Annotated in this window: 49 protein-coding genes and 1 pseudogene (1 of these 50 running past the window's edge); 25 read left to right on the top strand and 25 right to left on the bottom strand. The window is 69.8% G+C overall.

Going from position 1 to position 57671, the window contains the following annotated elements; all coding sequences use genetic code 11:
* The 11 genes from nuoE to recQ all read left to right on the top strand — a co-directional run.
* Window positions 1-730, top strand: the 3' portion of a protein-coding gene (nuoE, locus tag ACFVV1_RS26815) for an NADH-quinone oxidoreductase subunit NuoE (protein WP_389994242.1). Its footprint begins 53 nt before the window's first position; the window shows 730 of its 783 coding nt (coding positions 54-783); its start codon lies beyond the left edge, outside the window; the stop codon is at window positions 728-730.
* Window positions 727-2106, top strand: a complete 1380-nt coding sequence (nuoF, locus tag ACFVV1_RS26810) for an NADH-quinone oxidoreductase subunit NuoF (protein ID WP_389993946.1) — start codon at window positions 727-729, stop codon at window positions 2104-2106. Before nuoE ends, nuoF begins: the two co-directional genes overlap by 4 nt.
* Window positions 2103-4634, top strand: coding sequence for an NADH-quinone oxidoreductase subunit G (locus ACFVV1_RS26805; protein WP_389993944.1), 2532 nt, complete (start codon window positions 2103-2105; stop codon window positions 4632-4634). The genes nuoF and ACFVV1_RS26805 overlap by 4 nt, the downstream gene beginning before the upstream one ends.
* Window positions 4631-6031, top strand: a complete 1401-nt coding sequence (gene nuoH / locus ACFVV1_RS26800) for an NADH-quinone oxidoreductase subunit NuoH (protein WP_389993941.1) — start codon at window positions 4631-4633, stop codon at window positions 6029-6031. Before ACFVV1_RS26805 ends, nuoH begins: the two co-directional genes overlap by 4 nt.
* Entirely contained in the window at window positions 6024-6653 is a 630-nt protein-coding gene (gene nuoI / locus ACFVV1_RS26795) for an NADH-quinone oxidoreductase subunit NuoI (RefSeq protein WP_389993939.1), read from the top strand. Before nuoH ends, nuoI begins: the two co-directional genes overlap by 8 nt.
* Window positions 6650-7477, top strand: coding sequence for an NADH-quinone oxidoreductase subunit J (locus tag ACFVV1_RS26790; RefSeq protein ID WP_389993937.1), 828 nt, complete (start codon window positions 6650-6652; stop codon window positions 7475-7477). Before nuoI ends, ACFVV1_RS26790 begins: the two co-directional genes overlap by 4 nt.
* A complete protein-coding gene (gene nuoK, locus ACFVV1_RS26785; protein WP_093543641.1) occupies window positions 7474-7773 on the top strand; it encodes an NADH-quinone oxidoreductase subunit NuoK in 300 nt (99 codons plus the stop codon). Before ACFVV1_RS26790 ends, nuoK begins: the two co-directional genes overlap by 4 nt.
* Window positions 7774-7787: 14 nt before the next feature.
* Window positions 7788-9683, top strand: coding sequence for an NADH-quinone oxidoreductase subunit L (gene nuoL, locus ACFVV1_RS26780; protein WP_389993934.1), 1896 nt, complete (start codon window positions 7788-7790; stop codon window positions 9681-9683).
* A 4-nt stretch (window positions 9684-9687) separates the two neighbouring features.
* Window positions 9688-11259, top strand: a complete 1572-nt coding sequence (locus ACFVV1_RS26775) for an NADH-quinone oxidoreductase subunit M (RefSeq protein ID WP_389993931.1) — start codon at window positions 9688-9690, stop codon at window positions 11257-11259.
* Window positions 11256-12920 (top strand): NADH-quinone oxidoreductase subunit NuoN, encoded by a 1665-nt coding sequence (nuoN, locus tag ACFVV1_RS26770; RefSeq protein ID WP_389993929.1) that lies wholly within the window; start codon window positions 11256-11258, stop codon window positions 12918-12920. The genes ACFVV1_RS26775 and nuoN overlap by 4 nt, the downstream gene beginning before the upstream one ends.
* 163 nt (window positions 12921-13083) lie before the next feature.
* Window positions 13084-15201 (top strand): DNA helicase RecQ, encoded by a 2118-nt coding sequence (gene recQ / locus ACFVV1_RS26765; protein ID WP_389993926.1) that lies wholly within the window; start codon window positions 13084-13086, stop codon window positions 15199-15201.
* A 31-nt stretch (window positions 15202-15232) separates the two neighbouring features.
* Here recQ and ACFVV1_RS26760 read toward each other — a convergent pair whose 3' ends face one another.
* The 5 genes from ACFVV1_RS26760 to ACFVV1_RS26740 form a co-directional block, all read right to left on the bottom strand.
* Entirely contained in the window at window positions 15233-15841 is a 609-nt protein-coding gene (locus ACFVV1_RS26760; RefSeq protein ID WP_389993924.1) for a Uma2 family endonuclease, read from the bottom strand.
* 179 nt (window positions 15842-16020) lie between these two features.
* Window positions 16021-16695, bottom strand: coding sequence for a GPP34 family phosphoprotein (locus tag ACFVV1_RS26755; RefSeq protein WP_389993921.1), 675 nt, complete (start codon window positions 16693-16695; stop codon window positions 16021-16023).
* The gene (gene fahA, locus ACFVV1_RS26750; protein ID WP_389993918.1) at window positions 16692-17921 is read right to left on the bottom strand and encodes a fumarylacetoacetase; all 1230 of its coding nucleotides are present in this window, start codon (window positions 17919-17921) and stop codon (window positions 16692-16694) included. The genes ACFVV1_RS26755 and fahA overlap by 4 nt, the downstream gene beginning before the upstream one ends.
* A 330-nt stretch (window positions 17922-18251) precedes the next feature.
* Entirely contained in the window at window positions 18252-20246 is a 1995-nt protein-coding gene (locus tag ACFVV1_RS26745) for a CocE/NonD family hydrolase (protein WP_389993915.1), read from the bottom strand.
* Between the two features lie 9 nt (window positions 20247-20255).
* Window positions 20256-21755, bottom strand: coding sequence for a peptide MFS transporter (locus tag ACFVV1_RS26740; protein WP_389993912.1), 1500 nt, complete (start codon window positions 21753-21755; stop codon window positions 20256-20258).
* A gap of 156 nt (window positions 21756-21911) precedes the next feature.
* Between ACFVV1_RS26740 and ACFVV1_RS26735 the strand changes: the two genes are divergently transcribed.
* Entirely contained in the window at window positions 21912-22922 is a 1011-nt protein-coding gene (locus tag ACFVV1_RS26735; protein WP_389993910.1) for a polyprenyl synthetase family protein, read from the top strand.
* Between the two features lie 483 nt (window positions 22923-23405).
* Here the strand turns inward: ACFVV1_RS26735 and ACFVV1_RS26730 are convergent, their stop codons facing one another.
* The 5 genes from ACFVV1_RS26730 to ACFVV1_RS26710 form a co-directional block, all read right to left on the bottom strand.
* Window positions 23406-24653 (bottom strand): NAD(P)/FAD-dependent oxidoreductase, encoded by a 1248-nt coding sequence (locus ACFVV1_RS26730; RefSeq protein WP_389993908.1) that lies wholly within the window; start codon window positions 24651-24653, stop codon window positions 23406-23408.
* Entirely contained in the window at window positions 24653-26095 is a 1443-nt protein-coding gene (locus tag ACFVV1_RS26725) for an NAD(P)/FAD-dependent oxidoreductase (protein ID WP_389993905.1), read from the bottom strand. Before ACFVV1_RS26725 ends, ACFVV1_RS26730 begins: the two co-directional genes overlap by 1 nt.
* Window positions 26092-27525 carry an FGGY family carbohydrate kinase gene (locus tag ACFVV1_RS26720; RefSeq protein WP_389993903.1) on the bottom strand — a complete coding sequence of 478 codons (1434 nt, stop codon included), beginning with the start codon at window positions 27523-27525 and terminating at the stop codon, window positions 26092-26094. Before ACFVV1_RS26720 ends, ACFVV1_RS26725 begins: the two co-directional genes overlap by 4 nt.
* Entirely contained in the window at window positions 27522-29066 is a 1545-nt protein-coding gene (locus ACFVV1_RS26715) for an APC family permease (RefSeq protein ID WP_389993900.1), read from the bottom strand. Before ACFVV1_RS26715 ends, ACFVV1_RS26720 begins: the two co-directional genes overlap by 4 nt.
* 115 nt (window positions 29067-29181) lie before the next feature.
* Complete coding sequence (locus ACFVV1_RS26710) at window positions 29182-29955, bottom strand: DeoR/GlpR family DNA-binding transcription regulator (protein WP_389993898.1); 774 nt, start codon at window positions 29953-29955, stop codon at window positions 29182-29184.
* Window positions 29956-30349: 394 nt separating this feature from the next.
* Here ACFVV1_RS26710 and ACFVV1_RS26705 point away from each other — a divergent pair, with 394 nt between their 5' ends.
* The 4 genes from ACFVV1_RS26705 to ACFVV1_RS26690 all read left to right on the top strand — a co-directional run bounded on the left by ACFVV1_RS26705 (window position 30350) and on the right by ACFVV1_RS26690 (window position 34431).
* Window positions 30350-31621 (top strand): outer membrane lipoprotein carrier protein LolA, encoded by a 1272-nt coding sequence (locus tag ACFVV1_RS26705; RefSeq protein ID WP_389993895.1) that lies wholly within the window; start codon window positions 30350-30352, stop codon window positions 31619-31621.
* A gap of 100 nt (window positions 31622-31721) precedes the next feature.
* Window positions 31722-32693: an ABC transporter ATP-binding protein gene (locus ACFVV1_RS26700; RefSeq protein WP_389993894.1), complete on the top strand. Its 972-nt coding sequence runs from the start codon at window positions 31722-31724 to the stop codon at window positions 32691-32693.
* A complete protein-coding gene (locus ACFVV1_RS26695) occupies window positions 32680-33621 on the top strand; it encodes an ABC transporter permease (protein ID WP_389993891.1) in 942 nt (313 codons plus the stop codon). Before ACFVV1_RS26700 ends, ACFVV1_RS26695 begins: the two co-directional genes overlap by 14 nt.
* A gap of 195 nt (window positions 33622-33816) precedes the next feature.
* Complete coding sequence (locus ACFVV1_RS26690; RefSeq protein ID WP_389993889.1) at window positions 33817-34431, top strand: TetR/AcrR family transcriptional regulator; 615 nt, start codon at window positions 33817-33819, stop codon at window positions 34429-34431.
* A 46-nt stretch (window positions 34432-34477) separates the two neighbouring features.
* Here the strand turns inward: ACFVV1_RS26690 and ACFVV1_RS26685 are convergent, their stop codons facing one another.
* Window positions 34478-35284 carry an HAD family hydrolase gene (locus ACFVV1_RS26685; protein WP_389993886.1) on the bottom strand — a complete coding sequence of 269 codons (807 nt, stop codon included), beginning with the start codon at window positions 35282-35284 and terminating at the stop codon, window positions 34478-34480.
* A gap of 370 nt (window positions 35285-35654) precedes the next feature.
* Here ACFVV1_RS26685 and ACFVV1_RS26680 point away from each other — a divergent pair, with 370 nt between their 5' ends.
* The gene (locus ACFVV1_RS26680) at window positions 35655-36575 is read left to right on the top strand and encodes a nitroreductase/quinone reductase family protein (RefSeq protein WP_389993883.1); all 921 of its coding nucleotides are present in this window, start codon (window positions 35655-35657) and stop codon (window positions 36573-36575) included.
* A gap of 50 nt (window positions 36576-36625) precedes the next feature.
* Window positions 36626-37021: a VOC family protein gene (locus tag ACFVV1_RS26675; protein WP_389993881.1), complete on the top strand. Its 396-nt coding sequence runs from the start codon at window positions 36626-36628 to the stop codon at window positions 37019-37021.
* A gap of 179 nt (window positions 37022-37200) precedes the next feature.
* On the opposite strand, the gene ACFVV1_RS26670 is transcribed toward ACFVV1_RS26675, so the two are convergent.
* On the bottom strand, window positions 37201-37650 hold the full coding sequence (locus ACFVV1_RS26670; RefSeq protein ID WP_389993879.1) for a VOC family protein: 450 nt from the start codon (window positions 37648-37650) through the stop codon (window positions 37201-37203).
* Window positions 37651-37672: 22 nt separating this feature from the next.
* Here ACFVV1_RS26670 and ACFVV1_RS26665 point away from each other — a divergent pair, with 22 nt between their 5' ends.
* The gene (locus ACFVV1_RS26665; protein WP_389993876.1) at window positions 37673-38314 is read left to right on the top strand and encodes a CGNR zinc finger domain-containing protein; all 642 of its coding nucleotides are present in this window, start codon (window positions 37673-37675) and stop codon (window positions 38312-38314) included.
* 378 nt (window positions 38315-38692) lie between these two features.
* Window positions 38693-38845, top strand: coding sequence for a hypothetical protein (locus ACFVV1_RS26660; protein ID WP_389993873.1), 153 nt, complete (start codon window positions 38693-38695; stop codon window positions 38843-38845).
* A gap of 368 nt (window positions 38846-39213) precedes the next feature.
* Here the strand turns inward: ACFVV1_RS26660 and ACFVV1_RS26655 are convergent, their stop codons facing one another.
* Entirely contained in the window at window positions 39214-40662 is a 1449-nt protein-coding gene (locus ACFVV1_RS26655) for an amidase (protein WP_389993871.1), read from the bottom strand.
* Between the two features lie 255 nt (window positions 40663-40917).
* Here ACFVV1_RS26655 and ACFVV1_RS26650 point away from each other — a divergent pair, with 255 nt between their 5' ends.
* Together ACFVV1_RS26650 and ACFVV1_RS26645 are read left to right on the top strand one after the other, a co-directional pair.
* Window positions 40918-41235: a hypothetical protein gene (locus ACFVV1_RS26650; protein WP_389993868.1), complete on the top strand. Its 318-nt coding sequence runs from the start codon at window positions 40918-40920 to the stop codon at window positions 41233-41235.
* A gap of 483 nt (window positions 41236-41718) precedes the next feature.
* Window positions 41719-42129, top strand: coding sequence for a hypothetical protein (locus ACFVV1_RS26645; RefSeq protein WP_389993866.1), 411 nt, complete (start codon window positions 41719-41721; stop codon window positions 42127-42129).
* Between the two features lie 633 nt (window positions 42130-42762).
* Here the strand turns inward: ACFVV1_RS26645 and ACFVV1_RS26640 are convergent.
* From ACFVV1_RS26640 to ACFVV1_RS26630, 3 genes are read right to left on the bottom strand one after another with little or no spacing between them, the layout of a single operon-like run.
* Entirely contained in the window at window positions 42763-43011 is a 249-nt protein-coding gene (locus tag ACFVV1_RS26640) for a DUF397 domain-containing protein (RefSeq protein ID WP_389993863.1), read from the bottom strand.
* Window positions 43004-43195, bottom strand: a complete 192-nt coding sequence (locus tag ACFVV1_RS26635) for a DUF397 domain-containing protein (protein WP_389993861.1) — start codon at window positions 43193-43195, stop codon at window positions 43004-43006. Before ACFVV1_RS26635 ends, ACFVV1_RS26640 begins: the two co-directional genes overlap by 8 nt.
* A gap of 12 nt (window positions 43196-43207) precedes the next feature.
* Window positions 43208-44059 carry a helix-turn-helix transcriptional regulator gene (locus ACFVV1_RS26630; RefSeq protein WP_389993858.1) on the bottom strand — a complete coding sequence of 284 codons (852 nt, stop codon included), beginning with the start codon at window positions 44057-44059 and terminating at the stop codon, window positions 43208-43210.
* A gap of 211 nt (window positions 44060-44270) precedes the next feature.
* Between ACFVV1_RS26630 and ACFVV1_RS26625 the strand changes: the two genes are divergently transcribed.
* Window positions 44271-44711, top strand: a complete 441-nt coding sequence (locus ACFVV1_RS26625; RefSeq protein WP_389993855.1) for an ATP-binding protein — start codon at window positions 44271-44273, stop codon at window positions 44709-44711.
* 318 nt (window positions 44712-45029) lie between these two features.
* On the opposite strand, the gene ACFVV1_RS26620 is transcribed toward ACFVV1_RS26625, so the two are convergent.
* The 3 genes from ACFVV1_RS26620 to ACFVV1_RS26610 all read right to left on the bottom strand — a co-directional run bounded on the left by ACFVV1_RS26620 (window position 45030) and on the right by ACFVV1_RS26610 (window position 47408).
* The gene (locus ACFVV1_RS26620; protein WP_389993853.1) at window positions 45030-45221 is read right to left on the bottom strand and encodes a hypothetical protein; all 192 of its coding nucleotides are present in this window, start codon (window positions 45219-45221) and stop codon (window positions 45030-45032) included.
* 93 nt (window positions 45222-45314) lie between these two features.
* A complete protein-coding gene (locus ACFVV1_RS26615; protein ID WP_389993850.1) occupies window positions 45315-46886 on the bottom strand; it encodes an FAD-dependent monooxygenase in 1572 nt (523 codons plus the stop codon).
* A 69-nt stretch (window positions 46887-46955) separates the two neighbouring features.
* Complete coding sequence (locus tag ACFVV1_RS26610; RefSeq protein ID WP_389993848.1) at window positions 46956-47408, bottom strand: winged helix-turn-helix transcriptional regulator; 453 nt, start codon at window positions 47406-47408, stop codon at window positions 46956-46958.
* A 140-nt stretch (window positions 47409-47548) separates the two neighbouring features.
* Between ACFVV1_RS26610 and ACFVV1_RS26605 the strand changes: the two are divergent.
* Window positions 47549-48928 (top strand): annotated as a pseudogene (locus ACFVV1_RS26605) (MFS transporter); the annotation flags it as partial.
* Here the strand turns inward: ACFVV1_RS26605 and rarD are convergent.
* Together rarD and ACFVV1_RS26595 are read right to left on the bottom strand one after the other, a co-directional pair.
* Window positions 48888-49871, bottom strand: a complete 984-nt coding sequence (gene rarD, locus ACFVV1_RS26600; RefSeq protein WP_389993845.1) for an EamA family transporter RarD — start codon at window positions 49869-49871, stop codon at window positions 48888-48890. The pseudogene ACFVV1_RS26605 and the gene rarD overlap by 41 nt on opposite strands.
* A 151-nt stretch (window positions 49872-50022) precedes the next feature.
* Window positions 50023-50895, bottom strand: coding sequence for an SDR family oxidoreductase (locus tag ACFVV1_RS26595; RefSeq protein ID WP_389993842.1), 873 nt, complete (start codon window positions 50893-50895; stop codon window positions 50023-50025).
* A 106-nt stretch (window positions 50896-51001) separates the two neighbouring features.
* On the opposite strand from ACFVV1_RS26595, the gene ACFVV1_RS26590 reads away from it, so the two are divergent.
* Complete coding sequence (locus ACFVV1_RS26590) at window positions 51002-51397, top strand: winged helix-turn-helix transcriptional regulator (RefSeq protein WP_389993839.1); 396 nt, start codon at window positions 51002-51004, stop codon at window positions 51395-51397.
* A 30-nt stretch (window positions 51398-51427) separates the two neighbouring features.
* Here the strand turns inward: ACFVV1_RS26590 and ACFVV1_RS26585 are convergent, their stop codons facing one another.
* From ACFVV1_RS26585 to ACFVV1_RS26570, 4 genes are all read right to left on the bottom strand, one after another.
* The gene (locus tag ACFVV1_RS26585) at window positions 51428-53383 is read right to left on the bottom strand and encodes an APC family permease (RefSeq protein WP_389993837.1); all 1956 of its coding nucleotides are present in this window, start codon (window positions 53381-53383) and stop codon (window positions 51428-51430) included.
* A 102-nt stretch (window positions 53384-53485) separates the two neighbouring features.
* Window positions 53486-54544: a 2-oxoacid:ferredoxin oxidoreductase subunit beta gene (locus ACFVV1_RS26580; protein WP_389993834.1), complete on the bottom strand. Its 1059-nt coding sequence runs from the start codon at window positions 54542-54544 to the stop codon at window positions 53486-53488.
* On the bottom strand, window positions 54537-56492 hold the full coding sequence (locus ACFVV1_RS26575) for a 2-oxoacid:acceptor oxidoreductase subunit alpha (RefSeq protein ID WP_389993832.1): 1956 nt from the start codon (window positions 56490-56492) through the stop codon (window positions 54537-54539). Before ACFVV1_RS26575 ends, ACFVV1_RS26580 begins: the two co-directional genes overlap by 8 nt.
* A 347-nt stretch (window positions 56493-56839) precedes the next feature.
* Entirely contained in the window at window positions 56840-57514 is a 675-nt protein-coding gene (locus tag ACFVV1_RS26570; protein ID WP_389993829.1) for a response regulator, read from the bottom strand.
* Window positions 57515-57671 lie beyond the last annotated feature (157 nt).

Raw genomic sequence — 57671 nt, 5'->3', positions numbered from 1 at the left:
AGCGGACGCGAAGGAGGTGATCGCCCGCTACCCCGACAGCCGCTCCGCCCTGCTGCCGCTGCTGCACCTGGTGCAGTCCGAGGAGGGCTACGTCTCCCGTACGGGCATGGCGTTCTGCGCCGAGCTGCTCGGCCTCACCACCGCCGAGGTCACCGCGGTCGCCACCTTCTACACGATGTACCGCCGCAGGCCGAGCGGCGACTACCAGGTCGGCGTCTGCACCAACACCCTGTGCGCGGTGATGGGCGGCGACGCCATCTTCGACCGGCTCAAGGAGCACCTCGGCGTCGGGAACGACGGGCCCGATATGACAACCGAGGACGGCAAGGTCACCCTCGAACACATCGAGTGCAACGCTGCCTGCGACTTCGCTCCCGTGGTGATGGTCAACTGGGAGTTCTTCGACAACCAGACGCCCGAGAGCGCGACGCGCCTGGTCGACGACCTGATCGCCGGACGCACCGTCGAACCCACCCGCGGCGCCCCCCTGTGCTCGTACAAGGAGACGTCCCGGATCCTGGCCGGCTTCCCCGACGAGCGCCCCGGCGCCGTCGAGGCGTCCGGCGGCGCGGGCCCGGCCTCACTGATCGGCCTCCGCCTCGCCAGGGGCGAGGAACCGCACCCGCGCGTCGTCGCCCCCCGCGCCGGGAGCACGCGCGAGTCCGGACCTGCCGATGCCCCGCAGGACCCGGACCACGCGGCCGGCCCGACAGCCGAGGAGGGAGAGTGATGACGTTGGCAACCGAAATCAACGACAACGGGAACGGCAGCGGGGACAGCCCCGAGAAGCTGCTCGCCCCCGTCCTCTCCGCCTTCTGGGACGACCCGGAATCCTGGACCCTGGAGACCTACCGGCGCCACGAGGGATACGAGGGGCTGCGCAAGGCCCTCGCCATGTCGCCGGACGACCTCATCGCGTACGTCAAGGACTCCGGTCTGCGCGGCCGCGGCGGCGCGGGCTTCCCCACCGGGATGAAGTGGCAGTTCATCCCGCAGGGCGACGGCAAACCGCACTACCTGGTCGTCAACGCCGACGAGTCGGAGCCCGGGACCTGCAAGGACATCCCGCTTCTCTTCGCCAACCCGCACTCCCTCATCGAGGGCATCGTGATCGCCTGCTACGCGATCCGTTCCTCGCACGCGTTCATCTATCTGCGGGGTGAAGTCGTCCCCGTACTGCGGCGGTTGCACGAGGCCGTGCGCGAGGCGTACGAGGCGGGCTTCCTCGGGACGAACATCCTGGGCTCGGGGCTCGACCTGGAACTCACCGTGCACGCGGGCGCGGGCGCGTACATCTGTGGTGAGGAGACCGCACTGCTCGACTCGCTCGAAGGGCGACGCGGCCAGCCCCGGCTGCGACCCCCCTTCCCCGCGGTCGCCGGTCTGTACGCCTGCCCCACTGTGGTGAACAACGTCGAGTCCATTGCCTCGGTTCCCGCGATCCTGAACCGGGGCAAGGAGTGGTTCAAGTCGATGGGCAGCGAGAAGTCCCCCGGCTTCACGCTGTATTCGCTCAGCGGGCATGTCACGAGCCCCGGCCAGTACGAGGCCCCGCTCGGCATCACGCTGCGCCAGCTGCTCGACATGAGCGGCGGGATGCGCGCCGGCCACCGGCTGAAGTTCTGGACCCCGGGCGGCTCCTCGACCCCGATGTTCACCGATGAGCACCTCGACGTACCGCTCGACTACGAGGGCGTCGGCGCCGCCGGATCCATGCTCGGCACCAAGGCGCTCCAGTGCTTCGACGAGACGACCTGCGTCGTGCGGGCCGTCACCCGATGGACCGAGTTCTACGCCCATGAGTCCTGCGGCAAGTGCACACCGTGCCGCGAAGGCACCTACTGGCTCGTCCAGTTGCTCCGCGACATCGAGGCCGGTAAGGGACAGATGGCCGACCTCGACAAGCTGAACGACATCGCCGACAGCATCAACGGCAAGTCGTTCTGCGCCCTCGGCGACGGCGCCGCCTCGCCGATCTTCTCCTCGCTGAAGTACTTCCGCGAGGAGTACGAGCAGCACATCACGGGCAGGGGCTGCCCCTTCGATCCCGCCAGGTCGACCGCCTGGGCCGACGACAAGAACGCTCACCAGGGGGTGAACGCATGACAGTCACCACGAGTGCGCCCTCCGGGGGCGGCGAGGCGGCCGTCCCGCCCGAGGACCTCGTCACGCTGACGATCGACGGCATCGAGATCAGCGTGCCCAAGGGCACCCTGGTCATCCGCGCCGCCGAACTCCTCGGCATCGAGATCCCGCGCTTCTGCGACCACCCGCTCCTCGACCCGGTCGGCGCCTGCCGCCAGTGCATCGTCGAGGTCGAGGGCCAGCGCAAGCCGATGGCGTCCTGCACCATCACCTGCACCGACGGCATGGTGGTGCGGTCGCAGCTCACCTCGCCGGTCGCCGAGAAGGCGCAGAAGGGTGTGATGGAGCTGCTGCTCATCAACCACCCGCTGGACTGCCCGGTCTGCGACAAGGGCGGCGAGTGCCCGCTGCAGAACCAGGCGATGTCGCACGGCGGCGCCGACTCCCGCTTCGACGGCAAGAAGCGCACCTTCGAGAAGCCCGTCCCGCTCTCCACCCAGGTGCTCCTGGACCGTGAGCGGTGCGTGCTCTGCGCGCGCTGCACCCGGTTCTCCAACCAGGTGGCCGGTGACCCGATGATCGAGCTGCTGGAACGCGGCGCGCTCCAGCAGGTCGGCACGGGCGAGGGCGACCCGTTCGAGTCGTACTTCTCCGGGAACACCATCCAGATCTGCCCGGTCGGGGCGCTGACCTCGGCGGCGTACCGGTTCCGCGCCCGGCCCTTCGACCTGGTGTCGTCGCCGTCGGTGTGTGAGCACTGCGCGGGCGGCTGCGCGACCCGTACCGACCACCGGCGCGGCAAGGTGATGCGGCGGCTCGCCGCCAACGACCCCGAGGTCAACGAGGAGTGGGTCTGCGACAAGGGCCGCTTCGGTTTCCGCTACGCGCAGCAGCCAGGCCGGCTCACCACTCCGCTGGTACGCAACGCGGACGGCGTCCTGGAACCGGCGAGCTGGCCCGAGGCACTGGCCGCCGCGGCCGCCGGTCTGCTGGCCGCACGCGGCAGGGCGGGTGTGCTCACGGGCGGCCGGCTGACCGTCGAGGACGCTTACGCGTACAGCAAGTTCGCCCGGATCGCCCTGGACACCAACGACATCGACTTCCGGGCCCGGGTGCACAGCGGCGAGGAGGCCGACTTCCTGGCCGCCCGCGTGGCCGGGCGCGGCCGGGACCTGGACGGCTCGGGTGTCACGTACACCTCGCTGGAGAAGGCGCCGACGGTGCTGCTGGTCGGGTTCGAGTCGGAGGAGGAGGCGCCCGGCGTCTTCCTGCGGCTGCGCAAGGCGAACCGCAAGCACGGACAGCGCACGTTCGCCGTCGCCTCGCACGCCACGCGCGGACTGGAGAAGGCGGGCGGCACGCTGCTCCCCGCCGCCCCCGGCACCGAGACCGAGTGGCTGGACGCGATCGCGGGCGGCGTCGGGCTCGACGGCGACGGAGCCGCGGCGGCCGAGGCGTTGCGCGGCGAGGGTGCCGTGATCGTGGCCGGTGAGCGGCTGGCGGCCGTGCCGGGCGGGCTGACCGCCGCGGTACGGGCCGCCACCGCGACCGGGGCGGCGCTGGTGTGGATGCCGCGGCGGGCCGGCGAGCGCGGTGCGGTGGAGGCGGGCGCGCTTCCGTCGCTGCTGCCCGGTGGCCGTCCGGCGACCGACCCGCGGGCCCGGGACGAGGTGGCGGCCGTCTGGGGCGTCACCGAACTTCCGTCCCGCTTCGGCCGCGACACCGGCCAGATCGTGGAGGCCGCGGCCACCGGCGAACTGGGCGCGCTGCTCGTCGCCGGGGTCGAGCCGGTGGACCTGCCGGACCCGGCACGGGCCCTGGAGGCCCTGGACCGGGTCGGCTTCCTGGTCTCGCTGGAGCTGCGGCCCAGCGAGGTGACCGAGCGGGCCGATGTGGTCTTCCCGGTCGCCGCGGTCGCCGAGAAGGCCGGCACCTTCCTCAACTGGGAGGGCAGGGCGCGGATGTTCGAGGCGGCGCTGAAGCCCGAGCAGATGACGCGGGCGCTCGCGCCGGCCGACGCGCGGGTGCTGCACATGCTGGCCGACGCGCTGGCCCGCGCCGAAGGCGCTGATCGGCCCGCCCACCTTGCGCTGCCGGACCTGAAGTCCGTACGCCGCGAGCTGGACCGGCTCGCCGGCTGGACCGGCGCGCACGCCACCGACCCGAACGAGCCGGCCCGGCCGCTGCCCCGGCCCGGCGACGGCGAGGCGGTCCTCGCGGGCCACCGGATGCTGCTCGACCAGGGCCGGCTCCAGGAGGGCGACGACGCGCTGGCCGGCACCCGGCACGCCTCGGTCGCCCGGCTCTCCGCCGCCACCGCGGCCGAGACGGGCGTGAAGGACGGCGATCTGCTGGCCGTCACCGGCCCGGCGGGCAGCGTCGAACTCCCGTTGAAGGTCACCGACATGCCGGACCGGGTGGTCTGGGTGCCGCTGAACTCCGTCGGACGGGGCGTTCCGGCCGACACCGGCGCCCGGCCCGGCGGCCTGGTCCGGATCGGTCCCGCCGCACCGGGCACTCCCGACGTCACACCGGAGGTGGGGGCGTGACTGCCTTCGCTCAACTGGCCGCGGCACCGCGTGGTGCCGTACTCGCCGCCGAGGATCTGTCGATGTTCGGCACCGACCCGTGGTGGCTCGTCGTCATCAAGGCGGTGTTCTGCTTCGCGTTCCTGATGGTGACCGTGCTCTTCTCCATCGTGTGGGAGCGCAAGGTCGTCGCCTGGATGCAGCTGCGCATCGGCCCCAACCGGCACGGCCCCTGGGGCATGCTCCAGTCGCTCGCCGACGGCATCAAGCTGATGCTGAAGGAAGACGTCGTCGTCAAGCGCGCCGACAAGGTCGTGTACGTGCTCGCGCCGATCGTCGCCGCCATCCCGGCGTTCATGGCGATCGCGGTGATCCCGTTCGGTCCGTCCGACGAGGTCTCGATCTTCGGGCACCGTACGGCGATGCAGCTCACCGACCTGCCGATCGCGATGCTCTACGTCCTCGCGGTCGCCTCGGTCGGGATCTACGGCATCGTGCTGGCGGGCTGGTCGTCCGGATCGACGTACCCGCTCCTCGGCGGCCTGCGCTCCTGTGCCCAGATGATCAGTTACGAGATCGCGATGGGCGCCGCGTTCGCCTCGGTCTTCCTGTACTCCGGGTCGATGTCGACCTCGAAGATCGTGGAGGCGCAGCAGGACCGCTGGTTCATCCTGCTGCTGCCGGTCTCCTTCATCATCTACATCGTCACGATGGTCGGCGAGACCAACCGGGCCCCGTTCGACATGCCGGAGTCCGAGGGCGACCTGGTCGGCGGCTTCAACACCGAGTACTCGTCGATCAAGTTCGCGATGTTCATGCTTGCCGAGTACGTCAACATGGTCACCGTCTCCGCGGTCTCCACGACCCTGTTCCTGGGCGGCTGGCGGGCCCCGTGGCCGATCAGCACCTTCTGGGAGGGCGCGAACCACGGCTGGTGGCCGATGCTCTGGTTCGTCCTCAAGGTCCAGCTGCTGCTGTTCTTCTTCATCTGGCTGCGCGGCACGCTGCCCCGGGTCCGTTACGACCAGCTGATGAAGCTCGGCTGGAAGGTCCTGATCCCGGTCTCCCTGCTCTGGCTGATGCTGGTCGCGACGGTGCGGGCGCTGCGCAACGAGGGGTACGACTTCTCGAAGATCGTGCTGTACGTGGCCGGGGCCGTGATCGCGATCCTGCTGATCTCCTTCGTCGCCGACATCTTCCGCGACAAGAAGGGCCGGGCCGCGGAGGCGGAGGCCGGCCCGGAGCCGGCGTTCGACCCGATGGCGGGCGGATTCCCGGTGCCGCCGCTGCCCGGACAGACCCTGCCGCCGGTGCCGCGCCGCAGGCCGCGGGGCGAGCGGGAGCTCATTGTCAGTGGTGGGTCGGATACTCGGAGTGACGGAAATTCGAGTGACGGAAAGGAGGCTGACGGTGTCTGAGTCATCAGAGCCCTCGGGCGAGAAGTTCCAGAACCCTGTCGCCGGCTTCGGCGTGACCTTCAAGGCCATGTTCAAGAAGCGGCTGACCGAGCAGTATCCGGAAACGCAGAAGGTGACGGCGCCGCGCTTCCACGGCCGACATCAGCTCAACCGCCACCCGGACGGTCTGGAGAAGTGCGTCGGCTGTGAGCTGTGCGCCTGGGCCTGTCCGGCGGACGCGATCTACGTGGAGGGCGCGGACAACACCGACGAGGAGCGCTACTCCCCGGGCGAGCGCTACGGCCGCGTCTACCAGATCAACTACGCGCGCTGCATTCTCTGCGGTCTGTGCATCGAGGCGTGCCCGACCCGGGCACTGACGATGACCAATGAGTTCGAGCTCGCCAACACCACCCGCGAGAGCCTCATCTACACCAAGGACGAGCTGCTCGCGGGCCTGGAGGAGGGCATGGTCGACACCCCGCACGCGATCTACCCGGGGATGGACGAGCAGGACTACTACCGGGGCCTCGTCACCGAGGCCGCGCCCGGTACGGAGCGTCAGGTCGCGGTCTCCAAGGGCGAGAAGCCGGCGGACGGCGCCGAGAAGAACAGCGGCTCGACGCGGGAGGTGGACGCATGACCGGCCTGGCCGCGGCAGCCTCCCAGACCTCGACCGGCGAGGCCGTCCAGTTCTGGGTGCTGGGCATCGTCGCCGTGCTCGGCGCGCTGTCCACCGTACTGATGAAAAAAGCCGTGCACAGCGCGCTGAGCCTCGCCGGGACCATGATCGTCCTGGCGGTGTTCTACCTGGCCAACGGCGCCTACTTCCTGGGCGTCGTCCAGATCGTCGTCTACACCGGCGCGATCATGATGCTGTTCCTCTTCGTGGTCATGCTCGTCGGCGTCACGGCGGCCGACTCCCTGAAGGAGACCCTCAAGGGCCAGCGCTGGCTGGCCGCGGGCTGCGGGATCGGCTTCGGCGTCCTGCTCGTCGCGGGCATCGGCAACGCCTCGCTGAACAGCTTCAACGGGCTCGGCACCGCCAACGCCGAGCACGGCGGGAACATCGAGGGGCTGGCCAGCCTCATCTTCACCAAGTACGTCTTCGCCTTCGAGATCACCGGCGCGCTGCTGATCACGGCGACGGTCGGCGCGATGGTGCTCACCCACCGGGAGCGCACCGAACGGGCGAAGACCCAGCGGGAGATGTCCGAGGAGCGCGTACGCGGCAAGCAGCTGCCGCCGCTGCCCGCCCCCGGTGTCTACGCCCGGCACAACGCCGTGGACATCCCGGGTCTGCTTCCCGACGGCACACCGTCCGAGCTCACCGTCATGCAGACGCTGCGCAACCGAGGCCAGATCCGCGATGTGTCCAACGAGTCGCTGGACCAGCTCAAGGCGCTGGAGCAGCGCTCCGAGGAGCGCCTCGGCCGTGACAACGAAGATGAGGGGGTCGCCAAGTGAACCCGGTCAACTACCTCTATCTCGCCGCCCTGTTGTTCACCATCGGTGCGGCCGGGGTGCTGATCCGGCGGAACGCGATCGTGGTGTTCATGTGCGTGGAGCTGATGCTCAACGCCTGCAACCTCGCGTTCGTGACCTTCTCCCGGATGCACGGCAATCTCGACGGGCAGATCATCGCCTTCTTCACGATGGTCGTCGCCGCCGCCGAGGTCGTGGTCGGACTCGCGATCATCGTGTCGGTGTTCCGTTCCCGCCACTCGGCCTCGGTCGACGACGCCAGCCTGATGAAGCTGTAAGGGGACGTTGAATCGTGGAGAACCTGATTGCGCTGCTCGTCGCGGCGCCTCTGCTCGGAGCCGCGGTCCTGCTCTGCGGCGGCCGACGGCTGGACCGGTCCGGGCACTGGCTCGGCACCCTGCTCGCCGCCGTGTCGTTCGTCATCGGTGTCGTGCTCTTCCTCGACATGCTGGGGAAGGGCGCGGAGGACCGGGCGCTGCACCAGAAGCTGTTCAGCTGGATTCCGGTCGAGAGCTTCCAGGCCGATGTGGCCTTCCAGCTCGACCAGCTGTCGATGACGTTCGTGCTGCTGATCACCGGTGTGGGCACCCTGATCCACATCTACTCGATCGGCTACATGGAGCACGACGAGCGCCGGCGCCGCTTCTTCGGCTATCTGAACCTCTTCCTCGCGGCGATGCTGATCCTGGTCATCGCGGACAACTACCTGCTGCTGTACGTCGGGTGGGAGGGCGTCGGTCTGGCGTCGTACCTGCTCATCGGCTTCTGGCAGCACAAGCCCAGCGCGGCCACGGCCGCCAAGAAGGCATTCCTGGTCAACCGGGTCGGCGACATGGGCCTGGCGATCGCGATCATGCTGATGTTCACCACGTTCGGCACGTTCGCCTTCGGTCCCGTCCTGGGGGCGACCGGTCAGACGAGCGAGGGCAAGCTGACGGCGATCGGCCTGATGCTGCTGCTCGCGGCCTGCGGCAAGTCGGCCCAGGTGCCGCTGCAGTCCTGGCTCGGTGACGCGATGGAGGGCCCGACGCCGGTCTCCGCCCTCATCCACGCCGCGACCATGGTGACGGCGGGCGTCTACCTCATCGTCCGGTCCGGCGCGATCTTCAACGCCGCGCCGGACGCGCAGCTGGCCGTCGTGGTCGTCGGCGCGGTCACGCTGCTCTTCGGTGCGATCGTCGGTTGCGCGAAGGACGACATCAAGAAGGCCCTCGCCGGGTCGACGATGTCGCAGATCGGGTACATGATCCTGGCCGCCGGGCTCGGCCCGATCGGCTACGTCTTCGCGATCATGCACCTGGTGACGCACGGCTTCTTCAAGGCCGGGCTCTTCCTCGGCGCCGGTTCGGTCATGCACGGCATGAACGACGAGGTCGACATGCGGAAGTTCGGCGGCCTGCGGAAGTACATGCCGGTCACCTTCGTCACCTTCGGCCTCGGCTATCTGGCGATCATCGGCTTCCCCGGTCTGTCCGGCTTCTTCTCCAAGGACAAGATCATCGAGGCGGCCTTCGCCAAGGGCGGCACCGAGGGCTGGATCCTCGGCTCGGTGGCCCTGCTGGGCGCCGCGATCACCGCGTTCTACATGACGCGCGTGATGCTGCTGACGTTCTTCGGCGAGAAGCGCTGGCAGCCGGACGCCGAGGGCCACGAGCCGCATCCGCACGAGTCCCCGAAGTCGATGACCATCCCCATGATCATCCTGGCGTTCGGCTCGGTCTTCGCCGGTGGCCTCTTCTCCGTCGGCGACCGCTTCCTGAACTGGCTGGAGCCGGTCACCGGACACAGCCACGGGCACGCCCCGGTCAGCGCCACGACCGTCACGGCCGCCACCATGGTCGTGCTCGTCATCGGTGTCGCGATCGCCTGGGCGATGTACGGGCGCAAGCCGGTTCCGGTCGTCGCCCCGCGCGGCTCGCTGCTCACCCGGGCCGCCCGCCGCGATCTCCTCCAGGACGACTTCAACCACGTGGTCCTGGTCCGCGGCGGCGAGCACCTCACCCGCTCCCTGGTGTACGTCGACCACACCCTGGTCGACGGCGTCGTCAACGGCACGGCCGCGTCGATGGGCGGGCTCTCCGGCCGGCTGCGCAAGCTGCAGAACGGCTACGCCCGCTCCTACGCGGTCTCGATGTTCGGCGGTACAGCGATTGTCATCGCCGCGACCCTGCTGATGAGGGCGGTCTGATCACATGTCCTTTCCTCTCCTGACAGCGACGGCGGCGCTCCCGGCGATCGGCGCGATCGCCACCGCCGCCGTCCCGGCCGCCCGGCGCACCACCGCCAAATGGCTGGCGCTGCTCTTCTCGCTGGCCACGCTCGTACTGGCGGGCATCGCGCTCGCCCGCTTCGAGCCCGGCGGCGCCCGCTACCAGCTCACCGAATCGCACGCCTGGATCAAGGACTTCGGCGTCCGGTACGAACTGGGCGTGGACGGCATCGGGCTGGCGCTCATGGCGCTCACGGCCCTGCTGATCCCCTTCGTCATCCTGGCCGGCTGGCACGACGCCGACCCCCTGGAGACGAAGTCCTCGCGCTGGCGGCCGACCCAGGGCTTCTTCGCCCTGATCCTGATGGTCGAAGCGATGGTGATCCTCTCCTTCGAGGCCACCGACGTCTTCCTCTTCTACATCCTCTTCGAAGCCATGCTCATCCCGATGTACTTCCTCATCGGTGGCTTCGGGGACCGGGCACACACCGGCAGCGACGAGAAAGCGGCCGCGCAACGCTCGTACGCCGCGGTGAAGTTCCTCCTCTACAACCTGGTCGGCGGCCTCATCATGCTGGCCGCCGTGATCGGGCTGTACGTGGTCGCGGGGACGTTCTCGCTCTCCGAGATCGCCGAGGCCCGGGCGGGCGGCTCGCTCTCCATGGCGACCGGCACGGAGCGCTGGCTCTTCCTCGGGTTCTTCTTCGCCTTCGCGGTGAAGGCCCCGCTGTGGCCGCTGCACACCTGGCTGCCCAACGCCATGGGTGAGGCGACCAGCCCGGTCGCCGTCCTGATCACCGCGGTCGTCGACAAGGTCGGCACGTTCGCGATGCTCCGCTTCTGCCTCCAGCTCTTCCCGGAGGCCAGCAAGTGGGCGACGCCGGTGATCATCGTCCTGGCACTGATCAGCATCGTGTACGGGGCGCTGCTCGCCGTCGGCCAGCGCGACATCAAGCGGCTGATCGCCTACGCGTCGATCTCGCACTTCGGCTTCATCATCCTCGGCATCTTCGCGATGACGAGCCAGGGCCAGTCGGGCGCCACGCTCTACATGGTCAACCACGGGATCTCGACCGCCGCGCTGATGCTGGTGGCGGGTTTCCTGATCACCCGGCGCGGGTCGCGGCTCATCGCCGACTACGGCGGGGTGCAGAAGGTGGCGCCCATCCTGGCCGGTACCTTCCTGATCGGCGGTCTGGCCACCCTGTCGCTGCCCGGACTCGCCCCGTTCGTCAGCGAATTCCTGGTCCTGGTCGGCACGTTCAGCGCGTACCCGGCGGCAGGCGTCATCGCCACGACCGGCATAGTGCTTGCCGCGCTGTACGTCCTCGTCCTCTATCAGCGGACGATGACGGGCCCCGTGAAGGCCGGGGTCCAGGGCATGGCGGACCTCAAGGTCCGGGAGCTGGTGGTGGTGCTGCCGCTGATCGCGCTGCTGCTCTTCCTGGGTGTCTACCCGAAGCCGCTGACGGAGATCGTCAACCCGGCGGTGCAGCACACCATGTCGGACGTCCAGAAGAAGGACCCCCAGCCTGAGGTGGAGGCCGCCAAGTGAGCGCAACAGCTGTCCACAGCCTGTGGACAATGGCCGACGGGGTGACATCGGCGGCCCCGGCCGAGAAGTTCAAGGCACCGGTCATCGAGTACGCCCAGCTGGCCCCGGTCCTCATCGTGATCGGTGTCGCCGTGGTGGGCGTGCTCGTCGAGGCCTTCGTGCCGCGCCGGTCCCGCTACTACACGCAGGTCTTCCTGACGGTCGTCGCCCTCGCCGCCGCTTTCGCCGCGGTCGTCGGCCTGGCGGCCGGGGGATACGGCACGACGAAGGCGCACATCGCCGCGATGGGCGCCCTCGCGATCGACGGTCCGACGCTGTTCCTGCAGGGCACCATCCTGCTGACCTCGCTGGTCGCCGTCTTCACCTTCGCCGAGCGCCGGCTCGACCCCGCCGCGCACGGCAACCGCGTCGACTCCTTCGCCGCCCAGGCCGCGTCGGTCCCCGGCAGCGACAGCGAGAAGGCCGCGGTCAAGGCCGGGTTCACCACCACCGAGGTCTTCCCGCTGGTCCTCTTCTCGGTGGCCGGCATGCTGGTCTTCCCGGCGGCCAACGATCTGCTGACGCTCTTCGTGGCCCTGGAGGTCTTCTCCCTCCCGCTCTACCTCCTGTGCGCCGTCGCCCGCCGCAAGCGGCTGATGTCGCAGGAGGCCGCGGTGAAGTACTTCCTGCTCGGCGCCTTCTCGTCGGCGTTCCTGCTCTTCGGGATCGCCCTGCTGTACGGGTACGCGGGCTCCGTCTCGTACGCCACCATCGCGAACGTGGTCGACGGCTCCGTCACACAGATCGACCCGGCGCTCGCCGACACCATGGGCAACGACGCGCTGCTGCTGATCGGCGGGGCGATGATCCTGACCGGTCTGCTCTTCAAGGTCGGCGCCGTCCCGTTCCACATGTGGACCCCGGACGTCTACCAGGGCGCCCCGACCCCGGTCACCGGCTTCATGGCCGCGGCCACCAAGGTCGCCGCGTTCGGTGCGCTGCTGCGCCTGCTGTACGTGGTCCTGCCGGGCCTCGCCTGGGACTGGCGCCCGGTCCTGTGGGCCGTCGCGATCATCACGATGCTGGGCGGCGCGGTCGTCGCCATCACCCAGACCGACATCAAGCGGCTGCTCGCCTACTCCTCGATCGCCCACGCCGGTTTCATCCTCGCCGGTGTCATCGCGGCCACCCCGGAGGGCATCTCGTCGGTCCTCTTCTATCTCGGCGCGTACTCCTTCGTGACGGTCGGCGCGTTCGCCGTCGTGACCCTGGTGCGCGACGCGGGCGGCGAGGCGACGCATCTGTCGAAGTGGGCGGGGCTCGGCCGGCGCTCGCCGCTGGTCGCCGCGGTCTTCGCGGTGTTCCTGCTGGCTTTCGCCGGTATCCCGCTCACTTCCGGGTTCTCCGGGAAGTTCGCCGTCTTCAAGGCGGCGGCGGACGGTGGCGCGGCCGGGCTGGTCGTGGTCGGTGTGATCTCGTCGGCGATCGCCGCGTTCTTCTACATCCGGGTCATCGTGCTGATGTTCTTCAGCGAGCCGAAGGCCGACGGCCCGACGGTCGCCGTCCCGTCCCCGCTGACGATGACGACGATCGCGGTCGGCGTCGCGGTCACGCTGGTGCTGGGTCTGGCCCCGCAGTACTTCCTGGACCTGGCCGGCCAGGCGGGAGTCTTCGTGAGGTAGCGCACACGCACACAGCCGGTACACAGCCACGACAACGCCGGACGGGCTTGAGAAGTCAAGCCCGTCCGGCGTTGTCGTAGGCGGCGCCTATCGTGGCAGGGGACGGCGGCAGGACGGAACGGGACGGTCCCGGGACGGGCCCGGGATCTCGGGGGACAGAACGATGAGCGTGACGGGCGGGACCATGGATGTGACCGAGAGCGACGCGCGGCAGACGCTGCACCGGGTGTTCGGGTACGAGGCGTTCCGCGGGGAGCAGGAAGCGGTCGTCGACCACGTGGTGGACGGCGGTGACGCCGTCGTGCTCATGCCGACCGGTGGCGGAAAGTCCCTCTGCTACCAGATCCCGGCCCTGGTCAGAGCCGGTACGGGCATCGTCATCTCGCCCCTGATCGCGCTGATGCAGGACCAGGTGGACGCGTTGCGGGCGCTCGGCGTCAGGGCCGGCTTCATCAACTCCACGCAGGATTTCGACGAGCGCCGCTCGATGGAGGCCCAGTTCCTCGCCGGTGAGCTCGACCTGCTCTACCTGGCCCCGGAGCGGCTCCGCCTGGACGCCACGCTCGGTCTGCTCTCCCGTGGCGAGATCTCCGTCTTCGCGATCGACGAGGCGCACTGCGTGGCCCAGTGGGGCCACGACTTCCGCCCGGACTACCTGGCCCTCTCCGTCCTCGGCGAGCGCTGGCCCGACGTACCGCGCATCGCCCTGACCGCGACCGCGACCGGCGCGACGCACCAGGAGATCACCCAGCGCCTGGGCATGCCCGACGCGAAGCACTTCGTCGCCAGTTTCGACCGGCCGAACATCCAGTACCGGATCGTGCCGAAGGCCGACCCGAAGAAGCAGCTGCTCTCCTTCCTCAAGGAGGAGCACGCCGGGGACGCGGGCATCGTCTACTGCCTGTCGCGCAACTCGACCGAGAAGACCGCCGAATACCTCTGCCGCAACGGCATCGAGGCCATCCCGTACCACGCCGGTCTGGACGCGGGCACGCGCGCCGTCCACCAGTCCCGCTTCCTGCGCGAGGAGGGCATGGTCGTCGTCGCGACCATCGCCTTCGGCATGGGCATCGACAAGCCCGACGTCCGCTTCGTCGCCCACCTCGACCTGCCGAAATCGGTCGAGGGCTACTACCAGGAGACCGGCCGCGCCGGGCGTGACGGACTGCCGTCCACGGCCTGGATGGCGTACGGACTCCAGGACGTCGTCCAGCAGCGCAAGCTCATCCAGGGCGGCGAGGGCGACGAGGCGTTCCGCCGCCGCGCGGCCGCCCACCTGGATTCGATGCTGGCCCTCTGCGAGACGGTCCAGTGCCGCCGCGCCCAGCTCCTGACGTACTTCGGCCAGGAGCCCGCGGCGGCGGCCTGCGGCAACTGCGACACCTGCCTCACCCCGCCCCTGACCTGGGACGGCACGGTGGTCGCGCAGAAGCTGCTGTCGACCGTGGTACGGCTGAAGCGGGAGCGCGGGCAGAAGTTCGGGGCGGGCCAGATCGTCGACATCCTGCTGGGCCGCAAGACGGCGAAGGTCATCCAGTTCGACCACGACCAGCTCTCGGTCTTCGGCATCGGCGAGGAGCTGGCCGAGGCCGAATGGCGCGGAGTCGTACGGCAGTTGCTCGCCCAGGGGCTGATCGCCGTCGAGGGCGAGTACGGCACGCTGGTGCTGACGGAGGAGAGCGGTTCGGTGCTCGGCCGGGAGCGCGAGGTGCTGCTGCGCAAGGAGGCGCCGAAGCCCGCGTCGCGCTCCACGAAGGGCGAACGCAAGGCGAAGTCCCAGGCGGCCGGCGCCGAGCTGGCCCCCGAGGCCGTCCCGGTCTTCGAAGCGCTTCGGGCCTGGCGCGGCGCCCAGGCGAAGGAGCAGGGCGTCCCGGCGTACGTCATCTTCCACGACGCGACACTGCGCGAGATCGCCGCGGTGCGGCCGGACTCGGTGTCCGCGCTGGGCGGAATCAGCGGCCTGGGCGAGAGGAAGCTGGCGACGTACGGGGAGGGGGTGCTGGAGGTGCTCGCGTCGTTCGGGGATGTCGCGGCGGGCCCGGAGCCCGGTCCTGCGGTGGTCTCCGCCGCACCGGTCCCGGCGGCGGCGGCTGCGGGGGGCCGGGCCGCGTCGGCGGCCGAACTGCCGGAGACCGCAGGCGAGGCCACCCCGGTCGTGGAGCCGCCCACGGCCCCGCGCCCGGCTGCGCAGGCGCCGGCCCCGCGCCCGGCTGCATCCGTGACGGTCCCCGACGCCGACCCGGAGTGGGGCTGGGACGAGGAACCGCCCGAGTACGAGTGAGTGTCGGGGCCGGGCGGTGGCGGCACCGGAGCTACTCCGGAGCCGCTGCCCGGCGGCGCGCGGTGATGGCGGTGAGGTCGAGATCGACCGGGAAGGGAATGGAGACCTTCATCCGGTCGTGGAAGATGCCGGTGGAGGTGTAGGCACCGGTGGCCGGTTCCAGCTCGAAGACGTAGACCACCGCCCGGCCGTCGTGGTTCTCCACCCGCCAGTAGTGAGGGATCCGGGCCCGCGCGTATTTCACGGGCTTGGTCTCCCGGTCCCGGGTCAGGGACTCGGGGGAGACGACCTCGACCGCCAGCCGTACGGACTCGGCGGGGAAGCGGGTCTGGTTCGGGTCCTGGATGATCTCGCCGTCCACGACGATCACATCGGGTTCGGGGCGGTTGTAGCGGTCGATGTCGATGGTGAACTCGCGCACGACCTCCAGGTCGGGCGGTACCAGCGACTGCAGCTGCCATTCGAAAAAGCTGACCGCGCGTGAATGGAACAGGGTCTGCGGACTCACGAAAACAAGGCTCCCGTCGATCAGCTCCGTGTGCGGAGGCAGATTCGGGAGTGTGTCCAGGTCATCGGCGGTCCAGCCGCCCACGGGCGGAACCGCCCACCGCGGCTCGGGGGCCTCGGGTTCGATGCTCATCAGTGCTCCCATGAATGGGGTCTCCCCTGCTCGAACGGAGCTGAGAGCTTGGGGAAGAGTCTCGCGGGACTTTCCAGCGTATCCGCCGGGAACGGGATAGGGCTCCCCCGAACGTGTGAACGCCCCGCGCACTGCTGACAGTCTCGGCCTCCGCCCCGCCCCGCCTCGCCGCCGCCCAGTCAGTCGTCTCCGCCGCCGCCCCCTCCCGCGCTTCCGCCGCTCCGGTTCGCCTTGTCCTGGCGTACGTTCTGGCGCACCGCGTACGCGGTCCACTCGTCGTGCACCAGGCCGCGCATCGTCGAACGGCTTCTCCGGCCGCCCTGTGCCACCGCGCCCGACAGGCCGATCGCCGACACCAGCGCGGCCAGGGTGCGGCCGCGCGGGTCCGGGAAGCCGGCTGCCTCGGTGGCCGCGAACCGTTCCCGGACCGCGGCCGGCAGGGCCGGGTCCGCCACCGGATGGCGGTGGTACGGCAGCAGACCGAGGAACCGGTGGGTCTCCCTGCGCAGGACCGAGCGGCCGACCAGGTGCTCCAGGCACAGCTCCTCGACGTACCGGCCGGTCCGCCGTATCCACGGCTTCGCGCCGACGCCGCCCGCGAAGCCCTCGTCCGGGGCAGGCAGGCTCCCGAGGACCTGCGCGAGCAGCGGGTCCTGGGGAGCCGACGGGCTGATCACCCGTACCCGGCCGAGCCGTTCGGCGATCCGGCCCCGGAGCTCCAGCTCCGCGAGGACCGCGCCCGCCACCCCGTACTCCAGGAAGCGGTTGCGGCAGTCCGGCTTGCCGCGCTGCGGGTCCAGCGCGAGCAGCAGCAGTTCCTCGGGGAGCGTGAGCTCCGGGGCAACCGGGTTCATGACGCGGGCACGATCCGTCCCGTGACCTCGCCGAGGCCGACCCTCGTGCCGTCCGGGCCCGGCGCCCAGGCCGTCATCGTCACGGTGTCGCCGTCCTCCAGGAACGTCCGTTTGCCGTCCGGGAGGTCCAGCGGGTCGCGGCCGTTCCAGGTCAGCTCCAGCAGCGAGCCGCGCTGTCCGGGTCCGGCGCCGCTGACCGTGCCGGAGCCGTACAGATCGCCGGTGCGCAGCGAGGCGCCGTTCACCGTCATCTGGGCGAGCATCTGGGCCGCCGTCCAGTACATGGTGGCGAACGGCGGCTCGGCGACCGGCTGTCCGTTGATCGCGACGGAGATCCGCAGGTCGAGCCCGCCGGCCTCCTCCTCGCCCGCGTCCTCCAGGTAGGGGAGCAGCGGGAAGTCGCGGGCCGGGGGCGCGATCCGGGCCGCCTCCAGGGCTTCCAGCGGGGTCACCCACGCCGATACGGACGTGGCGAAGGACTTGCCGAGGAACGGTCCGAGCGGGACGTACTCCCAGGCCTGGATGTCCCGCGCCGACCAGTCGTTGAGCAGCGACAGGCCGAAGACATGGTCGCGGAAGTCGCCGAGCGGGACCGGGCGGCCCTGCGCGGAGCCGACTCCGACGACGAAGCCGACCTCGGCCTCGATGTCGAGCTTGACGGACGGACCGAAGACGGGCGCCGGGTCGGCGGGCGCCTTGCGCTGGCCGGACGGGCGCACCACGTCCGCACCGGAGACGACGACGGTGCCGGACCTGCCGTGGTAGCCGATCGGGAGGTGCTTCCAGTTGGGGGTCAGCGCGGCACCGTCCGGCCGGAAGATCTTCCCGACGTTGGTGGCGTGGTGTTCGCTCGCGTAGAAGTCGACGTAGTCCGCGACCTTGTACGGCAGATGGAGCGTCACGGACTCGACCGGGTGCAGCAGCGGTTCGATGTCCGCGCGGTGTGCCGGGACCGTCACCCAGGCGGTCAGGGCTCGCCGGACGTCCCGCCAGGCGGTGCGGCCCGCCGACAGCAGCGCGGTCAGGTCCGGCTGGGCGAGGAGCTGCGCGTAGGGCGAGCCGAGTGCGTGTGCCGCGGCTCCGGCGTCCAGTACGTGGTTGCCGATGCGGACGCCGACCCGGCGGTCCTCGGGGTGGTCGGGGGTGGAGAACACACCGTACGGAAGGTTGTGCGGACCGAAGGGGTCGCCCTCGGCCAGATCGAGCGGGCTGCTCTGCTCGGGCATGTGTTGCTGCCTCGCTTTCCAGGTCGCTTGGGGGACACGTTACGTCGGTGTTGCTACCCCGGGGGAGTGTCCCAACTGCTCCTGATGCCCGGAAAGTTCCGCCGTGCCCCCGGGGATGCGGGGGCACGGCGGTGATTCAGAGGGCCCGGCGGTGGGCTTCGCGGCGTCGGGGCACGCACCTCGCGGCGTTGTCGTCGATCACCGACGCTCCTTCCCCAAGCTCTCGGCTGCGTTCGAGCAGGGGAGACCTCATCCGACTCAATCCTCCGCCTTGCGACGCACGCACCCCGGCCCCGCTCCTTCACCCGCGCCGCCTACTGCCGGGCCCTCTCAGCCCGCCGTGCGCGGGATCCGCTTCTCCCAGGTGCGGTGGAAGACGACCTCGCCGCCGTCCTTGCAGACCACCTCGTTGGACGTGATGAAGTCGGTGTCGTCAGCACTGATTTCGGAGCGGGTCTCGATCCGTACGTCCCACGCCATCTCCGGCCGGTGCAGCCGGATCGCCCAGTCGGAGCGGGTACGGGCGGAGAGCGGGTCGTTCTCCTGGATCGTGTACGTCTCCAGGGCGTCCTCGGTGAATTCGAGGCCGTCCGGGTAGACGCGGGTGCCGCCGTAGCGCGGGTCGACCTCCAGCCGCCATTCGCCCTTGGCGACGTCGCGGACCACCAGCCGCTCGGGGCGCTGTTCGTCGAGCGTCACGGGGTGGACGACGCCGAGCGGCTCCGACTGCTCCGGTTCCTCGAACCGGATCGCGGGATCCTCGGTGTGCCGGCGCACCGGCAGTTCGACGAAGCTGCCGTCGGCGTCCAGGGTGAAGCCCACCGACCCGGCCTGCGGCCAGATCCACGGCCAGTACGAGGACGAGATCGCGAGCCTGATCCGGTGGCCGGGCGGGAAGGTGTGCCCGATGCCGTTGAGGTCGAACGTCACGTCCTCGTACCGGCCCACCGGCCAGTCCTCGGCGCGGTCGCGGCCGTGCCGTGCGGAGAGGTTGAGCGCGCCGCGGGTGACCAGGGTGGAGGAGCCGTCCGGTGCGACGTCGCAGAGCCGGGCGATCGCCTGGCCGCGGGGCGCGTCCATCCGGATGCGCAGCTTCACCCGGGGGCGGCCCAGGATCTCGATCGGCGCGTCCTCGACCGGGAACTCGAAGGAGACCGATTTGGCGTCCTCGTCGCGCTGGTCGGGCGGCAGATCGGCGTCGTTGCCGAACGGGAAGAAACGTCCGGCGTCCAGCCCCGTCTGCTGCGGCGAGTCGACGATCTGCGGACCGCCCTGGAGGGCGTACGCGACCGGCGCGATGTTCTCCGACGGCCAGCTGGTGTCGCCGACCCAGCGGCCGGGCAGCGTCTCGTACGCCGTGGCGGGCCGGTGCGACTCGCTGATCCAGGACCGAAGCAGCGGCTCGGCCATGACGCCGGTGTCCTTGTCCTTCAGGTGCTGGTCCCACCAGCGCAGCGTCTCCTGGAGGAAGCCGATCGCCGGGCCCGGCGGCAGACCGCGGTCGGGGTACTGGTGCGACCAGGGCCCGATCAGCCCGCGGACCTTGTCCGGATCGAGGTGCTCGACGAGCCGCAGGACGGTGTCGCGGTACGGGTCGTGCCAGCCGCCCACCGCGAGGACGTTCGCGCGGATCGCGGAGTAGTCCTCGCAGACGCTGCCATGCTTCCAGTAGTCGTCGCGGGTCTGGTGCGCCAGCCAGGTGTGGAGATACGGCTCGACGGCCTCCAGCCGCTTCAGCCACATGTCCTTCCAGCCCTCGCCGACCTGCGCCGGGTCCGGCGGGCGGGAGACGAAGGCCAGCATGGTGGCCGCCCAGGCGTGCATGTCGACGGCGAGGACCGAGCCGCCCATGTAGTGGACGTCGTTGTCGTAACGGTCGTCCGACGAGCAGACGGTGACGATCGCCTTCAGCGGCTCGGGGGCCAGCGCCGCGATCTGGAGCGAGTTGAAGCCGCCCCAGGAGATGCCGAACATGCCGACGCGGCCGGAGCACCACTCCTGCTGGGCCAGCCAGTGGATGACGGCGACGCCGTCGGCCAGTTCGGTCGCGTCGTACTCGTCGCCCGGCAGGCCCTCGCTGTTGCCGTGCCCGCGTACGTCCACCCGGACGGAGGCGTAGCCGTGACCCGCGTACCAGGGGTGGCGCTGCCAGTCGCGCGGCGCCGTCCAGTCGCTCAGCCGGTAGGGCAGATATTCCAGGAGCGCGGGGACGGGTTCATCGGTGACGGGACGCCAGATCCGGGCGTACAGCCGGGTGCCGTCCGGCAGCGGGATGCGGACGTCCTCATGGGTGGTGTCGTACGGATACGTGCTGCGGATGTGCATGGCGGTACCTCAGTGGACGGGGTGCATGGTGCGCTTGAGCCAGGGTCCGGCGGCGATGACGGCCACACCGGCCACCACCGCGATCGCGCCATTGACACCGAAGTAGGCGGGGTTGGAGACCTCGCCGTACAGCTTCACGACTTGGGCCTGGATGCCGTTGGCGAGGGCCAGCGAGAGGAACCAGAGCGCCATCGTCTGGCTGGCGAACGCCTTGGGCGCGAGCTTGGTGGTCGCGGACATGCCGGAGGTCTCCAGCAGGATGTCGCCGAGGCCGAGCAGCAGGTACGAGCCGACGATCCACCAGGCGGCCATCTTGAAGGTGTCGCCGGTGTGCCCGGAGGTGGGCAGCACCATCAGCAGGAAGGACAGTCCGCCGAGGATCACCCCGATCGCGATCTTGTTGGAGGCGTGCGGCTGACGCGGGCCCATCCGGGCCCAGACCGCGGCGACCACCGGGGCAAGCGCGACCTCGAAGGCGCCGAGCGCCGAGGCGTACCAGCTCGCCGGGAAGTGGAAGCCGAGGATCTCGGTACGGGCGTTGGCCGACGCGAGCAGAATCATCGTCGAGTACGCCTGGAAGAGGATGAAGTTGAAGACGACGGAGGCCAGGAACAGCACCACGTACGGGCGCAGCCTGCCACGCTCCTCGCCGGTGACGCGCGGGCTGCGGAACATCACCGCGAAGTAGACGACCGGTGCGATCACCGAGACGAGGGTGAGCAGGTCGACGAACCGGCCCATGGTGAGCCAGCCGGCCAGGGCCAGCGCGGTGGCGACGGCGGCGACCACGACGGCGCCGATCACGATCAGCCGTACGGCACGGCGCATCGGTGCCGGTTCCAGCGCGAATTCGGCGCTGTGCTTTCGGCCGGCCAGGTGACGCCGGCCCAGTACGTACTGGATCAGACCGATCGTCATGCCGAAGGCGGCGGCCGAGAATCCCCAGTGCCAGCTCGCGTGGTCCCCGAGCCAGCCGGTGACCAGCGGGCCGAGGAACGCCCCGATGTTGATGCCCATGTAATAGAGCGCGAAGCCGGCGTCGCGGCGCTGGTCCTCGGTGCGGTACAGCTTGCCGACCATGGTCGCCACATTGGGCTTGAGCAGACCGGTTCCGGCGCTGATCAGACCGAGGCCGGTCCACGTCATGGCGTCGGTGGGCACCGCCATGGCGTAATGCCCGCAGGCGATGAGGATGCCGCCGTACAGGACGGCGCGGTACGAGCCGAGGATCCGGTCGGCCAGCCAGCCGCCGGCCACGGAGACCAGGTAGACGAGGGTGCCGTAGGCGGCGGAGACGGACGCCGCGGTGCCCGCCTCCATGCCCATGCCGCCGCGGGCGACGGTGTCGGCGAAGTAGAGGACCAGGATCGCCTGCATGCCGAGGAACGAGAACCGTTCCCAGACCTCCAGGCCGGAGAGGGTCATCAGGCCCCGTGGCTGGCCGAAAAAGGCATGGTCGTCGCCGGGCGGCGGCTGGGTCGGTTCGGTGTCGGTAGCCGTGTGGGACAAAGGGAGAACTCCTGATCGTATGAGCTGATCCCGAACATACCGGCGGTGGCGGGAAGCCGCCCACGTTGATCCATAGGGGACCGGATACGCTGACTTGAGTGATGACAGCGACACATCGACATTCCGTGTGATCGTCAGCAGACAGGAGATCCCCTCGTGACCGTCGTCGGGCCGTTCGGACTGAGCGTGCGGGACCACGCTCTTGAGGCCGATGTCCAGGCCGGTTTGGCTGCTGTCGAGTCGGGTCTGCTCGAAGCCACCAAGAGCGGCGTGCCTTTCATCACAGAGGCCGCGCAGCATCTCGTGCGCGCTGGAGGCAAGCGTTTCCGGCCGCTGCTGGCCATGCTGGCCGCCCAGTTCGGCGACCCCGACGCACCGGGTGTCGTGCCCGCGGCCGTCGTCGTCGAGCTGACACATCTCGCGACGCTCTACCACGACGACGTGATGGACGAGGCGGACGTACGCCGCGGCGTCGACAGCGCCAACACCCGCTGGGGCAACTCGGTGGCCGTCCTGACCGGCGACTTCCTGTTCGCCCGCGCCTCGCACATACTGGCCGACCTCGGTCCGGAGGCCGTACGCATCCAGGCGGAGGCGTTCGAGCGGCTGGTCACCGGCCAGATTCTGGAGACCGCGGGCCCGGCCGACGGGCGCGACCCGGTCGAGCACTACCTCGACGTGATGCGCGGCAAGACCGGCTCGCTGATCGCCGTGGCCTGCCGGTTCGGCGCGATGATGGCCGGTGCGGACGAGTCGGCCGTCGACATCCTCACCCAGTACGGGGAGCGGCTCGGCGTCGCCTTCCAGCTCGCCGACGACGTACTCGACATCGCCTCCGACTCCCACGAGTCCGGCAAGACCCCCGGCACCGACCTGCGCGAAGGCATCCCGACGCTCCCCGTGCTCCACCTGCGGGCCCAGGCGGCGGCCGACGGCAAGCCGGACGACCTGGAGCTCGTCGAGCTGCTCGACGGCGACCTGAGCGACGACGCCCGGCACGCCGAGGTGCTGTGCAGGCTGCGCGCCCACCCGGCGCTGGAGCAGGCCCGGCGGGACACCGTCCGGTACGCGCAGGAGGCGCGCGCGACGCTGGCGCCGCTGCCCGGCGGCTACGCGAAGTCCGCGCTGGAGGAGCTGTGCGACGCGGTGGTGCACCGCGCGGGCTGAGCCCGTCCCGGCCGCTGTGCACCGCCCTCGCGGTGATCGGGCGAGCGCCGAGGCCTCGAACGCCTGCTCACCGGGCGGGGGCGGCGAAGGCGGCCCGATCGGCCCGGGGCGCGGTCCGGATGTGCTGTTGGCCCCTGCCGGGTCCGGGAAGTGGCACTTCACCCGGCTCGGCGCCGGCGCCCGGCAGGCTCCGCTGATGTGACCGCTCGGAAAGAGGGCGCCCCCGGCGCCGTATCCCGGGCACGGCCGTGCCTCGGCCCGGCGGGACTTCCTGCCGTTGACCGAGGCACGGCGCACGTACCGGGGACTGCGAGGGTTGCCGTCCCCGAGGCGTGGTGCACGTACCGGGGACTGTGAGGGTTGCCGTCCCGGGCGCGTCAGGGACGTACGCGGTCCTGGCCGCCGGTCACCCGCAGATGCCGGGGCGGCACTGCGACCGGCCCGCACCCGGGACACGTTCGTACTCCGGGTGCGGGCCGCTCGTCAGCGCAGGCCGATGGTGACCGGGCCGCCCTGGGGGCTGAGGCCCTTCATCACGGACCACGGCACGCGGAAGACTCGGCCGGGTGCGGCGGGCCACGGCAGGGTCCGTTCCGAGACGACCCGCCCGTTCTGGCGGACGATCACGTGCGGGAACCGGATGGACCGGTCCGTCCACAGCAACAGTCGCCCACGCGGGGGAGCCGGGTCACCCGGGCGCAGCAGCCCCGGTGCCACCCAGCGCAGCGGCGCCTCGGCGAGGATGCGCAGGCCCGGGGCAGGCTCGCCGGCCCCGGTCAGCCATGCCTCGACCTGGTCCGCGACGTGCAGGCCGTCGAGGGCTGCGACGTCGGCGGTGTCGACCGGGTGCAGGAGGTTGCCCGCGGCGAAGACGCCGGGGCGGCTGGTCCGCAGGGCGGTGTCGGTCAGCGGGCCGAGAGTTCCCGGGTCCAGGTCGAGTCCGCCGCTGCGGACGAGTTCGTGGTCGGGGATCCAGTCCCCGGTGAAGACCACGGTGTCGCAGGCGACGGTGCGCCGGGCGAGGGTGTCGAGATTCTCGATCTCGACGGCCTCGACCCGGCCCTTGCCGATGATGCGGGTGACCCGGCTGCGGTTGGCGACGGGCACGCGCAGCAGCGCGCGGCCGGCGACGTTGAAAGCGGCGTACGACTCCGTCCTGGGGTACTGGCTGACCATCAGCTCGGTGGCGCAGCCGGCTTCGCGAAGGGTGACGGCGGCGGACCAGCTGACCAGTTCCCCTCCGACGATGACGGCCCGGCTGCCGACCTCGCTGTGGTGGAGGTGGACGGCGTTCTGCAACTGCCCGGTGGTGTAGACGCCCTGCGGCCGGTCGCCGGGGATGCGCCGGGCCGCGCGGGGCCGTTCGCGTGCGCCGGTGGCGAGCACGACGGCCTTGGCCTCCACACGCAGCCGCCCCTGCGGACCGGTGACCTCCACGGCCCGGTCGCCCGCCCAGTGGGTGACCATGGTCTCGGTGCGGATGGTGGCTCCGGCCGAAGTGGCCTGCTCGACGAGGTGGCGTGCGTACTTCGGGCCGGTCATGACCCGGTGCAGGTCCCGCAGGCCGTATCCGGTGTGGTCGCTGTGGCGGGGGATGCCTCCGGCGTCCTTCTCCCGGTCGAGCACCAGGACCTCGCCGCGGATGCGGGGTGCGAGGGCGGCGGCAGCCGTGAGTCCGGCCGGGCCGCCCCCGATGATCAGGACGTCCGGTGTGAGTGTGGTGCTGGTCATCAGGAGTTCACCTCGGGCCGCGCCGGCGCGGCGGCAGTGCCGCCGCAGCCGTTTTCGTTCAGGAGTCGGTTGACAGCCGCGCCGCAGAAGAAGCCCTGGCAGCGGCCGTTCATGGCCCGGGTGCGGCGGCGCAGGCCCTCCAGGTTGCGTGCCGGCAGGGGCGATTGGAAGGCGTCGCGGATCTCACCGGCGGTGACGCGCTCGCAGAAGCAGACGACCTTGCCGTACTCGGGATCGGCGGCGATGCGGTCGGCGTCCTGGTAGGGACGTACGGTCGCCTCGCCGATGTTGGCCATCCGCGGAGGGCCGGGCAGGTCGGTGCGTGCGGTGAGGACGAGTCCGGCCTTTTCGAGCACTTCGTGGACGTGCTCGGCGATGGCCATGCCGGAGGTCAGCCCGGTCGAGCGGATTCCGCCGACGAGGAGGTACCGCTGCGACGGGGTGGGCTCGATGAGATAGTCCCCGTGGTCGATGGCGGCCCGCAGCCCCGCGTAGGAAGCGGTCACCTCCTCGGTGAGCAGCCGGGGCATGAGTCGCTCGCCCTTGTCCAGCAGGAAGGCGAATCCGTCCTCGGACGTCCCGGTCGCGGTGCGGTCGGTGAGGTCCTCCGAGGTGGGCCCCAGCATGATGTTGCCGTAGATGGTGGGAGAGATGAGCACCCCCTTGCCCCGGGACGTGGGAACCGGCAGGACGATCTTGTCGACCAGCGGGCGGGCGAGCTTGTCGAAGACGAACAGCTCACCGCGGCGCGGGGTGACGGTGAACCGCTCGTGGCCGAAGAACCGGTCGATGCGGTCGGCGCCGAGGCCCGCCGCGTTGACCACCCAACGAGCCTCCACAGAGCCGCCGGTGGTGGTCAGCGTGGTGGACCGGGTGTTCACCGAGACTGCGGTGACGGCATGGTTGAGCAGCACCTCGGCGCCGCGCTGCCTCGCGTCGGTGGCCAGGGCCAGGTTCGTGGTCCAGGTGCAGATGATCGACTCGTCGGGGACCGTGAGCCCGCCGAGTGCGCCGTCGCCGAGGGCCGGGATCAGCTCGTAGACCTCGTCCGCGCCGACGATCTGGCACTGGTCGTAACCGTTCTGCTCGGCCTTCTCCTTGAGACCGGGCAGGGCGGCCAGCTCCTCGGCATTCCACGCGACGAGGATCGCGCCCGTGTGCTCGACCGGGATGCCGGTCGAGCGGGCGTACTCCGACAGCAGGTGGTATCCGCGCTTGACGAGCCGGGACTCCAGCGTGCCCGGCTTGGCGTCGAATCCGGTGTGCAGGATCGCGGTGTTCGCCTTGCTGGTTCCGTCGCCGACGTCGTCGCGTGCCTCGATGAGCGCGACCGACAGCTGGTGGCCGGACAGGTCGCGGGCGATTGCCGAGCCGACGATGCCTGCGCCGATGACGACGACGTCGTAGACATGGTCCGGCTCGTGCGGTGTGGTGTCGGTCATCCGAGTTCTCCCTTGCGGGCGGTGGCCTCGGCGGCCGCCGCCCATGTACTGCGGTAGTGCGCGGCCCGGTCGGCCGACCAGACCGGTTCGTAGACGGTGACCGGGTTCCAGTCACCGACGGCTTCCGCCAGGTCCATGCCCGGGGTGAGGGCCAGCCTGGCCAGCGCGGCCGCGCCGAGCGGGGTGGCGTGCGAGGACGGGTAGATGTCGACCGGTACCTGGGCCAGATCGGCCTGGGCCTGCATCAGGGTGCGGCTGCGGGTCAGCCCGCCGTCCGCGCGCAGCCGGCTGAGCGGCGTGCCGAGGTCGGCCTCGACCAGGCCGCACAGGGTGGCGACCTGGGCGGCGATGCCCTGCAGCACGGCGAGGACCAGGTGCTCCTTGCCGGTGGACAGGGTCATTCCGGTGAACGTGGCGGTGGCGTCGGGACGCCACCACGGTGCCGCGAGGCCCGCCAGGGCCGGTACGCACAGGGTGCCGTCGGACTCCTTCGCCGCTACGGTGTCCAACTCGCTCGCGGACCCGATGAATCCCAGGTCACGGATCCAGCGGACGGCCGACGCCGCGGTGTACACCTGGCCGTCCACGCAGTACGGCGTCTGCGCCGCGGTCCGCCAGGCCACCGAGGAGGTGAGCCCGGCCCGTGAACGCAGGGCGGTGTCCCCGGTGTTGGCCAGCAGGAACGCGCCTGTGCCGTAGGTGCACTTCGCGGTTCCCCGCTCCAGGCAGCCCTCGGCGAGCAGAGCTGCCTGCTGGTCGACGACCAGGCCGGCGACCGGCACCTCGCGTCCGAACGCACTGGTCGTGCCGATGACCTCGTCGCAGCCCACGATTCGCGGCAGCTTCTCGGAGCCGAGACCGAACAGATCCACCAGCTCCGGGTCCCAGGAGACCTTGTCGAGGTCCATCAGCAGCGACCGGCTCGCGGTCGAGGCATCGGTGACGAACTCGCCGGTCAGCTGGTGCACCAGCCACGTGTCAGTGGTCGTCACCACTCCTTCGGTGGTGACGTGTCGTCGCAGCCAGGCCATCTTCGGCGCCGAGAAGTACGAGTCGAGCACGAGCCCACTGCGCTGAGCCACCCAGGGGGCGTGCTCGGCCAGAGCGGCGCAGATCGACTCCGCCCTGCGGTCCTGCCAGACGATCGCCCGGGACAGCGGGGTGCCGGTGCGCGGGTCCCAGGCCAGTACGGTTTCGCCCTGGTTGGCGAGGGCGACCGCGTCGACGGGCCTGCCTGCGGCGGCGATGGCACGCCGTCCGGCGGTGAGGACCGAGTCGAGCAGTTCTTGCGGGTCCTGCTCGACGCCACCGCCGCCGAGGTAGGCCGGCCGCAGTTCCTCCTCGGCGATGGCGATGGTCCCGCCCCGCTCGTCGACCACGATTGCCTTCGTACCGGAGGTGCCCTGGTCGATGGCCAGAATGGTGCTCATCGCTTGCTTTCCTTGGCGGTCGTGTGCACCGTGCCCGGGGCAGCGGGGTCGGTGACGTCGAGGGTTTCGTCGATGTTGATCATGTCGGGCATCGACATGCCGGACACGCCGCGCCGGACCAGCAGGTAGACGAGGTAGGCGGCCCCGAGGGCGAAGAGGACGAGGACGTAGAGCCAGGGGTCGCGGAACGACTGGTCACGGAAGATGAGGAGTTCGTAGCCCAGCCACACGGAGGCGACCACGATGACCGGTATCTCCCAGCGCCCGAGGGAGAAACCCTGCGTGGGCGGCAGCGACTTCCGCTTGACGATGTACATGAGCACCGTGCCGGCGTAGATGATCGCGGGCAGCAGGGTGGCGGCGGAGAACAGCGAGAACAGGGCGTCGGTGGAGCTGGAGAAGCTGGCGAGGATCAGCTGCGCGATGACGAAGATGAACATCGTGGCATTGAGCGGGGTGCCACGGGACGGGCTGACCTTGCGCAGCGCCTGCCACCCGGGGAAGCGCTCGTCGCGGGACATCGCCCACACCAGCCGGGTGCCGCTCATGGTGATGACCAGACCGCAGGAGAAGATCGAGATCACGACCAGGACCAGGAGCGCCTTGCCGACCGTCGATCCGAGCACGGCGGTGATCACGGTCGCCACGGGGGTGGCGGACGTGGCGAGCTTCGCGGGGTCGTCGATGAGGGCGGTGATCGCTACGAGGAACAGGAATCCGAGGACGCCGAGGGAGAGCACGGCCTGGGCCATGGCCTTGGGGATCACCCGTGCCGGGTCCTTGGTCTCCTCGGCGAGGTTGGCCGCGGACTCGAACCCGACGATGGTGAAGGCGCCCAGGAGGAACGCGAGGGCGAACGGCCCGGCCTCGGTGGCGGTGCCCAGGCTGTAGTAGCCGTCGGTCGCGGCCGGTGCGGCGCTGAACAGCGTGGAGAAGTCGAGCTTGCCCGTGAACGCTCCGACGACGAAGAGCAGCACGGTCAACGAGATCATGCCGATGAGCTGCACGGTGACGGCGACCTTGTTGACCTTGTGCGTCAGATGCGTCGACGCGGCCACGAGAATCGCCTGGAGCAGGATGACCACGGCGGTGATCGCCCAGGCGTTCTGGGTCGTCCCCCGGTACTGGAGAAGCTCCGGCAGGATCGTCGCGGCGACGGTGTAGTCCACCGCGACCACCACGACTCCGAGGAAGGCGAACGAGATCCAGCCCATGACCCAGCCCCAGACCGGGTTCACCAGTCGGGACACCCACTGGTAGGCGTATCCGTTGATGGGGATACGGGCGGCGAGAGCGCCGAAGACGAGCGCGACCGAGAGCTGGCCGATGACGCTGATCGGCCAGGCGAAGATGCCGCGCGGGCCCGAGCTGTTCAGCACGGAGCCGTAGGTGGTGAAGATGCCCGTGGCGATCGAGACGAAGCCGAAGGCCATGGCGAAGGAGGCGTACCGGCTCAGCTCCCGGCGCATCTCCTGCTTGTAGCCGGAGCCCGTTGTGGATGGGTCGTCACCCTGTACGACATCTGTGTTGGTCGTGACCATGGCCCTGCTGTCCTTTCGGAAACTACCGCTCGTTACGGAAACTGCCGTTCGCTGCACGGGGCGGGTCTCGCACGGAGACATCGCCGAGGAGAGAGCGCCGCGGCGCTCAGGAGTGTCAGGCCGGGATCACCACTGCGCCCGACTGCTCGATGACCGAAGCCAGGGACGGTTCGGGCGCCTGGTCGGTGATCAGACCGGTGCAGTCGTCGAATCCGCAGACGCGGTGCGGAGCCACCCGTCCGAGTTTGCTCCCGTCGGCCAGGACGTAGCTGAGCGCGCTGCGGGCGAGGATCGCGCGCTTGGTCGCGTTCTCCTCGAAGTAGAAGTCGGTCATCCCGGCGGAACTGTCGACACCGCCGGAGCCCAGAAACGCCATGTCGGCGTAGAGGCCGTTGAAGAAGTCCACCGTCAGAGGTCCGGAGCAGACCAGGTCGCCGCCCCGGATCCGTCCGCCCGGGACCAGCACGTCGACATGGGGGCGGGTGGACAGCTCGGCCGCGACCAGCAGGGACGGGGTCGCCACCGTTCCCCGGAAGTCCGGCGCCAGGGCACAGGCGACCTGCAGAGCCGTCGTGCCGACGTCGATCACGACGGTCATGCCGGAGCGGACCAGATCCGCCGCGGCTCGCCCGATCGCCGTCTTGGCCTGCTGCTGCGAGGCGGACCGCTCCGTGAAGGATGCCTCTTCGCCGCTCAGACCGCGAACGACGGACAGCGCTGCCGCACCGCCGCGCACCCGCATGAGATGCCCCTGCTTCTCCATCTGTGCCAGGTCCCGGCGCACGGTCTCGGCCGAGACGCCGAGCTGCTCGGCCAGACTCTCGGTGCTGATCGTGCCGCTGCGCTCCACGACGGTGGAGATTCGACGGTGACGTTCGGCTGGCAGCATCCCGGCAACCTCGCTGACTGGTTTCGTGGAAAAGTGACTGGATATGCCTGGAAGTGTGGACGCATGACTGAAAATCGTCAAGAGTTGGCGCGGAATTCACCTGTCCCACCGCGCCGTGACCCGATCGGCAGGCGTACGGCGCGGTTTCCCGGACCGGCCCCGGCTGCTGTGGCGGCCCTGGAGTCGGGGTGCCTCCCCTACGGGACGTGGGAGATCCGCTCGTGCGGCGTCATACCGAAGAGGTAGGCGGAGTTGCTCCCCGGGAGTGACGATTCCGCGCCGCTGTTTTGGTCAGATGGAGACCAACCACTCCTGAGCAATCCGGTGAGAATGGCGGCACGGAGTGGACGAGTGCATCCGGACGGAAGCCGCCGACCACGGAGGTAGGGCACATATGGCACCGAACGACAGCGTTGAGAGCAATGGCGGGACCAGGGGCACCGCCGTCGGCCGCCGCAAGGCGGCGCGCTACATCGTCCCGGTCGCGGTGGCGGGAGTGGCGGCCGCGACGATCGGGCTCGTCCCGGCGCTCGCGAGCACCGGTGACCCCGATCTGCCGAAGATCACCGCGCAGCAGCTCATCGAGAAGATCGCCGCCTCGGACACCCAGCAGCTCTCCGGCACGGTGAAGATCAGTACGGACCTGGGCATTCCGTCGCTCGGCGGTCTGGCCGGCTCCTTCGCCCAGGGCGGTGGCAGCGGCGGCGGCAAGGGCGATTCGAGCGCCGATCCCAAGTCGAGGATGACGGAGCTGGCGTCCGGCACGCACACCCTGCGGGTGGCCGCCGACGGCCCCGACAAGCAGCGGGTGTCGATCCTGGACAGCGCGGCGGAGTACAGCCTGATCCACAACGGCGATCAGGTCTGGGCGTACGACAGCAAGTCCAACGAGGCCTATCACGCCACCGAGAAGCGGGCGGGGACCGAGCACCGGGCCGGGCAGAAGTCCGGGCACTCGACCCCGGCCCCCGACGGCGTGCCGACCACGCCGAAGGCGCTCGCCGAGCAGGTCCTGAAGGCCGCGGGCCCCACCACCTCGGTGACGGTCGACGGCACGGCGCAGGTCGCCGGACGTGACGCGTACAAGCTGCTCATCAAGCCCAGGCAGAGCGGTTCCACGATCGGTTCGGTGACGGTCGCGGTCGACGCGAAGAGCGGTGTGCCGCTGAAGTTCACGCTGCTTCCGAGCAGCGGTGGCAAGGCCGTCGTCGACGCCGGATTCACCAAGGTCGACTTCGCGAAGCCGGCCGCCTCCTCGTTCACGTTCACCCCGCCCAAGGGCGCCAAGGTGACCGAGGCGGACGACGCGAAGGCGCAGCGGAAGGCCGACGGGGCCGAGGGCCTGGGCATCTTCCCGGGTGCCGAAGGGCTGGGCGCCGGGGGCTCGGGCGCCCAGGACACGAAGGTCATCGGCGAGGGCTGGAACGCGATCGCCGAGATCCGGACCCCGGGTGGCACCGGACTCCCCTCGAAGGCGTCCGGTGACGTACCGGCCGAGGCACAGCAGTTCCTGGACTCGCTGGGCGACAAGGTCTCCGGCTCGTTCGGCTCGGGCACGGTCTTCAAGACCCGCCTGGTCAACGCGCTGGTGACGGACAACGGCAAGGTGTACGTCGGCGCGGTCACGCCGGACGCGCTGGTCAAGGCGGCCAACGGCGCCTCCTGAGCCGGGGCGCACCGCGCTCCCGGCAGTGTCCACCCGCCCCGCCGTACGCTCCGTACGGCGGGGCGGTCCGCGATCCCCGACCGACCGAGGGGGAGTACGTATGACAGAGCCCGGGACTGTGATCGAGCCGGGGGCGGCGACCGTGATCGAGACACGGGGCCTCACCAAGCGGTACCGCGGCGGCCAGCTCGCCGTCGACGGTCTCGACCTCGGCGTGCCCGCGGGCAGCGTCTTCGGATTCCTCGGCCCCAACGGCTCCGGGAAGACCACGACGATCCGGATGCTGATGGGCCTGATCGATCCGACGTCCGGCACCGCGCGGGTCCTCGGCCACCCCATGCCGGGCGCGGCCCGCGCCGTGCTCCCGCAGGTCGGGGCGCTGATCGAGGGGCCCGCCCTGTACGGCTTCCTGAGCGGCCGGGACAATCTGCTGCGCTACGACTGCGCCGACCCGACCGCCGATCCGCGCACCCGCCGGGCCCGCGTCGGACAGGCCCTGGACCGGGTCGGGCTGGCCGCGGCGGCCGGCAAGAAGGCCAAGGCGTACTCGCTCGGCATGAAGCAGCGCCTCGGTCTCGCCGCCGCCCTGCTCCAGCCGCGCCGCCTGCTCGTCCTCGACGAGCCGACCAACGGCCTGGACCCGCAGGGCATGCGCGAGATCCGCACCCTGGTCCGGGAACTGGCGGCGGAGGGCACCACGGTCTTCCTCTCCTCCCACCTCCTCGACGAGATCGAGCAGGTCTGCACCCATGCCGCGGTGATGGCCAGGGGGCGGCTGATCACCCAGGGGCCGGTGGCGGATCTGGCGGCGGGCGCCCGCGGCCGGCTTGCTGTCACCACCCCCGACCCGGGTGACGCCGCCCGCGTCCTCAAGGAACTGGGTGTCACCGGCATCACGGTCGACGGCGACCGGGTGAGCGCCGAGGCCCCGGCGGGCGACGTCGAACTCGCGGACCTCAGCACGGCGCTGGTGCACGCGGGCGTGCGCCTGCGGTTCTTCGGCGTCGAACGGGCCTCGTTGGAGGACGCCTTTGTCGCACTCACGGGAGAGGGTTTCGATGTCGCAGGCTGAAGCCGCACGGGCCGGATCGGGCGGGTCGGACAGGGCAGCCGGGTCGGGCGGGGCAGCCGGGTCGGCCGGATCGGGCAGGACGCGCAGTCCGCTGTGGACGTTCGGAATCCTCCGCTCCGAACTGACCACCACGCTCCGCCGCTGGCGCACTCTCGCGCTGCTCGGGGTGCTGGCCGCCGTTCCCGTACTGATCGGGATCGCGGTGCGGATCGAGACGAACCACGGCTCGTCGCCCGGACCGGCCGGTGGCGGGGGCGGCCCCGCGTTCCTCTCCCAGATCACCAACAACGGCCTCTTCCTGGTCTTCGCGGCCCTTGCCGTGACGCTTCCGGTCTTCCTCCCGATGGCCGTCGGGGTCGTGGCGGGCGACTCCGTCGCGGGCGAGGCCAACGCCGGCACCCTGCGCTATCTGCTGGTCGCCCCGGCGGGCCGGGCCCGGCTGCTGCTGACGAAGTACGCCTCCGTCCTCACGTTCTGCCTGGTCGCGACCCTGGTCGTGGCGGCCTCGGCGCTGGCCGTGGGCGCGCTGCTGTTCCCCGTCGGCGAGGTCACCACCATCTCGGGCACCCGGATCGGCTTCGGCGAAGGGCTGCTGCGGGCCGGGCTGATCGCGGTGGTGGTCGCCGCGTCGCTGATCGGGTTCGCGGCGGTCGGCCTGTTCATCTCGACCCTCACCAGCAGCGGGATCGCGGCCATGGCCGCCACCGTCGGACTGCTGATCACCGTGCAGATCGTGGACACGATCCCGCAGTTGAGCGGCATCCACCCGTATCTCTTCCCGCACTACTGGATGTCGTACGCGGACCTGCTGCGCGACCCCGTGTACTGGGACGACGTGGTCAAGAACCTGGGGCTTCAGGGCTTGTACGCGGCGGTGTTCGGCTCGGCGGCGTGGGCCCGTTTCACGGCGAAGGACATCACCGCCTGAGGTACGGCGCACCGCCCTCGTGCCGTCGGCCGGGCGAGCCGTCCCCCGATCGGCTCGTCGCGGCTCGAACGGCACGAACGGTGCGAACAGCGGGAACGATGCGACACGGCACGTTCCGTTTCCGCCTCAATATTGTTCGACTTCTGGCGACGGACTGTCAACAAGGATTGGCTCAAATACACCTATGCTCACCAAATGATCACATCGCCGAGTTCACTGCGTCGCAGCGAGAGATCACGACGGGCGATCCTGGAAGCCGCCCTCGAACTGTGCACGGAGAAGGGGTACGGCCGGGTCACGATCGAGGCCATCGCGGCCAGAGCGGGTGTCAGCAAGAAGACGATCTACCGCTGGTGGCCGTCAAAGGGTGCGGTGATGCTGGAGGCGTTCACCGACGCACTGGTCGGCACGACGCCGTTCGTCGACACCGGTGACATCGCCGCCGACCTGCGGGCCAATGTGATGGGCGCGGTGAAGCTGCTCTCCACACCGCCCTTCGGCCCCGCGTACGCCGGGATCCTCTCCGAGGTCCACCACGACGACGCACTCGCGGAAACGGTCAGAACGAAGCTGGTCGACCCCCGCTTCGAGGAGGCCGTCGCCCGCCTGCGCCGCGCCCAGGAACAGGGCCAGATCCCATCGGACGCCGACCTTCCGCTGGCCGTGGAGATGCTGTACGGCCCGGTGTACTACCGCCATGTGCTGCGCAAGCCGGTGCACGACGAGGAGACGGTCGCGGCCCTGGTCGCGCATGTGCTGCGGGCGCTGGGGGCGCCGGAGCCGCGCCCGCCGGAGGGCGGGAGTGGCTGAGAACCGTCCACGGAACGATCACCGTGATCCGTACGGTCACGCCCACTCAGCCGAATATCCGCTCCAGCACCTCCGCGACCCCGTCGTCCTCGTTCGACGACGTCACCTCGTCCGCCGCGGCCCGTAGGTCCGGATGGCCGTTGGCCATCGCGACTCCGTACCCGGCCGCGCGGAACATCGGCAGGTCGTTGGGCATGTCCCCGAAGGCGATCGTGGTGTCCGCGGCCACGCCCAGGAATTCGGCGGCCAGCGCGAGCCCGCTTCCCTTGTCGACGCCGTACGGCTGCAGCTCGACGGTGCCGGGGCCGGAGAGCGTGACGGAGGCGAGGTTGCCGACCGCCGCACGGGCGGCCTCGGCCAGCGCGTCGTCGGTGAGCTCCGGGTGCCGGATGAGCACCTTGATGACGGGCGCGGACCACAACTCGTGGCGATGGCGGGTGCGTTGGGCGGGGAGCGTGGGATGGGGCATCAGATATCCCGGCTCGATCAGTGTCCGGCCCTCGGCCCCGTCCTGGTCGACGGCCGCGTGGACCGGCCCCACCTGGGCCTCGATCTTGCCGAGTGCGGTGTCGGCGGCCTCCCGGTCCAGGGTGACCGCACGCACCATGCGCCCGGACCCGGCGTCGTACAGCTGTGTCCCCTGTCCGCAGACCGCCGGACCCCGGTAGCCCAGCGAGGCGAGCAGCCCCCGTATGCCGGGCACCGGACGCCCGGTGACCACGAGATGCCTCGCCCCGGCCCGGGCGGCCAGGGCGAGCGCGGCACGGGTGCGGGGACTCACGCTGTCGTCACGGCGCAACAGGGTGCCGTCCAGGTCCGTGGCGACGAGGGCATATGCGGGTGGGGTGGGCATGGATCAAGCCTAAGGTCGGCCCGGGCGCGCACACGTCCGCGTTGACAGGCGACGGTCGGCTGCGTGTAATGAAACCGGTGTCGCGTGACGCCGGCCAAAGAGCAGTGGGCCGGCCGGTGATCGGGCGAACACCCCGCATTCAAGGGGTCCGTGATGAGTTCCTGCTCCGCACCCTGCATCTGACGTAGCGACAGCGCGGCAGTCGCGCGCCCTCGTCCGCCTTTCGCGCCTTCCGGCGCTGCGCACCGTCCTGCGTGCCGTCCGCACCGCGCTGTGCGAATCCGCCGCCCGGATGGGCACCGTGATCACTCATTCCCTCAGCTCGACGCGGCTACGGCCGCGCCTGCGACCTACGGAGACACAGACCCGTATGCCCACATCTTTCAACCAATCGGTCGTCGAGGAGTTCCGCGCCAACGGAGGAAAGGTCGGCGGTCCCTTCGAGGGCGGCGACCTCCTCCTGCTGACGACCACCGGCGCGAGGTCGGGGAAGGAGACCACCACCCCTCTCGGTTACGTCCGCCACGGCGACTCGCTCCTGATCCTCGGCTCCAACCTCGGTGCCCCGACCGATCCCGACTGGTACCACAACCTGCTCGCCCACCCCGTGGTGCGGGTGGAGCTCGGCACTCGTACGTTCCAGGCCCTCGCGGTCCCCGCCGAAGGAGCGCGGCGCGAGGAACTGTTCGAGCACGCCGTGAAAGCGGCGCCCGGTTACGGTGATTACCAGGCCCGGACCGCCCAGCCCCTGCCGGTCGTGGTCCTGGAGCGCGCCGAGCCCGACGGCTGGGAGGCTCCCGGCGAGGTCAACAGCCTTGCCGACAAGCTCATGGAGGTCCACACCTGGCTGCGGGGCCAGTTGCGTCAGGTGAAGACGGAGGCCGACGCCCACTTCGCTGCACGGGCGGTTCACCCGGGCCCCGGTGCACCACCGGCCCCGGGCCTGGGACTCCAGATCAGGCAGCGCTGCCTGGCGTTCTGCAACGCACTGGAATTCCACCACACCAGTGAGGACGCGCACCTGTTCCCCGGAATCGCCCGCCATCACCCGCACTTGACCGATACCTTCGCCCGGCTCGCCGACGAACACCGCACGGTCGCGCGCATCCAGGGCGCGTTGGTGGCGCTGCTGGCGGACATCGGCATCGCGGATCCCGAGCGGTTCCGCGCGGAGCTGGACAGGATGTCCATGGAGCTGAACGCGCATCTGGATTACGAGGAGGAGCAGATCCTGCCCCTGCTGGCCGAGGTCCCCTGGCCTCCGGCTCCTCCGGCTCCTGCGGTTCCTTGAACCGAACCGAACCGAACCGAACCGAATGTGAATGGCTGAAAGGTTGTGCCGTGCGAGTAAGAGTCAAGGACTTCGATCACCTGGTGCTCAATGTGCAGGATGTCGAGCGCTCACTGGAGTTCTACTGCGGCCCACTCGGCCTGGAGCCGATCAAGGTGGACGAGTGGCGGGCCGGTGAGTTCCCGTTCCCGTCGGTACGGGTCAGCCCGAGCATGATCATCGACCTGCTGGGCCGGCCGCGTTCCGCGTCGAACGTCGACCACATCTGCCTGGTCGTCGAACCGCTGGACTGGCAACAGGTCATCGACTCGGGCACCTTCACGGTACTGGAGGGCCCGGTCAGCCGCTCCGGTGCCCGGGGCGAGGCGCAGTCGGTGTACGTCCGGGACCCGGACGGCAACACCGTGGAGCTGCGCTGGTATCCGCAGGACGTGGTGGAGGGCTGAACCGGACGGCCCGGGTCCGGGGCGGAAGCCCTGCCGATCGCACCGGAGGGTGCGGCAGGGTTCCGGCCCGGACCCGGTGTCCGTCATCCGTGGGCCTCCGCTCCTGCGCCCTGAGCCCGCCGCGCCGGCGTGCTGATCTCGGGCTCGTGCCGGGTCAGCGGCAGCAGCCGCGTCCGCAGCTATTGCACGCAGAATTCATTGCCCTCTGGATCGACGAGAACGGTCCACGTGCCCCCCGGTTCCTCGACCCTGCGGAGCACCGTCGCGCCCATCCCCTCCAGCCGGGTCACCTCCTCCTCGCGTCGCCCCGGTCCCGCGTGTACGTCCAGGTGGAGGCGGTTCTTCAGGTTCTTGGCCTCTGGCACGCGCTGGAACAGGAGCCGTCGGCCGAGGCCCGTTCCGCTCTCCCTCTCGTACGGATCGTCCGGATGCCGGACCGCCACGAGGTCGCGAAAGGCCCGGCGGCCGTCGACCAGGACCGTTGCCGTCTCCGGGACCGCCCCGAGGTCGAGCAGTCGGTCGATCAGTGCGCTGTTGTCCTCGACCAGGTAGCCGAGGACCTCGGCCCAGAAGGCGGCCTGGGCGTGCGGGTCGGTCGAGTCGATGACGATTTTCCAGTTCAGAGCCATGGCAACCGTTTATAGTGGTTACATGACCGAATCGGCAATGGGCGCGCCGGGCCTGACGCTCCGTACGAGGGAAGGCCGTCCCTACCGCTTCGATCCCGGCGCCCTGTGTCTGGAGTTGCTGCCCACCGGCGGGTATGCGCGGTACCCGGCGTACGAGGTGCTGCACACCCCCGCCGACCTGGTGCGATGGGCAGGCGAGAGCCGGCTGCCGGACGGCCTGTCCCTTTCGGTGAGTGCGGAGGAGCTGCGCCGGGCACACCAGTTGCGCGCCGCCCTCTGGAACCTGACCGCCGCCCGCGCGCACGGCCGCCCCCTCGCCGCGGCCGACCTCGCCACGGTGAACGCCACGGCGGCCGAGCCCCCGCTCGTCCCTCGTATCGACGCCGACTCCGGCGGCCTCGCATGGGCCCCGGACGCCACCGGCGGCGCCCTTCTGTCGACCGTCGCCCGCGACGCGGTGGAGCTGTTCACCGGTCCGTACACCGACCGCATCCGCGAATGCGGCTCCGACAGCTGCAAGTTGCTCTTCGTCGACACCTCACGGCCGGGCAGGCGCCGTTGGTGCGCGATGGAGCACTGCGGAAACCTCCACAAGGTACGGGCCCACCGGGCCCGGCACGCCACGACCGACCCCTCGGCTGACCGGAACCCTCTGTGGTCTTGAGGCCCTGATGAGGTCCTGCGGCCGTTCGGCCAGGTCTCGGAGGCACCCCCACTGTGTACGAACGTGACGGTCGACCCGTGATGTGTCACGTTTTCGCGCGGGGCGGGGTTGTCGGCCGCGGGGCGCGTCCGCTGCATGGCCCGGCAGGAACCCCGGCGCTCAACCCTTGCTGACATGTGCGACATCGGGAAGGGCATTAATGATTGAAGCGTCGATCGGTGCCCTTGGCGGACTCATTCCGGTTTTTGTCCTGATGGCGATTGTCTTCGCGATTCGGGTACTGCGGTGAGCCAAGGCGAAGAAACTTCCCGTGGTTCCTTCCGTATTGTGGTTCATTTCCCTGGTCGGGGCACTGGTTGGTTCTGTTCACGAACTCTCGTGAACATCGACTTGGCCGCCATCGAGGTGCCTCCCTCGCTCGTCGACAAACGACTCCTGTTCTCCGTCATCGACAGAGCCAGCCGCCCGTACATCGAGCACGTTCGGGCCGTCGCCGCCGGCCTGGACTCTTTACGAGATGACGTTCGGTGAGTGGTTTCTGGATTATCTCAAGGGCAGGGACGTGACGTTGTGTTCTCGCAACTTCGCGCCTGACGGCCCGTTCTACGAATTCCTGCCCTGAAACCGACCGCGGTGGTATCTCCGGTCCCGGCGACAAGAGATACCACCGCGTGAAGGTACCCGTGATCGGGCCCAGCGGCTTCGGGGACGCGGTGAGCAAGCCGTGCGGGCCTTCTCAGTGCCTCGCGATCCGCGGCGGGTCGACCACGACCGGCCCGGCCTGCGCCTGCCCGCAGGCACAGGCCGGGCCGGGCCGGGAAGCGTTCCGCGTACGACGAGAACACGGTGTCCAGTTCGCCGCCGCTACGCCGCGGGCCGGCAAAGCCCGGTGGCGGCGCTCAGAAGCCCGGCGGGCGGCGGAATCCGCCGATCACCTCCGCAAGGCACCGCACGAACTGGACCGCGGTGCGGTCGTGCAGGTAGGGAGCGATCACCTGGATACCGACCGGAAGCCCGTCCCGGGTCGTCCCGACAGGTGCCACCGCCGCGGGCAGATGGTTGACCGCCGACGGCGCCATCCACGTGAGCATGTCGCGATACGGCCGGTCGGCGCCGTCGACCTGCAGTGTCCGGACCGACCAGGTGGGATCGGGCTGCTGGTCGTGAGGGAAGGCGGCCGTGGGGGTCACCGGGCAGAGGAGCACGTCGACGTCGCGGAAGAACTCGGACCAGCGGCGCCGGGAGTGCTGCCGACGTTCGTCGAGCGCGTGCCACTCACGGAAGCTGACCGTCAGGTCCGACGCGAACCCGCCCGCGGCCCCTTCAGCGGCGGCGAAGTCCACGAGCCCGGCATACGACTCGTCCGGCTCGACCAGCCCGCTCTGCGCCATCAGCAACGGCTCATAGAGGGCCATCGTTTCTTCGAGCCCGACCGGTCCCTTGCCCTCGACCACGACGGCGCCCTCGGCCCGCACCGCTTCCAGCGTCGTCTGCATGATCGCGGCCAGCTCGCTGTCGACGGGGCAGAACGGGTCTTCGAGCCATGCCGCGACCCGAAAGCCCCGCAGAGTGGTCGACCTGGCGGCGGGCAGCTCCAGCCGCCAAGCCGGGGAGCGGTCGTGGTCCGCTCCTGCGAGGATGTCGAGACCCAGGTCGAGGTCGTCGGCGTGCCTGCCGAGCGGGCCGAGCACCGCCATATCGAAATCCGCCAGCGTCCCAGGAGCATGTCCCGAGACGCTCCCGTACCTCGGCACGATCCCGAACGACGTGCGCAGCCCGTAGACGCCGCAGAAGTGGGCAGGCACCCGAATCGAGCCCGCCGAGTCGCCGCCGAGCTCCAGGCCGGTCAGCCCAGCGGCGAGCGCCGCGGCGGACCCGCCGGACGAACCGCCAGGTCCGCGGGTCGGGTCCCACGGATTGTTCGTGGTCCCGTAGACCTCGTTGTAGGTCTGCCAGTCCCGGGCGTCCGGCGGCATGTTGGACTTGCCGAACACGATCGCTCCCTCGTTCTTGAGGCGCGCGACCGACTCGGCGTCGCTCGTCGAGACATGCTCCCCCCAGCGAGCCGAACCCCCGGTGGTCCGCATGCCCGCAACTTCGAGACTGTCCTTGATCGTCACAGGGACGCCGTGCAGGCGGCCGAGCGGTTCGCCGCGCGAGACCGTGCGGTCGGCCTCCAGCGCTGCGGCCCTCGCACCCTCCTCGTCCCGGGCGACAATGGCGTTCACCTTCGGATCGAGTTGCTCCACCCGGGCGAGGTAGTGGTCGAGCAACTCGACGCTCGATACCTCCTTTGCCGCGACGGCGGCAGCGAGCTGGCCTGCGGAGCGAAATGCCAGATCGGTCATGCGAACCTCCAGTAAAGCTTGACCCGCGGCGATCACATCTCTGTGGGCGACGCAAAATCCCAGTTCAGGGCGGGTCTCACTCGACTTTAGCGGACGTGGGGGACCATGTCGGGGTGTGGCTTTTCTCACTTTCCGCCACAGCTTCGCCCGGCACGCCGGGCAGCGACCGGAGGTCGACGGGCTCGGGAATGTTCACGAGAAATGGGTTCTGGCACACATTCCGCTTTCCGTGAAAGGGACTCGCTGGGTGATGGGTTGGAGGATCTCGCTCTGGGTGCCGAGCACTTCGACCGGTTGCCCGTCGCGTCAGACTGCAAGGAGCCTTCGGCCTTGTCGGCCGGCCGCTGGGCGTTCTATGCCCGCACTGAATCAAGCCAGTTCAACGCCGCTGACGAGAGCGCCACACGCGGCACCGTGGTGTCGCTGATCTTCTCCGCCGGCGACTGCGAGGTGGACGCCTACCTCTTCGGTGACGAAGACGACCCTGTGATGTGTCCGACTGGGGACCCCGATGTCGGCTGCCCTAGCGACGACTACCTCGAACGAAACCAGGCCGCGGGTTCAGGCTCCTGAAGAGGCCGCAAGTCGGCCATTCGGCTCAGGCCAGCAACACCCTCTTCCGCAACAGCGTGAATCCTGCTCGGCCGAACATTTGGCGCTTGAGCATCTTGATCCGGTTGACGTGCCCTTCGACAACACCTGAGCTCCAGGGCAGCGTGAGACCAGCGATGACAGCGTCCCGATCGCGGTCGATGCCTGCGGGCTGTGACCGGCCGCCAGCATGTCAGCCCGTCCAGGATCGCCACTGGTGATTCCCGGGCAACTTCCCGACGGCCAACGCGGCTCCTGCCATCACACTCCGTGTTGGACCACGGAAAGTGAGCCAGAGCCCGAGTTCCGACGGCAGATGTGCACGATTTCGGGAGGCGCCCCGCCCGGGCCGTGGTCGATGTTCACGAGAACGGGAGGCGCCTCGCGGCCCCTCCCGCTGGCAGGGTGGAGGTAGGCGTTGGTTGGGCCGCGTGCCGACGTCAGTGCGCCCCTTAGGGTGGTTTGATGTTCGATTGTCTGGAGATCAGGGTGTTGCCGCCGGGGCCCCGGTTCGCTGCCCAGGTGCGGTTCTGGGTCAACGGCGAGGACGTGGTCGAAGAGACGGTCGGCGAAGGCGGCCGCGGACCGTACGCGACCGATGTGCTGCCGGCCGACTGTCCCAGCCCTCTCCGGGCGACCAGCGAGGCGCGACGCCTGGAGCTGGGGGGACCGGACTGCACTGGTGGCTGCTGCGGCTTCCTGACCGTCGTCATGCAGCGGTCCGGGGAGATCGCGCAGTGGTCGGACTGGGAGGTCCCGTGGGAGGGCCAAAGCGCCATGCCCTACCGTCCGCCGGAACTCCACTTCGACGCGAGTCAGTACGACGCCGAAGTCGCTCGCGCTGAGGCGGACCAATGGTGGCAGGGGCACCCGTAGGCCCAGCACGGCATGACCCCGCCGCCTGCGTCGTCGGTCAGGTTGTGGCGTGCTCCCGCGTCTATCCCGTAGGCCCGTACCGCATCTCCGTAGAGGCTTCCGTCGCCCGCTGTGCGTCCGCCGTGCGCGGGCCGAAACCCAGGAGGGGTAAGCGCGGTCCGGTGGGAGACGGTGACGATCGTCCCGGAGTCCACGGTGGCTACGGGCTGGGCGTTGCGGTTGGGGAGTACACCCCAGCGCGTGGTCTGTTCGTTTCTGAACTCGAAGCGTTCTTGGGGTAGGTGATCCATGCCGTCCGTTACGATCCGGCACCCGACGCCTCCAGTTGCGTCACTTCTGCCTCGCGTTGCTCCGGGCTTGCGTGCACGTCAGTTGGAGCCGGCTCTGCGTGACCCGGAGGGCTTACGCCGCCGGCGCGGTCCGGACGCCGGGCTGCCCGCGGAGACGGGTGCCCCTGGCGTGCGGTCGACGGCGGCAGGGGGGGCGGGTTGTGCTCGGTGGCCGGAAGTCTCGGTTGTCCTGCGGCCGTTCGGCCGGGCGCAGGGGGTACCCCCTGTGTGTGAACGTGACAGTCGACCCGTGGTGTGTCACGTTTTTGCGCGGGGGTGGGGCTGGGGGCCGGTGTGATGGTGATCAGTGCTGAGCGGGTGGGGTCCCCTCGTCGTTGCCCTCGATGAAGTGGTCGAACTCGCCGGCCTGGACGCCCTTGGTGAAGGCGTCCCATTTGGTCTGGGTGGTCGTGACGATGTTGGTGGGGTCGCCGGTCTCGCGGAGGTAGACGAGTTCGTCCGGTCCGAAGGCGATCTCGATCCAGGGGCCGGGGCCCTCCTCGCCCTCGGGGGCGGCGCGGACCCAGGTGAGGTCGGTGGGGATGTCAGCCATGGAGAGTGTCCTTCTTCAGGGTATGGAGGAGGGCGGCCAGGGCGGCGGGGGCGGTACGGAGCGTTGCGCCGCTCGGGTCGCCGGACTCGGTCAGGCCAATGGTGCCGCTGGGGGAGGCGCATATGTGTATGCAGGCGTCTCCCTCCCCGCAGTACGACGACTTCTGCCATATGGATGTAGGCACGGTGACGTCCTTTCACAGATCCTGTGCGATACGACGGATGAAGTCCCGAGACTTCCTGGGTGTGAGTGCGACCGTGTCCATTCGGTCGAGAAGTGTCCGGTACTTCAGCAACTGGGCTTCGACATCAAGCAGTACGGATCCGTGGGACTGGTCGAGGTGCACCGTGTCGAGCTGCGGCACAGGACCGACCCCGTACGCGACCGACTGCCCAGAGCCCGGGTAGGCCCCGGCGTCGAACGGAATCACGGTTACGGTGATATGCGGGTGTTCGTCCATCGTGAGGATGTGTTCCAGCTGTTTTCGCGCCGTGCTGGAACCTCCGAATTTCATCCGGAGGGCGGCCTCGTGCACGACGGTTGAGTACGGGGTGGGCGACGTCCGGTAGATGATGTCCTGCCGCTTGATGCGGTGGGAGACGCGGTGCTCGATCTCCGGCGGTGAGAGCTCGGGCACCACCTGGCCGAATACCTCGCGCGCGTGATCTGCGGTCTGAAGCAGTCCAGGGATATGGCAGGTGTACGCGGTGCGCAACGCGGTTGCATGGTGCTCGAACTCGGCCAGGTTCAGCAGCCCCCTCGGCAGAATGCTCCGGTACTGCTCCCACCAGCCGGTCGATCTGTCGCCTGCCATGGCTGCCAGCGCTTCCACGTACGCCGGGTCGGTGCAGGCATAGGTGCGAGCCATTGCCCGCACGCGCTCAGCGCTTACGCCGAATCGAGCGCTCTCCACGTTACTGAGCTGTCCTGAACTGGTTCCCAGCTGCTTCGCAGCCTCGGTGGCGGTCATCCCCGCGCGCTCTCTGAGCTTGCGGAGCTCACCTGCAAGACGGGTGCGGCGGGCCGTGGCTGCTGGCCTCGCTGCCATGGAACTCCTCCTGGCTGTCGAATGGTTGGGATGTCACTCGCACGAGGGAATCAAGATGGATTTTCTCGAAGTTTCGCAAAACATCTTTGCCGCGAGAGCTTAGTCTCCGTCTCAGGCCACCCGCCCGGAAGTACCCCGCTCGACGGAGCGGCCTCGTCACCGGGCAACCCGAAGCGCACCCTCCAACTTCCTTCCGTGATCGGAGACTTCCATGGTCAGTGCCACGGTATCGCCGCCCTGGACGTACACCCTCCAACTTCCGCAGGATCCCCGCGCACCCGGCGTGGCCCGTACGACGCTTCGCACCATCCTGCGCGTGCACGGCATGCGTGAACTCACCGAGATCGCCGAGCTGTTGGCGAGTGAGCTGGTCACCAACGCGTATCTGCACTCCTCGGGGGAGTACTCCCTGCGGCTGCGCGATGCCGGGCGCAGCCGGGTCCGGCTGAGCGTCTGGGACACCAATCCGCACATCCCGGCGCCGTTCCGGTGGAGTGCCGAGGCCCCGGCGGAGCTGGCGGAGCGGGGGCGCGGGCTGTACCTCGTCACCCTCTACGCGGAGAGCTGGGGTGCGTACCCCATGCGTGGCGGGCTGCCGGGGCAGGGCGGGAAGCTGCTCTGGGTGGAGTGCGCAGCAAAGGGAGAGGGATAGGCGGGAGTGCGCGGCAACCCCTCAGGCGGCTGTGGGTGCCGCCTCGGGCGACAAGGTGGCACCGCACCGCTTCCCCGGCGCCGCCGGAGACGGGGGCCACGGCGATGCCGGCGTGGCCGTGCGCCGTCCGACGGCCGACCGCGCGCCCACCCGATCGGCGCATCCCGACGCGGACGCGTCCCGCCGGTCAGAGGGGAGGATTCGCGCCCCCGCCTCCACCGCCACCGTCACCGAGGTCGTGAACGAGAGCACGTCGACGACCGCCATGTCCAGGCAGCCATGTCGGCGGCGGTGATCACGACGCGCGCCTGGGCTCGTTCACGAGGCCGTGGACCAAGGGCCGGGGAAGTGCTGCTGCGGGTACGCCTCGACGACGTGGACGGGCTGCGGGGAAGCGGGGTTGGACGGGTGGGCCCGGTCCGCGCCGGTATCCGCGTGGGCCGTGGGCGAGGCGCCGAAGACCAGGAAGGACAGCGTGGACAGGGCGGCGATGGCGGTGCGCAGGAGCACGCGGGAGTTCCCGCATGCGCGCGTGAGTCGGCTCATAACATATTAGGAAAATATAAGCGTGTGATAGTTCCGGGATTGCCCGGCGCGACGCGCTCAGAGCCGCCTGAATGCCGTACCGCTCAGGTGGTCCATGTAGGTGCCGACGGCCCGGCTGTCCGCCGCCGGTGAGATCAGTGCCACGTGGTTGTCCGGGCGGACCAGGACGAGGGTGTCGGTGCCCGGCTCGATGCCGTACGCCGTACGGGCATGGCCCGCCTCGTCGGCCAGATCGGCGGGGCCGCCCGCGTCCATTCCGTACACCCGCACCGCGTCGCCGTACGCCGCTTCCGTCGCCCGTAGCGCGTTTGCCGTGCCCGGGCCGAAGCCCAGCAGGGTGAAGTGCGGTCCGGCGAACGCTTCGAAGAGGCGGGTCGGTGCGCCTGTCACGGCGTCGCGGCAGGGGGCGTCCGGGGCGCGGTCGCCCGCTTGCAGACGGGCGGTGGAGCCCGTGGGGGAGAGCGAACTCCAGCGGTAGCCACGCGTCAGGCCCGTGGTCTCGGCGGTACCCGCCGCGTCCAGGCCGCCGCCCGGCTGTTTGATCGCTTCGAGGGTGGCCCGCAGCCGCTCGGAGGTGATGTCCAGCGTCCAGGAGGCCACGGGCAGCCGCTCCTCCTCGTACGTGTCCAACAGGCCCGGATCCGACTGGCCGGTGACGACCCGGGCGAGCTTCCAGCCCAGGTTGAACGCGTCCTGGATCCCGGTGTTCATGCCCAGTCCGCCCGCGACGGAGTGCACATGCGCGGCGTCCCCGGCCAGCAGGACGCGGCCCACCCGGTAGCGGTCGGCCATGCGCTCGTTGCCCCGGTACGTGGACAGCAGGTCGGCCTGCGTCAGATGGGTGCCCGGCAGTCCGGTGTGCCGGGCGAAGAGCCGGCGGAAGCTCTCCAGTGAGGGCGGTACGGGGGCTCCCGCCCGGTCCCGCTCCGGCCCGGCCTGGAACCACCAGCCCGACCGCGTACCCGGGATCGGGCACAGCAGCACGGCACCGTCCTCGTCGAACCACTGGTGCCAGTAGCCGCGGTCGGGGCCGTCCGCCTCCACGTCCCCGCAAACCATCATCTGCTCCTCGGTCGTCTTCCCCTCGAACGGGATGCCGAGCAGTTTGCGTACCGAGCTGTGACCGCCGTCGCACCCCACCACGTACCGCGCCGCGAGGCTCCGGCCGTCGGCGAGCGTGACGGTCACCGAGTCGGGTCCTGCCGCCAACCCGCTTGCTTCCGCGTCGAGTTCCACGTGTACGCCGAACTCCGCCAGGCGGTCCCGCAGGATCTCCTCCAGCCGCCACTGGGCGATCAGCCACGGCCGGTCGTACGGGGCGTCCGGCGTCGGGTGCGACGCCTCGAACGGGTCGGTGTCGGTGATCGGCAGCCCGTTGCGGTACTTCCGCATGGGCAGCGGCGCCGAGCCCGCCGCCAGAACCCTGTCCACGATCCCGAGGTCCTCCAGGACCTCCAGGGAACGGGGGTTGGGGCCCTTGGCCCGCGAGCTGCGCGGAAACTCGGGGGACTTGTCGATGATCCGTACGGCGACGGAACGCCGGGCCAGATCGCAGGCCAGGGTCAGGCCGGTGGGGCCCGAGCCGACGATCAGTACCTGGGTGATGGGCGCGGGGGCGGGTGTGGGCATGCGGGCTCCTCGGTCGCGGTCCGTGGACACCCAGGGAAGCGTAACCGAGTTAAAAAAGCAACGCAGTAACTAAAATTCCGCGTCCGCGGCCTTGCGGGCGTCGTACGCGACGCGCGCCTTCGCGATCTCGCTCTGATGCACCTCGGTCCAGGTGACGAGCGCCCGGATCGTGGTGTGCAACGTGCAGCCGAGCGGCGTCAGCTCGTACTCCACGCGCGGCGGCACCACCGCGTGGACCGTCCGCTCGACCAGTCCGTCGCGTTCCAGCTGGCGCAGGGTGACGGTCAGCATTCGCTGACTGATGCCGTCGATCTCGCGGCGCAGCTGGGTGAAACGGAGCCTGCGCCGGTCCAGCAGGGCGATGACGAGCAGCGACCACTTGTCGGCGACCCGGTCCAGGATCTGCCGCACCTCGCAGCCCTCGCGGGTGTCCCACTGGAACGGATCGGGGTCGCCGATCAGCTCGCCCGCGCTCCCGGTGCCTTTGAGGTGACTCGGTGACTTCGAAGTGCCTTCTTCCATGACAACCGATGCTGACGCACGATGCCATTGGTTACAAGAGGGAACTGACCCTCTTCCGAGTAACCCTTCCATTGGCGTACCCGAAGGGGACAGCTGTGTCCGTCGTGCCCGAATCGCCCGCTCAGAGCCGATCACCCGTGATGACCGCCCGTGACCGCGTCCTGCTCCTCGTCCTGTGCGGCACGATCTTCCTGGAGGGCATCGATGTCGCCATGCTCGCGGTCGCCGTGCCCTCGATCAGGGCCGATCTCGGTCTGTCGACCGGCACCGCGGCCTGGGTGATGAGCGCGTACGTTCTCGGTTACGCCGGGTTCACCCTGCTCGGCGGACGCGCCGCCGATCTGCTGGGCAGACGGCGGATGTTCCTGCTCTGGCTCACTGTCTTCCTGCTCTTCTCCGGCCTCGGCGGCTTCGCGGAGCAGGGCTGGATGCTGATCGTCGCCCGCTTCGTCACCGGGGTGGCCGCCGCCTTCATGACCCCGGCCGCGATGTCGCTCATCACCACCTCCTACGAAGAGGGGCCGCAGCGCAACAAGGCGCTGCTGATCTTCGCGGGCACCGCGGCCGGCGGTTTCTCGCTCGGCCTCGTCATCGGCGGGCTGCTGACCCAGCTCGGCTGGCGCTGGGTGTTCTTCGCACCGGTGCTGCTGGCCGGGGCCATCCTGCTCGCCGCGGTCCGGATCGTCCCGGCCGAGGCACGGCCGGTCCGTACCGGCGGTTTCGATCTGGCGGGGGCCGCCGCGGCGGCCGGGGCGATGCTGCTGCTCGCGTACGGGATCGTGCGGCTGGAACGCGGGGCGGCCGGCTGGGGCTGGTCGGCGGGGGCGTTCGCCGCGGGGCTGCTCCTGATCGGGGCCTTCGTCCTGATCGAGCGGCGCTCCCCGGCCCCGCTGGTCAGGCTCGCCCTGCTGCGCCGGGCCTCGATGATCCGCGCCGATCTCGGTGCCCTGCTGTTCGTGGGCTCGTTCTTCGGCTTCCAGTTCGTGGTGACGCTCTACCTCCAGGAGCTGCGCGGCTGGTCCTCGCTGCAGACCGCGCTCGCCCTGGTGGCGATGGGTGCCGACGCGGTCATCGCACCGACCCTCACCCCGCGCCTGGTGAACCGATACGGCAATGCGCGGGTGATCCTCGGCGGCTTCGTCCTGGCCATTGCCTCGTACGGCCTGTTCCTGCCGGTCGGGATGGACTGGTCGTACGCGGCGATGCTCCCGACCCTGATCCTCACCGGGACCGCCTTCGCCCTGGCCTACGGTCCGCTGACGATCGCGGCGACCGACGGCGTACCGGACCGGGAACAGGGCCTGGCCGGCGGGCTGCTGCACACCTCGACGCAGTTCGGCTCGGCGGTCGGGATCTCGGCGGTGACGGCGGTGTACGGGATCGCGTCGGCGGGTACGGACGGCTCGCCCGATGCCACCCTGGCGGCCTACCGGGCGGCGCTCGTCGTCCCGGTGGTGATGGTGGCGGCGGGGGCGCTGGTCACCGCGCTGGGGTTGCGGCCGACGAGGAAGAAGCGGCGTCCCCGGCCGGCGGTGCCGACGGCGCAGGCTGCGCGGCAACGGTCTGCGCCTGCGCCCTCGTCCGCCGCGACGTCCGGAACGCGTCCCAGGTCAGGAGGATGAGCGCCAGCCACACCAGGGCGAACCCGGCCCACCGCTCCGGTGGCATCGCCTCGTGGAAGTACAGGATGCCGAGGATGAACTGGAAGACCGGCGCGAGGTACTGCAGCAGGCCCAGCGTGGAGAGCGGTACGCGGATCGCCGCCGCTCCGAACAGGACGAGCGGCGTGGCCGTGACGACACCCGTCGCGGCCAGCAGCGCCGCATGACCGAGGCCCTCGGAGGCGAACGTCGAGTCGCCCTGCGCGCCCAGCCACAGCAGATAGCCGAGCGCGGGCACGAACAGCACGGCGGTCTCGGCGGTGAGCGACTCCAGGCCGCCCATGTTGACCTTCTTCTTCACCAGGCCGTACGTCGCGAAGGAGAACGCCAGCGTCAACGAGATCCACGGCGGCTGTCCGTAACCGATCGCCAGCACCAGCACCGCCGCGACGCCGGTGCCGACCGCCACCCACTGCGTGGGGCGCAGCCGTTCGCCGAGGAGCAGGACGCCCATCGCGATGGTGACCAGCGGATTGATGAAGTAGCCGAGCGAGGCCTCGACGACGTGCCCGTTGTTCACGGACCAGATGTACAGACCCCAGTTGACCGTGATCACGGCCGCCGCGACCGATATCAGGCCGAGCTTCCTCGGCTGCCGTATCAGCTCGCCGATCCAGGACCAGCGGCGCAGCGCCAGCAGCGCGAGCCCGACGACCCCGAGGGACCAGACCATGCGGTGGGCGAGGATCTCGATCGCGCCGGCGGGCTTCAGCAGCGGCCAGAACAGGGGGACGATGCCCCACAGGCCGTATGCGCCGATACCGGACAGCAACCCGGCCCGCTGGTCATTCGTCCCCTTCACGGACCCTCCCGGTATGCCTGTCTCAGCTGTTCCGCGTCGATCGATCCGTCGACTGCATGACGGTAGCGCCGGAAGGACCCCATGTCATAGCCGTATCGTCATACGGTCATGACAATGGGGCCCCTGGGGCGCGGGAGGGGGAGTGGCGGAGTTACGCCGTGGCCGCTGTCCCGGCCACCGCCGCGGCCACCGTCTCGGCGAGCGGCGTCGTCGGCCGGCCGATCAGCCGGGCCAGGTCACCGCTCGTACCGGCGAGCAGCCCGCGCTCGACCGCGGCGTCCACATCGACGAGGATCGCCGCGAAACCCTCGGGCAGGCCGGCGCCGACCAGGATCTCCTGGTGGACGGCGGCCGGGACGTTCTTGTGGACGATCTCCTTGCCGGTGGCCTTGGCGACCTCGGCCGCGTACTCGGCGAACGACCAGGCGACATCGCCGCTCAGCTCGTAGACCGCGCCGATGTGGCCCTCGCCGGTCAGTACGGCGGCCGCCGCGGCGGCGTAGTCGGCGCGGGTGGCGGAGGCGACCCGCCCGTCGCCCGCGTTGGCGACGACGGCGCCGTGCTCCAGGACGGGGGCGAGGTTGGCGGTGTAGTTCTCGGTGTACCAGCCGTTGCGCAGGAAGGTGTGCGGCAGTCCGGCGTCGAGGATCAGCTGCTCGGTGACCTTGTGCTCGTCGGCGAGCGTGAAGTCCGCGTCGGGACCGCCCAGTACGCCCGTGTACGCGAGCTGCGCGACGCCCGCCGCCTTGGCCGCGTCGATGACGGCGGTGTGCTGCGGGACACGCCTGCCGACCTCGCTGCCGGAGATGAGCAGGACGCGGTCACCGGCCCGGAAGGCGCCCTTGAGGGACTCCGGACGGTCGTAGTCGGCGACGCGGAGCTCGATGCCGCGGGCGGCGAGCGGGGCGGCCTTCGCCTCGTCGCGGACGACGGCGGCGATCTCGGTCGCGGGCACGGTGGTGAGCAACTGGTCGATGACGAGACGGCCGAGCTCTCCGGTGGCTCCGGTGACGACGATGCTCATGGGTTTCTCCTCTTTCGGTGGCGCTGGTCCTTGTTCGGGCTCTCGAACTCACCGTACGGGGTGCACTAACCAAACGAAAGTACCCACTTTGAAGTAAGGTACTTGCATGAGCGTGAGTGACCCGGGCCTGAGCCGGAAGCCCGACGTGAACCGGCAGATGTGCCCCTCCCGGCTGGTGCTGGAACACGTCACCAGCCGCTGGGGCGTCCTGGTCCTCGCCGCGCTGCTGGAGCGCTCGTACCGCTTCAGCGAACTGCGCCGCGAGGTCGGCGGGGTCAGCGAGAAGATGCTGGCCCAGACCCTCCAGACCCTGGAGCGGGACGGTTTCGTGCACCGGGACGCGAAGCCGGTGATCCCGCCCCGGGTCGACTACTCGCTCACCGGGCTGGGCCGGGAGGCCGCCGAACAGGTATGGGCGCTGGCCCGCTGGACGGAGCGCCGCCTGGACGCCGTGCACGCGGCGCGCGAGACGTACGACGCGCGGAAGGCGTACGACGCGTAGGACCACCCGGAAGCAGCAGGAAGGCAGCGGTCAGTCCGGCTGAGGTGCCCGCCCCTCCTCCAGCGTCCGCAGCGCCCGCGAGACGTCGAACGGCAGGATCGTCACCGCCACGTGCGGCAGCGGCGCCAGCGTCTTCGCCATCTGCTCACCCGTGCCCCGGTGCAGCAGCTTCCCGAGCACGTTGCGGTACGTACGCCGGGGGACCAGCACCGTCAGCCAGGTGTTCCCGTCCTCCGTGGTGCGGACCGCCAGCTGCCGCATCGCATTGCGCAGCCGCCGGTCCGGGCACGCCACCAGTTCCAGGGACACGGTCGTGGCGGCCGTCGTCTCCCATCGGGCGGCCAGCCGTCTGCCGTACGCCTCGTCGATCGCGAAGTGCACCGCCCGGATCTCGTCCGGACGCAGCTCATGGGCGTACCGCAGGGCCTTCAGCGTCGCCAGGTCGAGCGACTCGACGAGCACGAAGACCAGATGGCGGCGGGTCCGGGCACGGTCGGCGCCCGGAGCCTGGATGCTCTGCAGCGCGGCCGCCTCGTGCCGGTACTCGCGGTTGATCCGCGTCAGTGCCCAGACCCCGAGCGGGAAGACCACCACGACCAGCCAGGCGCCCTCGGTGAACTTGGTGACCGCGAAGATCAGTACGACGGCGGCCGAGATGAACGCGGTGAGCCCATTGACCACGATCTTCAGCCGGCGCCGCGGCTCCCGGCGCCGCAGGTGGTACGCGGTGAGGCCGGCCCCGGCCATGGCGAACGCGGTGAACACACCGATCGCGTACAGCGCCACCAGCCTGTCCACGCTGGCACCGGTGGCCAGCAGCAGCGCCAGCGAGACGATGGTCAGCGAGATGATGCCGTTGGAGAACGCCAGCCGGTGCCCGCGCCGGGTCAGCACGCGCGGCAGGAACCGGTCCTCGGCGACGAAACTGGCGAGGTACGGGAAGCCGGTGAACGGGGTGTTGGCGCCGGTGTAGAGGATCAGCGCGGTCGCCAGCTGTACGAAGATCAGCCCGGCCGTACCGGCCGGCCCGCTGCCGAACGCGAGGTGGGCCTCCTGCGCGATCACGGTCGGGGTGCCGTCCTTGTACGGCACCGCGTGGGTGAAGTGCGCCAGCGTGGACACGCCCAGCACGAGGGTGCCGAGCACCGCGCTCATGGCGATGAGGGTGCGGCGGGCGTTGCGGCCCTGGGGTTCACGGAACGTGGAGATGCCGTTGGAGATCGCTTCGAGCCCGGTGAGGGACGAGCCGCCGTTGGCGAACGAGCGCAGCACGATGAAGAGCGAGGCGCCGTAGAGCCAGCCGTTGCCCGGGGCACCGAGCGGCACGACCCCGGCGGCGTGCAGATCGGCGCGCGGCAGCTCGCCGAAGATCCCGCGCAGCGCGGCGACGAGGAGGACGAGCCCGATGGCGGCCATGAAGAGGTAGGCGGGCAGCGCGAAGGCCCGGCCCGCCTCGCGGACCCCGCGCAGATTCCCGTACGCGAGCAGCACGATGACGGCGACGGAGACCGGGAGCTGGAGATGGTCCAGGCCGGTGAAGTTGCCGCCGACCAGATGGGCGAGCGAGATCAGGGCGTTCGTACCGGCCGAGACCTGCACGGCCACGGTGACGATGTAGTCGACGAGCAGTGCCACGGCGGCGATCTGCGCGATGTTCGGCCCGAAGTTCTCCCGGGCGACGACGTACGACCCGCCGGCCCGGGTGTAGATCATCACGACATCGCTGTAGCAGAGCGTCAGGAGCAGCAGCACCAGCAGGATCGCGCCGGTCACCGGCATGAGCAGTGTGAAGGCGGCGACACCGACGACGGGTACGAGGACCCGGAGCATCTCCTCGGAGCCGTACGCGGTCGAACTGACGCAGTCGGAGGCGAGCACCCCGAGCGCCGTCCGGTTGTTCAGCTTCTCCTCGCTGATGCGCTCGGTGGTGAGAGCTCTGCCGAGCAGACGACGCTTGATGCGGTAGGCGGGGCGGTCCAGGGTCATGGCCACATGGTGCGCGGTGGCCGGGCGCACTCCTGGACGCAATCGCCGGACGGGCCGAAATTCAGCCCGTCCGGCGACGGCAGGTGGCGATGGCGGAAACCGTCAGCCGACGACGGTCCAGTTGTCGTTGCCCGCGAGAAGCGCGGCCAGGTCGCCCTTGCCGTTCTGTTCGACGGCGGTGTCGAGCTGTTCGGCCATCTGTGTGTCGTAGACGGGCCGGTCGACGCTGCGCAGGACTCCGATGGGGGTCTGGTGGAGGGTGTCGGGGTCGGCGAGGCGGGACAGGGCGAAGGCCGTGGTGGGGCTGGCGGCGTGGGCGTCGTGGACGAGGATCTGGGACTTGTTGTCGTCGGTGACCGTGACGACCAGCAGGTCGCCGGTGGCGGGGTCGCGTACGACGCCCTTGGTGTCGTCCGTGCCGAAGAGGATGGGCTGCCCGTGTTCCAGGCGGATGACGGCGTTCTGTGCCTGGTCCTTGTCCTTGAGGGCTTCGAAGGCGCCGTCGTTGAAGATGTTGCAGTTCTGGTAGATCTCCACCAGTGCCGTGCCGGGGTGGTCGGCAGCGGCGCGCAGGACGCTGGTGAGGTGTTTGCGGTCGGAGTCGATGGTGCGGGCGACGAAGGATGCTTCGGCGCCCAGGGCCAGGGACACCGGGTTGAACGGGGCGTCGAGGGAGCCCATCGGTGTCGATTTGGTGATCTTGCCGACTTCGGAGGTGGGGGAGTACTGGCCCTTGGTGAGTCCGTAGATCCGGTTGTTGAAGAGGAGGATCTTGAGGTTCACATTGCGGCGCAGGGCGTGGATGAGGTGGTTGCCGCCGATGGACAGGGCGTCGCCGTCGCCGGTGACGACCCAGACGGACAGGTCGCGGCGGGAGGTGGCCAGTCCGGTGGCGATGGCGGGGGCGCGGCCGTGGATGGAGTGCATCCCGTAGGTGTTCATGTAGTACGGGAAGCGGGAGGAGCAGCCGATGCCGGAGACGAAGACGATGTTCTCTTTGGCCAGGCCGAGTTCGGGCATGAAGCCCTGGACGGCGGCGAGGACGGCGTAGTCGCCGCAGCCGGGGCACCAGCGGACTTCCTGGTCGGATTTGAAGTCCTTCATGGTCTGTTCGGCTTCGGCCTTGGGCACCAGGTGGAGGAGGGGGTTGGTGTCAGGCATCGATGGCCTCCTTCAGTGCCGTCGCGAGCTGTTCGGCCTTGAACGGCATGCCGTTGACCTGGTTGTGGCTGTGTGCGTCGACGAGGTATTTGGCCCGGATGAGGGTGGCGAGCTGGCCGAGGTTCATCTCGGGCACGATCACCTTGTCGTAGTGGTTCAGTACCTCGCCGAGGTTGGCGGGGAAGGGGTTGAGGTGGCGCAGGTGGGCCTGGGCGATGGGGTGCCCGGTGGCGCGCAGGCGGCGGACGGCGGCGGTGATGGGTCCGTACGTGGAGCCCCAGCCCAGGACCAGGGTGCTCGCCTGGTCGGGGTCGTCGACCTGGATGTCGGGGACCTCGATGCCGTCGGTCTTGGCCTGGCGGGTGCGGACCATGAGGTCGTGGTTGGCGGGGTCGTAGGAGATGTTGCCGCTGCCGTCCTGCTTCTCGATGCCGCCGATACGGTGTTCGAGACCGGGAGTGCCGGGCAGGGCCCAGGGGCGGGCCAGGGTCTGCGGGTCGCGCTTGTAGGGCCAGAACACCTCGGTGCCGTCGGCCAGTTCATGGTTGGGACCACTCGCGAACCGCACCCGCAGATCCGGGAGGTCGTCGACGTCGGGGATCCTCCACGGCTCGGAACCGTTGGCGAGATACCCGTCGGAGAGGAGGAAGACCGGGGTGCGGTACGTCAGGGCGATCCGGGCGGCGTCGAGCGCGGCATCGAAACAGTCCGCCGGGGTCCTGGGCGCCACGATCGGGACCGGGGCCTCGCCGTTGCGCCCGTACATCGCCTGGAGAAGATCGGCCTGCTCGGTCTTGGTGGGCAGACCCGTGGACGGGCCGCCGCGCTGGATGTCGATGACGACCAGCGGCAGTTCCAGCGAGACCGCCAGCCCGATCGTCTCCGACTTCAGCGCCACCCCGGGCCCGGACGTCGTCGTCACCGCGAGCGAACCGCCGAACGCGGCACCCAGCGCAGCCCCGATACCCGCGATCTCGTCCTCGGCCTGGAACGTACGGACACCGAAATTCTTGTGCCTGCTGAGCTCATGCAGAATGTCGGAAGCCGGAGTGATCGGATACGAGCCCAGATACAACGGCAGATCCGCCTGCCGCGCCGCGGCGATCAGTCCGTAGGACAGCGCCAGGTTCCCGGAGATGTTGCGGTACGTACCCGCCGGGAAGGCCTGCGAGGCCGGCGCCACCTCGTAGCTGACGGCGAAGTCCTCCGTCGTCTCCCCGAAGTTCCACCCCGCCCTGAACGCGGCCACGTTCGCCTCCGCGATCTGCGGCTTCTTCGCGAACTTCGCCCGCAGGAACGCCTCGGTCCCCTCCGTCGGCCGGTGATACATCCAGGACAAAAGCCCGAGCGCGAACATGTTCTTCGAACGCCCGGCCTCCTTGCGGGAGAGCCCGAACTCCTTCAGCGCCTCGATCGTCAGCGTCGTCAACGGCACCGGATGCACGCTGTACGCCTCCAGCGAGCCGTCCTCCAGCGGACTGGTCGCGTAGCCGACCTTCGCCATCGGGCGCTTGGTGAACTCATCGGTGTTCACGATGATTTCGCCGCCGCGCGGCACATCATCGATGTTCGCCTTCAACGCGGCCGGGTTCATCGCGACCAGAACATTCGGCGCGTCACCCGGGGTGAGGATGTCGTGGTCGGCGAAATGCAGCTGGAACGACGAAACCCCCGGCAGGGTGCCTGCGGGGGCGCGGATCTCGGCGGGAAAGTTCGGCAGCGTGGACAGATCGTTCCCGAACGACGCGGTCTCCGAAGTGAACCGGTCACCGGTGAGCTGCATGCCGTCCCCGGAGTCACCCGCGAAACGGATGATCACCCGGTCCAGGCGGCGGATCTCCTTCTCGCCGGCGCCCGCATGATCGGAACGGGGGGCACGCTGTCCCCCGACGAGCGCCTCGCTGGCCTCATCGGCCTGTTCGGCTGGGCTACTGACCTGGCTGGTCACTGAACTGGACCTCCCTCGGGGCGGCGGCTCGGGACCGGCCGGCCCGCCGACCGTCCCAAGGCCCACCCTACGTCGGTAAGGGTCGCCTTCCCTTGACCGATCATATGGTGGACGTCGTTTTGAGACGCGATTTGATACCGGTTTGTCATGTTTGGCAAGCCCCCCAGCCGTTCGATGAAGACGCTGTGCACTCATTCTTTGGTTCTAGGACTTCTTCTTTGGTTCCAGGACTCCGATTCTTTGGTTCCAGGACTCCGATCGGCCGCCGAGGCGGCCGATCGGAGTCCGCGGTGACCTCCACCGGCCCGCACCGGCTCTCACCAGGTATCTGACAGAGTGTCAGCGAATCAGGAGTTCAGGTAGGTCAGCACCGCCAGTACCCGGCGGTGATCCCCGTCACTGGGGGACAGGCCCAGCTTCAGGAAGATATTGCTGACGTGCTTCTCCACGGCGCCGTCGCTCACCACCAGCTGCCTGGCCACCGCGGAATTCGTCCGCCCCTCCGCCATCAGGCCGAGCACCTCGCGCTCGCGCGGCGTCAGCCCGGCCAGGACGTCCTGCTTACGGCTCCGGCCCAGCAGCTGAGCCACCACTTCCGGATCCAGCGCCGTGCCGCCCTGCGCCACCCGGACCACGGCGTCCACGAATTCCCGGACCTCGGCGACCCGGTCCTTCAGCAGATACCCCACACCCCGGCTGGATCCGGCCAGCAGCTCGGTGGCGTACTGCTCCTCGACGTACTGCGAAAGAACCAGGACCCCGATCCCGGGATAGTCCTTGCGCAGCCGCACGGCCGCCCGCACGCCCTCGTCGGTGTGGGTGGGCGGCATCCGTACGTCGGCGACCACCACATCGGGCAGCGCGTCCTGTTCCGCGAGCTCGTGCACCGTCTTGATCAGCGCCTCGGCGTCCCCTACCCCGGCGACCACGTCATGCCCGAGATCGGTCAGCAGCCGGGTGAGCCCCTCCCGAAGCAGTACCGAATCCTCGGCGATGACTACCCGCACCCTGTCCTCCACCATGACGCCTGTATCCCCACTGTTCGCTGGTCCCGCCCGTACGGCCTCCAGCATCCCAGTATCGGCAGCGCTGTGTCCCCGGCCGCCGTACCGGCTCGATTTCGAGCCGGTACGGCGGCCGGGGACAGAAGGGTCCCGGTCTCTTATACACCACAGTCGC

It is taken from the genome of Streptomyces sp. NPDC058092 (assembly GCF_042884935.1).
Lineage (GTDB): Bacteria > Actinomycetota > Actinomycetes > Streptomycetales > Streptomycetaceae > Streptomyces.
Note: the sequence above shows the minus strand (reverse complement) of the source record. Positions and strands in the feature narration are given on the sequence as shown.

Bases quoted from the DNA above. Each gene is read 5' to 3' on its own strand.
- ACFVV1_RS26805 (WP_389993944.1), top strand. From the start codon at position 2,103: ATGACAGTCACCACGAGTGCGCCCTCCGGGGGCGGCGAGGCGGCCGTC.
- ACFVV1_RS26790 (WP_389993937.1), top strand. From the start codon at position 6,650: ATGACCGGCCTGGCCGCGGCAGCCTCCCAGACCTCGACCGGCGAGGCC.
- ACFVV1_RS26775 (WP_389993931.1), top strand. From the start codon at position 9,688: ATGTCCTTTCCTCTCCTGACAGCGACGGCGGCGCTCCCGGCGATCGGC.
- recQ (WP_389993926.1), top strand. From the start codon at position 13,084: ATGAGCGTGACGGGCGGGACCATGGATGTGACCGAGAGCGACGCGCGG.
- ACFVV1_RS26760 (WP_389993924.1), bottom strand. From the start codon at position 15,841: ATGAGCATCGAACCCGAGGCCCCCGAGCCGCGGTGGGCGGTTCCGCCC.
- ACFVV1_RS26755 (WP_389993921.1), bottom strand. From the start codon at position 16,695: ATGAACCCGGTTGCCCCGGAGCTCACGCTCCCCGAGGAACTGCTGCTG.
- fahA (WP_389993918.1), bottom strand. From the start codon at position 17,921: ATGCCCGAGCAGAGCAGCCCGCTCGATCTGGCCGAGGGCGACCCCTTC.
- ACFVV1_RS26745 (WP_389993915.1), bottom strand. From the start codon at position 20,246: ATGCACATCCGCAGCACGTATCCGTACGACACCACCCATGAGGACGTC.
- ACFVV1_RS26730 (WP_389993908.1), bottom strand. From the start codon at position 24,653: ATGACCAGCACCACACTCACACCGGACGTCCTGATCATCGGGGGCGGC.
- ACFVV1_RS26725 (WP_389993905.1), bottom strand. From the start codon at position 26,095: ATGACCGACACCACACCGCACGAGCCGGACCATGTCTACGACGTCGTC.
- ACFVV1_RS26720 (WP_389993903.1), bottom strand. From the start codon at position 27,525: ATGAGCACCATTCTGGCCATCGACCAGGGCACCTCCGGTACGAAGGCA.
- ACFVV1_RS26715 (WP_389993900.1), bottom strand. From the start codon at position 29,066: ATGGTCACGACCAACACAGATGTCGTACAGGGTGACGACCCATCCACA.
- ACFVV1_RS26710 (WP_389993898.1), bottom strand. From the start codon at position 29,955: ATGCTGCCAGCCGAACGTCACCGTCGAATCTCCACCGTCGTGGAGCGC.
- ACFVV1_RS26705 (WP_389993895.1), top strand. From the start codon at position 30,350: ATGGCACCGAACGACAGCGTTGAGAGCAATGGCGGGACCAGGGGCACC.
- ACFVV1_RS26700 (WP_389993894.1), top strand. From the start codon at position 31,722: ATGACAGAGCCCGGGACTGTGATCGAGCCGGGGGCGGCGACCGTGATC.
- ACFVV1_RS26695 (WP_389993891.1), top strand. From the start codon at position 32,680: ATGTCGCAGGCTGAAGCCGCACGGGCCGGATCGGGCGGGTCGGACAGG.
- ACFVV1_RS26690 (WP_389993889.1), top strand. From the start codon at position 33,817: ATGATCACATCGCCGAGTTCACTGCGTCGCAGCGAGAGATCACGACGG.
- ACFVV1_RS26685 (WP_389993886.1), bottom strand. From the start codon at position 35,284: ATGCCCACCCCACCCGCATATGCCCTCGTCGCCACGGACCTGGACGGC.
- ACFVV1_RS26680 (WP_389993883.1), top strand. From the start codon at position 35,655: ATGCCCACATCTTTCAACCAATCGGTCGTCGAGGAGTTCCGCGCCAAC.
- ACFVV1_RS26670 (WP_389993879.1), bottom strand. From the start codon at position 37,650: ATGGCTCTGAACTGGAAAATCGTCATCGACTCGACCGACCCGCACGCC.
- ACFVV1_RS26665 (WP_389993876.1), top strand. From the start codon at position 37,673: ATGACCGAATCGGCAATGGGCGCGCCGGGCCTGACGCTCCGTACGAGG.
- ACFVV1_RS26655 (WP_389993871.1), bottom strand. From the start codon at position 40,662: ATGACCGATCTGGCATTTCGCTCCGCAGGCCAGCTCGCTGCCGCCGTC.
- ACFVV1_RS26645 (WP_389993866.1), top strand. From the start codon at position 41,719: ATGTTCGATTGTCTGGAGATCAGGGTGTTGCCGCCGGGGCCCCGGTTC.
- ACFVV1_RS26640 (WP_389993863.1), bottom strand. From the start codon at position 43,011: ATGGCTGACATCCCCACCGACCTCACCTGGGTCCGCGCCGCCCCCGAG.
- ACFVV1_RS26630 (WP_389993858.1), bottom strand. From the start codon at position 44,059: ATGGCAGCGAGGCCAGCAGCCACGGCCCGCCGCACCCGTCTTGCAGGT.
- ACFVV1_RS26625 (WP_389993855.1), top strand. From the start codon at position 44,271: ATGGTCAGTGCCACGGTATCGCCGCCCTGGACGTACACCCTCCAACTT.
- ACFVV1_RS26615 (WP_389993850.1), bottom strand. From the start codon at position 46,886: ATGCCCACACCCGCCCCCGCGCCCATCACCCAGGTACTGATCGTCGGC.
- ACFVV1_RS26610 (WP_389993848.1), bottom strand. From the start codon at position 47,408: ATGGAAGAAGGCACTTCGAAGTCACCGAGTCACCTCAAAGGCACCGGG.
- ACFVV1_RS26595 (WP_389993842.1), bottom strand. From the start codon at position 50,895: ATGAGCATCGTCGTCACCGGAGCCACCGGAGAGCTCGGCCGTCTCGTC.
- ACFVV1_RS26590 (WP_389993839.1), top strand. From the start codon at position 51,002: ATGAGCGTGAGTGACCCGGGCCTGAGCCGGAAGCCCGACGTGAACCGG.
- ACFVV1_RS26585 (WP_389993837.1), bottom strand. From the start codon at position 53,383: ATGACCCTGGACCGCCCCGCCTACCGCATCAAGCGTCGTCTGCTCGGC.
- ACFVV1_RS26580 (WP_389993834.1), bottom strand. From the start codon at position 54,544: ATGCCTGACACCAACCCCCTCCTCCACCTGGTGCCCAAGGCCGAAGCC.
- ACFVV1_RS26570 (WP_389993829.1), bottom strand. From the start codon at position 57,514: ATGGTGGAGGACAGGGTGCGGGTAGTCATCGCCGAGGATTCGGTACTG.